45 protein-coding genes (2 of these 45 running past the window's edge) are annotated in these 57,671 nt (G+C 68.3%); 31 read left to right on the forward strand and 14 right to left on the reverse strand.

Annotation, left to right across the window (positions count from 1 at the left end):
* Positions 1-1,013, reverse strand: the 5' portion of a protein-coding gene (locus tag DM480_RS15370; RefSeq protein WP_115380414.1) for an MFS transporter. Its footprint begins 241 nt before the window's first position; the window shows 1,013 of its 1,254 coding nt (coding positions 1-1,013); the start codon lies at positions 1,011-1,013; its stop codon lies off the left edge, out of view.
* Between the two features lie 302 nt (positions 1,014-1,315).
* Positions 1,316-1,633, reverse strand: a complete 318-nt coding sequence (locus DM480_RS15375) for a UrcA family protein (RefSeq protein ID WP_115380416.1) — start codon at positions 1,631-1,633, stop codon at positions 1,316-1,318.
* Positions 1,634-1,865: 232 nt separating this feature from the next.
* Here DM480_RS15375 and DM480_RS15380 point away from each other — a divergent pair, with 232 nt between their 5' ends.
* Entirely contained in the window at positions 1,866-4,145 is a 2,280-nt protein-coding gene (locus DM480_RS15380) for an ATP-dependent helicase (RefSeq protein WP_115380418.1), read from the forward strand.
* 98 nt (positions 4,146-4,243) lie between these two features.
* The gene (locus tag DM480_RS15385; RefSeq protein WP_115380420.1) at positions 4,244-4,813 is read left to right on the forward strand and encodes a glycine zipper 2TM domain-containing protein; all 570 of its coding nucleotides are present in this window, start codon (positions 4,244-4,246) and stop codon (positions 4,811-4,813) included.
* A 40-nt stretch (positions 4,814-4,853) separates the two neighbouring features.
* Here the strand turns inward: DM480_RS15385 and DM480_RS15390 are convergent, their stop codons facing one another.
* Entirely contained in the window at positions 4,854-5,189 is a 336-nt protein-coding gene (locus DM480_RS15390; protein WP_115380422.1) for a hypothetical protein, read from the reverse strand.
* 92 nt (positions 5,190-5,281) lie between these two features.
* On the opposite strand from DM480_RS15390, the gene DM480_RS15395 reads away from it, so the two are divergent.
* Positions 5,282-5,779: a DUF5872 domain-containing protein gene (locus tag DM480_RS15395; protein ID WP_115380424.1), complete on the forward strand. Its 498-nt coding sequence runs from the start codon at positions 5,282-5,284 to the stop codon at positions 5,777-5,779.
* A gap of 51 nt (positions 5,780-5,830) precedes the next feature.
* Here the strand turns inward: DM480_RS15395 and DM480_RS15400 are convergent, their stop codons facing one another.
* Positions 5,831-7,975 carry a prolyl oligopeptidase family serine peptidase gene (locus tag DM480_RS15400; RefSeq protein WP_232834040.1) on the reverse strand — a complete coding sequence of 715 codons (2,145 nt, stop codon included), beginning with the start codon at positions 7,973-7,975 and terminating at the stop codon, positions 5,831-5,833.
* A 68-nt stretch (positions 7,976-8,043) separates the two neighbouring features.
* On the opposite strand from DM480_RS15400, the gene DM480_RS15405 reads away from it, so the two are divergent.
* On the forward strand, positions 8,044-9,441 hold the full coding sequence (locus tag DM480_RS15405) for an MFS transporter (RefSeq protein WP_115380428.1): 1,398 nt from the start codon (positions 8,044-8,046) through the stop codon (positions 9,439-9,441).
* A 19-nt stretch (positions 9,442-9,460) separates the two neighbouring features.
* Here DM480_RS15405 and DM480_RS15410 read toward each other — a convergent pair whose 3' ends face one another.
* Positions 9,461-11,218, reverse strand: a complete 1,758-nt coding sequence (locus DM480_RS15410; protein ID WP_115381461.1) for a DUF885 domain-containing protein — start codon at positions 11,216-11,218, stop codon at positions 9,461-9,463.
* A gap of 127 nt (positions 11,219-11,345) precedes the next feature.
* Between DM480_RS15410 and DM480_RS15415 the strand changes: the two genes are divergently transcribed.
* The 6 genes from DM480_RS15415 (at position 11,346) to DM480_RS15440 (ending at position 18,596) form a co-directional block, all read left to right on the forward strand.
* Positions 11,346-12,173 (forward strand): alpha/beta fold hydrolase, encoded by an 828-nt coding sequence (locus DM480_RS15415; RefSeq protein ID WP_115380430.1) that lies wholly within the window; start codon positions 11,346-11,348, stop codon positions 12,171-12,173.
* A gap of 98 nt (positions 12,174-12,271) precedes the next feature.
* Positions 12,272-14,209, forward strand: a complete 1,938-nt coding sequence (acs, locus tag DM480_RS15420; protein WP_115381463.1) for an acetate--CoA ligase — start codon at positions 12,272-12,274, stop codon at positions 14,207-14,209.
* Positions 14,210-14,576: 367 nt separating this feature from the next.
* The gene (locus DM480_RS15425) at positions 14,577-16,631 is read left to right on the forward strand and encodes a carbon starvation CstA family protein (RefSeq protein WP_115380432.1); all 2,055 of its coding nucleotides are present in this window, start codon (positions 14,577-14,579) and stop codon (positions 16,629-16,631) included.
* A 61-nt stretch (positions 16,632-16,692) separates the two neighbouring features.
* Positions 16,693-16,836, forward strand: a complete 144-nt coding sequence (locus tag DM480_RS15430; RefSeq protein WP_232834212.1) for a YbdD/YjiX family protein — start codon at positions 16,693-16,695, stop codon at positions 16,834-16,836.
* 262 nt (positions 16,837-17,098) lie between these two features.
* Positions 17,099-18,190: a GAF domain-containing protein gene (locus DM480_RS15435; protein ID WP_115380436.1), complete on the forward strand. Its 1,092-nt coding sequence runs from the start codon at positions 17,099-17,101 to the stop codon at positions 18,188-18,190.
* Entirely contained in the window at positions 18,183-18,596 is a 414-nt protein-coding gene (locus DM480_RS15440; protein ID WP_115380438.1) for a response regulator, read from the forward strand. The genes DM480_RS15435 and DM480_RS15440 overlap by 8 nt, the downstream gene beginning before the upstream one ends.
* Positions 18,597-18,601: 5 nt before the next feature.
* Here DM480_RS15440 and DM480_RS15445 read toward each other — a convergent pair whose 3' ends face one another.
* Together DM480_RS15445 and DM480_RS15450 are read right to left on the reverse strand one after the other, a co-directional pair.
* Positions 18,602-19,030, reverse strand: a complete 429-nt coding sequence (locus tag DM480_RS15445) for a MerR family transcriptional regulator (protein WP_115380439.1) — start codon at positions 19,028-19,030, stop codon at positions 18,602-18,604.
* Between the two features lie 25 nt (positions 19,031-19,055).
* Positions 19,056-20,747, reverse strand: coding sequence for a long-chain-fatty-acid--CoA ligase (locus tag DM480_RS15450; RefSeq protein WP_115381465.1), 1,692 nt, complete (start codon positions 20,745-20,747; stop codon positions 19,056-19,058).
* 153 nt (positions 20,748-20,900) lie between these two features.
* Here DM480_RS15450 and DM480_RS15455 point away from each other — a divergent pair, with 153 nt between their 5' ends.
* From DM480_RS15455 to DM480_RS15480, 6 genes are all read left to right on the forward strand, one after another.
* Positions 20,901-22,037 carry a thiolase family protein gene (locus DM480_RS15455; protein WP_115380441.1) on the forward strand — a complete coding sequence of 379 codons (1,137 nt, stop codon included), beginning with the start codon at positions 20,901-20,903 and terminating at the stop codon, positions 22,035-22,037.
* A gap of 1 nt (position 22,038) precedes the next feature.
* Entirely contained in the window at positions 22,039-24,357 is a 2,319-nt protein-coding gene (locus DM480_RS15460) for a 3-hydroxyacyl-CoA dehydrogenase/enoyl-CoA hydratase family protein (RefSeq protein ID WP_115380443.1), read from the forward strand.
* Between the two features lie 129 nt (positions 24,358-24,486).
* Positions 24,487-26,283 (forward strand): acyl-CoA dehydrogenase C-terminal domain-containing protein, encoded by a 1,797-nt coding sequence (locus DM480_RS15465; protein ID WP_115380445.1) that lies wholly within the window; start codon positions 24,487-24,489, stop codon positions 26,281-26,283.
* A 207-nt stretch (positions 26,284-26,490) separates the two neighbouring features.
* A complete protein-coding gene (locus DM480_RS15470) occupies positions 26,491-26,913 on the forward strand; it encodes a DUF2147 domain-containing protein (RefSeq protein ID WP_115380447.1) in 423 nt (140 codons plus the stop codon).
* A 41-nt stretch (positions 26,914-26,954) separates the two neighbouring features.
* A complete protein-coding gene (locus tag DM480_RS15475; RefSeq protein ID WP_115380449.1) occupies positions 26,955-28,259 on the forward strand; it encodes an OmpP1/FadL family transporter in 1,305 nt (434 codons plus the stop codon).
* A gap of 219 nt (positions 28,260-28,478) precedes the next feature.
* A complete protein-coding gene (locus tag DM480_RS15480; RefSeq protein WP_198665971.1) occupies positions 28,479-29,981 on the forward strand; it encodes an MDR family MFS transporter in 1,503 nt (500 codons plus the stop codon).
* Positions 29,982-30,018: 37 nt separating this feature from the next.
* Here the strand turns inward: DM480_RS15480 and DM480_RS15485 are convergent, their stop codons facing one another.
* Together DM480_RS15485 and DM480_RS15490 are read right to left on the reverse strand one after the other, a co-directional pair.
* Entirely contained in the window at positions 30,019-30,234 is a 216-nt protein-coding gene (locus DM480_RS15485) for a hypothetical protein (RefSeq protein ID WP_115380451.1), read from the reverse strand.
* Positions 30,235-30,310: 76 nt separating this feature from the next.
* Entirely contained in the window at positions 30,311-31,222 is a 912-nt protein-coding gene (locus DM480_RS15490) for a LysR family transcriptional regulator (RefSeq protein WP_115380453.1), read from the reverse strand.
* A gap of 100 nt (positions 31,223-31,322) precedes the next feature.
* On the opposite strand from DM480_RS15490, the gene DM480_RS15495 reads away from it, so the two are divergent.
* From DM480_RS15495 to DM480_RS15510, 4 genes are all read left to right on the forward strand, one after another.
* Entirely contained in the window at positions 31,323-33,422 is a 2,100-nt protein-coding gene (locus DM480_RS15495; RefSeq protein WP_115380455.1) for a malate synthase G, read from the forward strand.
* 72 nt (positions 33,423-33,494) lie between these two features.
* Positions 33,495-35,876 (forward strand): DUF3772 domain-containing protein, encoded by a 2,382-nt coding sequence (locus tag DM480_RS15500; RefSeq protein WP_115380457.1) that lies wholly within the window; start codon positions 33,495-33,497, stop codon positions 35,874-35,876.
* 138 nt (positions 35,877-36,014) lie between these two features.
* Positions 36,015-38,624: a TonB-dependent receptor gene (locus tag DM480_RS15505; RefSeq protein WP_115380459.1), complete on the forward strand. Its 2,610-nt coding sequence runs from the start codon at positions 36,015-36,017 to the stop codon at positions 38,622-38,624.
* 11 nt (positions 38,625-38,635) lie between these two features.
* Positions 38,636-39,847: a histidine-type phosphatase gene (locus DM480_RS15510; RefSeq protein WP_115380461.1), complete on the forward strand. Its 1,212-nt coding sequence runs from the start codon at positions 38,636-38,638 to the stop codon at positions 39,845-39,847.
* A gap of 34 nt (positions 39,848-39,881) precedes the next feature.
* On the opposite strand, the gene DM480_RS15515 is transcribed toward DM480_RS15510, so the two are convergent.
* Entirely contained in the window at positions 39,882-40,406 is a 525-nt protein-coding gene (locus DM480_RS15515; protein ID WP_115380463.1) for a DUF2141 domain-containing protein, read from the reverse strand.
* Positions 40,407-40,487: 81 nt separating this feature from the next.
* Positions 40,488-41,996, reverse strand: coding sequence for a hypothetical protein (locus tag DM480_RS15520; RefSeq protein WP_332871309.1), 1,509 nt, complete (start codon positions 41,994-41,996; stop codon positions 40,488-40,490).
* Between the two features lie 170 nt (positions 41,997-42,166).
* Between DM480_RS15520 and DM480_RS15525 the strand changes: the two genes are divergently transcribed.
* The 8 genes from DM480_RS15525 to DM480_RS15560 all read left to right on the forward strand — a co-directional run bounded on the left by DM480_RS15525 (position 42,167) and on the right by DM480_RS15560 (position 51,932).
* The gene (locus tag DM480_RS15525) at positions 42,167-43,051 is read left to right on the forward strand and encodes a glycosyltransferase family 2 protein (RefSeq protein WP_115380465.1); all 885 of its coding nucleotides are present in this window, start codon (positions 42,167-42,169) and stop codon (positions 43,049-43,051) included.
* Positions 43,026-43,829, forward strand: a complete 804-nt coding sequence (locus tag DM480_RS15530) for a ChbG/HpnK family deacetylase (RefSeq protein ID WP_115381471.1) — start codon at positions 43,026-43,028, stop codon at positions 43,827-43,829. The genes DM480_RS15525 and DM480_RS15530 overlap by 26 nt, the downstream gene beginning before the upstream one ends.
* A 19-nt stretch (positions 43,830-43,848) precedes the next feature.
* Positions 43,849-44,406, forward strand: coding sequence for an RNA polymerase sigma factor (locus DM480_RS15535; RefSeq protein WP_232834041.1), 558 nt, complete (start codon positions 43,849-43,851; stop codon positions 44,404-44,406).
* A 7-nt stretch (positions 44,407-44,413) separates the two neighbouring features.
* The gene (locus tag DM480_RS15540; protein ID WP_115381473.1) at positions 44,414-45,334 is read left to right on the forward strand and encodes a FecR family protein; all 921 of its coding nucleotides are present in this window, start codon (positions 44,414-44,416) and stop codon (positions 45,332-45,334) included.
* 94 nt (positions 45,335-45,428) lie between these two features.
* Positions 45,429-47,687 (forward strand): TonB-dependent receptor domain-containing protein, encoded by a 2,259-nt coding sequence (locus DM480_RS15545; RefSeq protein ID WP_232834042.1) that lies wholly within the window; start codon positions 45,429-45,431, stop codon positions 47,685-47,687.
* A gap of 56 nt (positions 47,688-47,743) precedes the next feature.
* Positions 47,744-49,069 carry a 30S ribosomal protein S12 methylthiotransferase RimO gene (gene rimO / locus DM480_RS15550; RefSeq protein WP_115380469.1) on the forward strand — a complete coding sequence of 442 codons (1,326 nt, stop codon included), beginning with the start codon at positions 47,744-47,746 and terminating at the stop codon, positions 49,067-49,069.
* 38 nt (positions 49,070-49,107) lie between these two features.
* Complete coding sequence (locus DM480_RS15555) at positions 49,108-50,547, forward strand: serine hydrolase domain-containing protein (protein WP_310596150.1); 1,440 nt, start codon at positions 49,108-49,110, stop codon at positions 50,545-50,547.
* A complete protein-coding gene (locus DM480_RS15560; protein ID WP_115380473.1) occupies positions 50,544-51,932 on the forward strand; it encodes a leucyl aminopeptidase family protein in 1,389 nt (462 codons plus the stop codon). Before DM480_RS15555 ends, DM480_RS15560 begins: the two co-directional genes overlap by 4 nt.
* Here the strand turns inward: DM480_RS15560 and DM480_RS18770 are convergent.
* Both DM480_RS18770 and tpiA read right to left on the reverse strand, forming a co-directional pair.
* Positions 51,907-52,668 (reverse strand): energy transducer TonB, encoded by a 762-nt coding sequence (locus DM480_RS18770; protein ID WP_115380475.1) that lies wholly within the window; start codon positions 52,666-52,668, stop codon positions 51,907-51,909. The two genes, DM480_RS15560 and DM480_RS18770, sit on opposite strands and share 26 nt — an antisense overlap.
* Before the next feature lie 74 nt (positions 52,669-52,742).
* Entirely contained in the window at positions 52,743-53,489 is a 747-nt protein-coding gene (gene tpiA, locus DM480_RS15570; protein WP_115380477.1) for a triose-phosphate isomerase, read from the reverse strand.
* Between the two features lie 119 nt (positions 53,490-53,608).
* Here tpiA and DM480_RS15575 point away from each other — a divergent pair, with 119 nt between their 5' ends.
* Positions 53,609-55,564 (forward strand): peptidylprolyl isomerase, encoded by a 1,956-nt coding sequence (locus DM480_RS15575; RefSeq protein WP_115380479.1) that lies wholly within the window; start codon positions 53,609-53,611, stop codon positions 55,562-55,564.
* A gap of 1 nt (position 55,565) precedes the next feature.
* Entirely contained in the window at positions 55,566-57,056 is a 1,491-nt protein-coding gene (gene trpE / locus DM480_RS15580) for an anthranilate synthase component I (protein ID WP_232834043.1), read from the forward strand.
* Positions 57,057-57,060: 4 nt separating this feature from the next.
* Here the strand turns inward: trpE and DM480_RS15585 are convergent, their stop codons facing one another.
* Positions 57,061-57,492 (reverse strand): hypothetical protein, encoded by a 432-nt coding sequence (locus tag DM480_RS15585; protein WP_115380483.1) that lies wholly within the window; start codon positions 57,490-57,492, stop codon positions 57,061-57,063.
* 146 nt (positions 57,493-57,638) lie between these two features.
* Here DM480_RS15585 and DM480_RS15590 point away from each other — a divergent pair, with 146 nt between their 5' ends.
* Positions 57,639-57,671, forward strand: the start of a protein-coding gene (locus DM480_RS15590) for an anthranilate synthase component II (RefSeq protein ID WP_115381477.1). Its footprint extends 555 nt past the window's final position; only the first 33 of its 588 coding nucleotides appear in the window; the start codon lies at positions 57,639-57,641; its stop codon lies off the right edge, out of view.

Below are 57,671 nucleotides of genomic sequence, written 5' to 3' on the forward strand. Positions count from 1 at the left end.
AACAGCGCGAAGGCGAGCCACGCGAACACCATCGCCAGCGATCCCGCGCCGAGCATCGGCCCCATCGACAGGCCCGCCGCGATGCACCCGGCAAAGCCGATCGCCAGCATGCGCCGCGCGCCGGCGCGATCCGCGAGCACGCTGGCGACGATCACGCCGGCCGCCAAGAACAGGATCGCGACCAGCTCGGCGCCGAGCAGCGCTTCGCGCCCGTAACCCAGCGTCGTGGTACCGTAGCTGAGCGTGAACGCGGTCGCGAGGTAGAAGAGCGCGAAGCAGGCGACCACGCCGCCCGTGCCCGCGATCAGCGCGCGGCCGTGGCCCGCGATCAGCGTGGCGATCGGCACCTTCGGCAGATCGTCCGCCTTCGCCGCCGCGACGAAGGCCGGCGTCTCGGTCAGTTTCAACCGCACCCACAGGCCCAGCATCACCAGCACCGCGCTGACCAGAAACGGCAAGCGCCAGCCCCAGGCGCGGAACTGTGCGTCGTCGAGGACCAGGCCGAGCAACAGGAACAGGCCGTTCGCCATGATGAAGCCGACCGGTGCGCCGAGCGGCGGGAACATGCCCCAGGTGTTGCGCCGCTGCGGCGGCGCGTTCTCGACCGCGAGGAGCGCCGCGCCGCCCCATTCGCCGCCAAGGCCGAGCCCCTGGCCCACCCGCATCACGCATAGGAGCAGCGGCGCGACCCAGCCGATCTGCGCATAGGTCGGCAGGAAGGCGATGGCGACGGTCGATCCTCCCATCAGCATCAGGCTGGCGACCAAAGTCGACTTGCGCCCGACGCGGTCACCGAAATGGCCGAACACCACCGCACCCACCGGCCGCGCGAAAAACGCGACGGCGAAACTCGCGAAGCTCAGCATCTGGCGCGCGGACGCGCTTTCGCCCGGGAAGAACAACGCCGGAAACACCAGGGCGGCGGCGGTCGCATAGATATAGAAATCGTAGAATTCGACCGCGGTGCCGACGAGGCTGGCGGTCAGGATGCGGCGGGCCGAGGGCGGTTGCATCGCCAGACCCTACCCGCGCCGGGCCGGCGGCGGAAGCCGTGGGAAAATCGTGCGCCGCCCCAGCGCATGACATTTCAACGCAACAAAGCGGGGCTAGAGCCAATGTCGTCGCGGCCCTTCTCCCCCTGTGGGCGCGACGTCCGGCCGCCTCCCCTGTCGGCCGGTCCTCCCTGAACTACGGGGCAGTCCATTGCGGGCTGCCCCGACTTTTCTCCGAACATATCGCCGACGCACCGGGCGGTTGCGAGAAACGGGACCGGCGGTCTGCCGATCCCGTTCCCCTCGGCTACCGGTGAATGTGGTCAGCGCGCGCTGGCGAGCGTCACCGGCCGGCGTTCCGCGCGGGCGGCCAGCGCGGTCACCGCGCTCTGGCGCATTTCGGCGATGCAGCGGTCGGCATCGGCGCGATCGGCCAGATCGCCGCTGCGCAGCGCGCACGCCGCCCGCGCGGCGCGCAGCACGCGCGCATCGAGGATCGCACGATCCTTTGGAGTGCCGAGGTCGAGCCCCCGGCTCGACACGTGGGCGGAAACCGTCTCGCGATCGCTTGCGGCGATGGCGGTGCCGCTGGCGGCACACAGAATGAGCGCCGCGGTCGCGGCTGTAATGAAGCGCTGCATGATGGACTCCTGCGTAAATCCTGCCACACCGGCCGCGCTGCATCGCCGTCCACCTCTCGCTTCGGGTGGATCGAACGGGCACACGGCCGTCGACGGGCCGCTGTTAGGGGCGAGGCGTGTCGGCACGGCGTCGGCCCGGCGTCGGAGTCGCGACGCACCGGCGTCTTTTATGTTGCAGCGCAGCAGATGCCCGGACTTGCCCCCCGGCCCCTCGTTCCCTACCTGTTCGCCGGTGACCGACACCGCCGACGCCTTGCAGGACCCGCCCTATCTCAAGGGCCTCAATCCGCCCCAGCGTGAGGCGGTGCTGACCACGGAAGGCCCGGTGCTGATGCTCGCCGGCGCCGGCACGGGCAAGACCGCCGCGCTGACGGCGCGGCTTGCGCATTTGTTGTGGACGCGCAAGGCATGGCCGTCCGAAATCCTTGCGGTCACCTTCACCAACAAGGCGGCGCGCGAGATGCGCGAACGCGTCGGCCGGCTGGTCGGCGAGGCGGTGGAGGGCATGCCGTGGCTCGGCACCTTCCACGCGATCGGCGCGAAGATGCTGCGCCGCCACGCCGAACTCGTCGGGCTGCAGAGCAATTTCACCATCCTCGACACCGACGACCAATTGCGGCTGCTGAAGCAGTTGATCGTCGCCGCCGACCTCGACGAGAAGCGTTTTCCCGCGCGCAGTCTCGCCGGGCTGATCGACGACTGGAAGAACAAGGGCCTCGTGCCCGCCGACATCGACGCGGGCGAGAGCGAACGCTACGCCAACGGTCGCGGCGGCGAGCTGTATGCACAATATCAGGAGCGGCTGAAGGCGCTCAACGCCTGCGATTTCGGCGACCTGTTGCTTCATATGCTCACCATCCTGAAGACGCATGCCGACGTGCTGCGCCTGTACCAGGAGCGGTTCCGCTACATCATGGTCGACGAATATCAGGACACCAATGTCGTCCAGTATCTCTGGCTGCGGCTGCTCGCGCAGGCGCGCAAGAACATCGCCTGCGTCGGCGACGACGACCAGTCGATCTATTCCTGGCGCGGCGCACAGGTGGAGAACATCCTGCGCTTCGAGCGCGACTTTCCGGGCGCGGCGGTGATCAAGCTGGAGCAGAATTACCGCTCCACCCCGCATATCCTCGGTGCCGCATCCGGCGTCATCGCACACAATGGCGGACGGCTGGGCAAGACGCTGTGGACCGAACTCGACGTCGGCGAGAAGGTCCGTGTCGTCGGCGTCTGGGATGGCCCCGAGGAAGCGCGACGCGTCGGCGACGAGATCGAGGCGGCGCGGCGCAGTGGCACCAGCCTCGACCGGATCGCGATCCTCGTCCGCGCGCAGCACCAGACGCGCGAGTTCGAGGACCGGTTCATCGCGATCGGCCTGCCCTATCGCATCGTCGGCGGTTATCGCTTCTACGAGCGCGCCGAAATCCGCGACGCGCTCGCCTACCTCCGCATCGTCAATCAGCCGGCGGACGATTTGGCGTTCGAACGCATCGTCAACGTGCCCAAGCGTGGGCTGGGCGATAAGGCGCTGGCGAAGATCCACCAGCTCGCCCGGATCGAGGGCCTGCCGCTGACGATCGCGTCGGCGCGCATCCTCGACACCGACGAACTGACCCCGCAGGCGCGCCGCGCGCTCGGCAACCTCGTCGGCGACATCGCGCGCTGGCGCGATATGGCGCGCGAGCTGCCGCATGCCGAACTCGCGCGCCAATTGCTCGACGAGAGCGGCTATACGGCGATGTGGCAGGCGGAAAAGTCGGTCGAGGCGGCGGGGCGGCTGGAGAATCTGTCCGAACTCGTCCGCGCGATGGAGGATTACGAGACGCTCGGCGCGTTCCTCGAACACGTCAGCCTCGTCATGGACAATGAAGGCGGTGCGCAGGACCCGCAGGTGACGATCATGACGATCCACGCCGCCAAGGGTCTGGAATTCGACACGGTCTTCCTGCCCGGCTGGGAGGAAGGGCTGTTTCCCTCGCAACGCTCGCTCGACGAGGGCGGCACCAAGAGCCTGGAGGAGGAGCGCCGGCTCGCCTATGTCGCGATCACCCGCGCACGGCGGCTGGCGGTGATCCTGCATGCCGCGAACCGGCGCATCTATGGCCAGTGGACGTCGAGCATCCCCAGCCGCTTCGTCGGCGAACTGCCGCCGGAGCATGTCGACAGCGAGACGACGATGGCGGGCGGCGAGAGCCTGTGGCGCGCCAATTGGTCCGAACGTGCCGACCCGTTCGCCGACGTCGCGCGCGGCACCGGCCGCGGCCCGGGCTGGCAGCGTGCCGCCGGTGCAGGATCGAGCTTCACGACGCAACCGACGCGCATCGTCGAAAGCCGCGCCAGCGCGGTCAGCCTGGGCAGCAAGGGGCGCAGCGACCTGTCGCCCGGCCTGCGCGTCTTCCATCAGAAGTTCGGATATGGCGCGATCGCCGAAATCGAGGGCAACAAGCTCGAGATCGATTTCGAGAGCGCAGGCCGCAAGCGCGTCCTCGACAGTTTCGTCACCGTCGCCTGACCGCGCTCCTGATAGGACCGTTCAGGAACCGATCAGGCGCGCACTGCGTACTTCCGCAGAGGCCCGGCATCGCTCGGGATGATGAGGAGGATGTACAGATGATCGCTCGCCTGATCGCCGCTGCCGCTGCGGCAGCCACCCTTGCCGCCGCGGCGCCCGTCGCGGCGCAGAGCGCGGCGGACGACGCCCGCTGGAGCGCGGCACAGGCGCGCTTCGATACGGAGCTTGCCCGATATCGCGCGGAATTCGACCGCTATCGCGCGTCGCGCGGCGGCAGCTACGGCGGCGGCTATGGCGCAGCGCCGACCGGTCCCGGCGGGTATCGCCAGGCGCCGGTTCCGGGTGCGTATGACCAGGGCTATGCCGCGGACGACGACCGGTACGAAAACGGCTACGACCCGGCCCGCTATTACCGCGCCGGCAGCAATTATCGCGAGCGCGTGCTGAGCCCGGACGAACGCGTCTACGCGGGCAATGACGGGCGGTATTATTGCCGCCGCAGCGACGGGACGACGGGCCTGATCGTCGGCGGCGCGGCCGGCGGTATCCTCGGCAATCTGATCGATGGCGGCCACAGCCGCATTGTCGGCACTTTGCTCGGCGGCGCTGCGGGCGCGCTGGCGGGCAAGTCGATTGACCAAAACCAGTCGGAAATCCGCTGCCGCTGATCCGCCAGGATAGGCGTCGCGCGTCAGGCGTCGGGCGGGTTCAGGCCCGCTCGACCGCCAGCAAGGTGACGCCCGCATATTTTTCCTGCGCGGGGTCGTAGAGCGGGTTCGGAAAAAACGGGCGATCCTGCACGATCGTCGGGTCACCCAGCCCGTCCAGCTTGAATGCCCCCATCTTTTCCTCGCGCGGCGGCTTGCCGTCGCGGTCCAGGGTGATCGCATCGACATAGACCTCGCCATGCCGGGTGTAGAGGATATGCGGCGCCATAGTGACGACGCCCTTGTTGTAGGTGGCGGTGACGACGCGCAGACGCACGATCGCCTCGAACAGGGTTGGCAAGGGGCCGGAAGGTGCGCCGTCGCTGGGCTGAGTCATTGTCGTGGTTATAATCGATCGCGCTGCGGTGCAGCAAGAACGCTTTTCGCAACCCTGCGTTCGCGCCGTGCAATCAGACTTCGGAGAGGACCATGGCCGACACTGCGACGAAGAGCGACCCTGCGCTGTGGGAACGGGTCAAGGACGAGATCACTGCGGGCGCAAGGGGCGGTCGCAAAGGCCAATGGTCGGCGCGCAAGGCGCAGCTCGCCGTCGCCGAATACAAGAAACGCGGTGGCGGTTACGAGGGCCGGACGGACCCGCACAACGCGCTGCACGCATGGACCGAGGAAGACTGGGGCACTAGGTCTGGCAAGGCGAGCGGCAAGACATACGAGCGCTATCTGCCCAACAAGGCGCGCGCCGCGCTAAGCGACGACGATTATGCCCGCACGACGGCGAAGAAGCGCGCCGACACGAAGAAGGGGCGGCAATTCTCGGCGCAACCCGACGACGTCGCAGCCAAGACCGCGCCCTATCGCGACCATCGCAGCAAGGCCGACCTCTATGCCGAGGCGAAGAAACGCGACATCCAGGGCCGCTCGACGATGACCAAGGCCGAATTGGCGAATGCGCTGGCCGGCGATTGAGCGCCGGCCTAGCGCGACGACGCCCAGGCCGAAGAACGGGCGTGGTCTCGCCTATTTCGCTGCGGTGCGCGCCCCGTTCGCCGGGCCGAGCAATTTCTGCGCGAAATAGGTCATCTGCAACGCCTGCAGCCGCGCGCCCTGTTCGATGTCCGCGTCACCCGAATGGCCGCCCGCCGTATCCTCGTAGAACAGATACGGCAGGCCATATTCCTTCAACCGCGCCGCGAACTTGCGCGCATGTTGCGGGCCGACGCGGTCGTCCTTGGTCGTGGTCCAGATATAGGGTTCGGGATAGGCGACGCCCTTGCGGATATTCTGATAAGGCGAAATCGTGCGCAGGAACGCCTTCTGCTCGGGCACGTCGACCGAGCCATATTCGTCGACCCACGACTTGCCCGCCTCGATCTTCTCGTACCGCATCATGTCGAGCAGCGGCACCTGGATGGTCACCGCCTTCCAAAGGTCGGGATGCTGGTTGAACTCGACACCCATCAGCAGGCCGCCGTTCGATCCGCCATAGATGCCCAGCTTCTGCGGGCTGGTCAGTTTCCGCGCGAACAGGTCCTTCGCGACGCTGGCGAAATCGTCGTAGATGATCTGGCGCTTCGTCATCCGGCCGGCGTCATGCCACGCCGGGCCGAACTCGCCACCGCCGCGGATATTGGCAAGGACGTAGGAACCGCCCTTTTCCAGCCACAGCTTGCCGGTGATCGCCGAATAGCCGGGCAGCATCGGCAGTTCGAACCCGCCATAAGCGGTCATGATCGTCGGCGTCGTCCCGTCGAGCGGCACGCCCTTCCGGTGCACGATGAAATAGGGGACCTTGGTGCCGTCGGTCGACGTCGCCTCATGCTGCTCGACGACAACGTTCGCGGCATCGAACTTGGCGGGGAGCGTCTTGACGGGCGCGCCGACGGAGGCGGTCGCCGCATCGAGCGGCAGCAGGGTCGTCGGCGTCAGGAAGCCGGTGACAGTCACGTAACCGCGATCGTCCTTGGTGTCCGCGCTGGCGACGCCGAGCGAGACGTTGTCGGGCAGCGCGACCGGCGTCGCGGTCCAGCCGCCCGTACCCGGCGTGTAGACCGCCATCCGCCCGCGGACGTTGTCGTTGTAGACTAGCACCAGCCGGTCCTTCGTCGCGACGACCTGGTCCACCGACTGGCGGGGGTTCGGCGCGAAGATCACGGTCGGGCTGAGCGTGCCGCCCTTCTGCACCTCGGCGAGCGGAACGGAGGCGATCGCGCCGGCCGGCACCTTGCCCCAGGGATCGCTAGTCTGGAAGACGACTTGCCCATCGACCATGTCCGACGGCGAGGTGCGCGCCGGAATGTCGAGCTTGCGGACGCCCGCGGGCGTCCACACGAACGTCTCGCCGCCGAAGAAGGTCGTACGCCGCTCGATCGTGACGAGGCGATTGCCCTGCCCGTCCTGCATCATGCCGGCATAGGTCCCGAGCTGGTCGGTCGGCTGGCCGCGGAACACCTCCGTCGCGGCGTCGAGCGGCTTGCCGCGCTTCACCATCTTGACGACGAACGGATAGCTGGACGCCGTCATCGTGCCCGCGCCCCAGTCGCGGCTGACGAGCAACGTGTCCTTGTCGATCCAGGTCGCGCCCTGCTTCGACTTTGGCAAGACGAATCCGCCCGGCACGAACGCGCCCGCCGCCAGGTCGAACTCGCGATAGCTGATCGCGTCCTCGCCGCCTTCGGACAGCGCGACGAGGCACAGGCGCTCTTCGGGCTGGAGGCAGTTCGCGCCCTTCCACACCCATTTCTTGCCCTCCGCCTTCGACAGCGCATCGAGGTCGAGCACCGTCGTCCACTTCGGCGCGGGGGCGGCGTAATCGGCAGGCGTCGTCCACCGCCAGATGCCCTGCGGATGATCGGCGTCGCGCCAGAAATTGTAGATGCGCCCGTACGTCTGGCTCGGCATCGGAATGCGATCCTTCGCCGACGCGATGGCGAGCGCGTCCCTGTAGAAACCCTGATAGCGCGAGTCGTTCTGCAGCCGCGGCAACGTGCGGGCATTCTCGGCCTCGACCCAGGCGAGCGGTTTCGCGCCATCCTTGTCCTCGAGCCAAAGATAGGGGTCGTTGGCGTCCGTCATCGGCGCGGTCTGCGCGAATGCCGGCGCGGCGGCAAGCAGGCTCGTCGTCGCGAGCAGGATATGGGCGGCGGACGACATTCCGAATCGCATGTGACGTTATCTCCCCGATGATGGATAGTCTTGCCGGGTCGCGCTCGCGAGCGCAATGCGCCACGCCTATGACCGACGGCCTGTCCCTGCCCCGCCGCTATTTCGCCATCGCCGCCATTTCCGCCGGCACCGCGCTCACCATCATCGACGGCGGCATCGCCACCGTCGCGCTGCCGACGATCGCGCGCGACCTGGGCGTCGCGAACAGCGCGGTGGTCGCGGTGGTGACGGTGTACCAGCTGATCCTGGCGATGATGATCCTGCCGTTTTCCGGCCTCGGCGACCGGTTCGGGCTGAAGCGCACCTATCAGTTCGGGCAGATCGTGTTCACCGTCGCGACGATGCTGTGCTTTTTCGCCAAGAGCCTGCCGTTCCTGCTCGTCGTGCGCGCGGCGCAGGCGCTGGGCGCCGCCGCCGCGCTCAGCGTCTCGGCCGCGCTGATCCGCTCCATCTACCCGGCCAGGCAGCTCGGGCGGGGGCTCGGCATCAACTCCGTCGTGGTGTCGAGTTCGGCCGCGCTCGCGCCGACGCTCGGCGGTCTCGTCCTGTCGGTAGCGCCATGGCCGTGGGTGTTCGCCAGCGCGGTACCCTTCGCGCTCGCCAGCCTCGCGCTCGGCCGCGCCCTGCCCGCGCCGCAGCCGCGCGACGAACCCTTCGACGTGCTGGGCGGGGTGATGTGCGCAAGCATGATCGGCCTGGTGATCGGCGGCGCGGAAAGCGGCGTCCACGGCGACAGCCCCGTCGTATCCGCGGCGATCGTCATGGTAGGCATCGGCATCGGCGCGATCTTCATCCGCCGCGAACGGGGTGAGGCGAAGCCGATCCTGCCGATCGACCTGCTGGCAAAGCCGGTGATCGCGCTGTCCGCAATCGGCGGCTATGCGGCCTTTACCGCGTCGATGACGCTGTTGCTTTCCACGCCTTTCCGTCTCCAGCACGGTTTCGGGATGAGCGCGGCGGAGGTCGGCGCGGCGATCGCGCCCTGGCCGCTCACCAACATGATCGTCGCCCCCCTGGCCGGCTGGTTGTCGGACCGGGTGCCGGCGGGCATCCTCGGCGGGATCGGCATGGCGGTGTCGATCGTCGCGCTGGTGCTGATCGCCTTTCTGCCCGCCGATCCGGGCTATTTCGATATCGCCTGGCGGATGGCGCTGTGCGGGTCGGGCTTCGGCATGTTCCTGCCGCCCAATTCGCGGCTCGTCATCGGCTCTGCCCCGCGCGACCGCTCCGCGGCGGCCGGCGGCCTGATCGGCACGGTGCGCCTCGTCGGCCAGACGACGGGCGCGACCCTGGTCGCCGCGCTGCTCGCGCTCGGCATCGGTGCCGGCCGCACCCCGCCCCTCGTTGCAGCGGGCCTCGCGCTCGTCGCCGGGCTGTGCAGCCTAACCCGCCTGCGCCCCTCGATCCGCAATCCCCAGTCGGCAGAGGCGGAGGACGGTCAGCCCGCAACCCACGTCGCGCGCTGACCGTCCCTCACGCCGCTGCTCAGAACACCGCCTTGGCGGTCGGTTCGCCCATCATCGCCTGGCGGACGAGCGGGATCGGCGGGCCGCCATAGCTCAGGAACTGGTCGTGGAACGCCTTCCACGCCTTGCGGCCACCGCGCGTCGCGGTCCAGTCGGCGCGCAGCTTGCGGATCATCAATTTGCCCATCGTGTAGTTGAGATAGGCGGGATCATACGTGCCGCGCGCCGCCTGCTGGCGCGAATTGCCCTCGTCCTGATAGCATTGCTCGCGGAACATCTTCAGGCTCTGCTCCTGCGTCATCCCGCGCGCATGCAGACCGATCGCCGACAGGAAGCGGCAATCGCGCAGCAGCGCGTTGCTGATCTGGCCGACGTGCGTCTCCGGATCGCCGTTGTTGAGCCCGGCCTCCCACATCATCTCCTCGGCATAATGCGCCCAGCCTTCCGCAAAGGCATAGCCGACGAACAGCCGCCCGAAGAGTGAGGGCGAGCGGTTGGCATGGAGGAACTGGACGAAATGCCCCGGCATCACCTCGTGCACCGAGGTGAAGAGCAGATCGTCCCTGCCCGGCACGAAGGCATCCTGCGTCTTCTTGTCCCACGAGGGATCGGGCGGCGAAATGTAATAGACCGATGGAATGCCCTTATCGAACGGCCCCGGTGGATCGATATAAGCGCTGTTCTGGCGATTATAGGGCGGGCTCTCCTCGACCTTCGCTTCCTCGGTTCCGGGAATAGTGACGAGGTCGTTCTTGATGACGAAGGCGCGCAGCGTCGGGATCTGGCGCCGCGCCTCGGCGACCGGGCCGTCGGCCGCCTTGTTCTCACCCATCTTGTCGATGCATTGCGGGATCGTCTGGCCCGGCGCGAATTGCGCACAGGCGGCGGCGAGCGCCTGCTGGTTGCGCTTTAGGTCCGCACGGCCCGCAGCCTCCAGCGTCGCGAGCGGCGTGTCGACGCCCTCGGTCGCCGCGATCATCCGCTGGAACCGGTCTGCGCCGAGCGCGAAATTGCCGGTCGCGCTGCCCTTCTGGCTCGACACCCAGCCGCCCAGGTCGCGCATCGCCTTGCTGGCATTGGCCGCGGCGATGTCGAGTTGTTGTTGCAGCGCGGCATCCTTGACGTCGGCAAAGGCTTTCTTCGCATCGCCCACGTAATAATCGGCAAATCCGTTGAAGCCCGCCGCGCCATAATTGACGAAGGATGCCGGCATCGGCGTCTTGAGGTTGGCGCGGATGTTCGCCGTCGCATCGGGCACGCGCTGCAGGAACGCGATCAGCGCCTTCATCCGTGTCGGCGCGTCCGCATAGGGGCGCGCGATATAGACGTTGGGATCAAGCCCGCCGCCGACGTAATAGGCCGGGTTGATGTGCGGCTGGTCGGCATCCTCCAGCCAGAACAATTTGCCCTTCGCGACCTGGACCAGATAGTCGCGTTCGAACCGATCCTGCGGCGTCAGGTCGGCGTCGGCGAAGCCCTTCGCCCGGTCGATCGCCTGGTGCAGGAACGCCGCCTGCCGCTTCAGCCCCGCATTGCTCCAGTCGGGCAGCTGGCCGTCGAAATCGTGCCGCCCCTGATAGACGGCGTTGGCGGGATCGAGCCGGAACCACCCTTCGATGAAGCCATCGCGGAATTTCGCCCAGTCGCCCTTGCTCGCAGGCGCGGCAGCAGCCGGCGTCGCGGCCGCCGTGTTGTTCGCCGCGTCCGACACCTTCACCTGGCATCCCGCGGTCGCCATCGCGATCACCGCCAGCGATGCCGCCATCATCACACGCATACGCTCTCCCGATTCGTCTTCGATGCGGATGCTGGCACCGATGGTACGGTTGCGCCAGCCCGGGCGATGGGAACGGCGCGCAGCCGGCATCCGTTCGGACGGCGGGCCAAGTCATGGAGAACGAACGATGCCTTACGTCAAGACGCGCGACGGCACGGACATTTATGTCAAGGATTGGGGCCAGGGTCGCCCCGTCGTGCTGCTGCATGGCTGGCCGCTGTCCGCCGACAGCTGGGACCCGCAGATGATGGCGCTGGCGGACGCGGGCTTTCGCGCCATCGCCTACGACCGGCGCGGGTTCGGGCGTTCGGGCCAGCCGTGGAGCGGTTATGATTATGACACGCTGACCGACGATCTTGCCGACGTGCTGGAGGCGACCGGCGCGGGCGAGGATGCGACGCTCGTCGGCTTTTCGATGGGTGGCGGCGAGGTCGCGCGCTACATGAGCCGGCACGACGGCAAGGGCGTGATCGCCGCCGGGCTGATCGCCTCGATCGTCCCGTACATGCTGAAGACGGAGGACAATCCCCACGGCGTGCCGCAGGACGCGCTCGACCAGATCGGCGCGGGCATCCGCAAGGATCGCGCCGCGTTCTTCCGCGACACCTTCTTCAAGCAATTCTTCGGCGTGGGCTACATCACCTCGCCGGTCAGCGACGCCTTGCTCGACTGGGCGACCGCGACCGCGATGATGGCGGGGTTGAAATCGACGCTCGCCTGCGCTGAATCGTTCGGCCACACCGACTTCCGTGGCGATCTCGCCGCCTTCCGCGTGCCGACGCTGATCGTCCACGGCACGTCGGACCAGACGGTGCCGATCGACCCGTCGGGACGCGCCGCGGCGGTCGGCATCGCGGCCAGCCAACTTGTGGAATATGACGGCGCGCCGCACGGCCTGTTCGCGACGGAAGGCGAGCGGCTGACCCGCGACCTTCTGACGTTCCTCGGCCGTTGAACGCGACCCGCGCGGAGCGGCTGGCGCCGCGCGGGTCCCATGATTAAGCAAGGCCGCGGGCGCCGCCCGGTGCCCGCGGTTCTTTGGCGGGGATGCGTGTGACCGATCCAGAAATCTATCCGATCAGCGGCGATTGGACCAACGCCAGCCTCGACTCCAAGACCTACGCGGACCTCTACGAGGCGGCGGCGAGCGATCCCGGCGGCTTTTGGCTCGACCAGGCGACCAAGCGGATCGCGTGGACGAAGGCGCCGACGATCGCAGGCGACTGGTCGTTCGCCCAGGCCGATTTCCACATCAAATGGTTCGCCGACGGGCGGCTGAACGTCGCGGCGAACTGCATCGACCGTCACCTTTCCGATCATGGCGATACGGTCGCGATCATCTGGGAACCCGATGTGCCGACCGAAGAGGCGCGGCACATCACCTATCGCGAGCTTCATGCAGAGGTGTGCCGCTTCGCCAACGTGCTGAAGGGCCAGGGCGTCGGCAAGGGCGACCGCGTCACGCTGTACATGCCGATGATCCCGGAGGCCGCCTATGCCGCGCTCGCCTGCGCGCGGATCGGCGCGATCCATTCGGTGGTGTTCGGCGGCTTTTCCGCGGATGCGCTCGCGGGCAGGATCGAGGATTGCGGATCGCGCATCGTCGTCACCGCCGACGAGGGGCGGCGCGGCGGCAAGCGGATCAAGCTGAAGGCCTGCGTCGACGAGGCGGCACCCCGCGCGCCCAGCCTGGAAAAGGTCATCGTCGTCAAGGCGACCGGCGCCGACGTCGCGATGGGACCGCGCGACGTCTGGTATCACGAAGCCGCGGCAGATGTCGGCACCGACTGCCCCGCCGAGGAGATGGCGGCCGAAGACCCTCTGTTCATCCTCTACACCAGCGGATCGACCGGCAAGCCCAAGGGCGTGATGCACACGTCGGGCGGCTATCTGCTGTGGGCGAGCCTGACGCATCAATGGGCGTTCGATTACAAGCCCGGCCAGATCTTCTGGTGCGCCGCCGATATCGGCTGGGTAACGGGGCACACGTATATCCTCTACGGCCCGCTCGCGAACCGCGCGACGACGGTGATGTTCGAAGGCCTGCCGACCTGGCCCGACGCCAGCCGCATCTGGCAGGTGGTCGACCGGCACAAGGTCCATACGCTGTTCACCGCCCCCACGGCGCTGCGCGCGTTGATGAAGGAGGGCGACGACTTCGTCCGGCGGACCGATCGCAGCTCGCTGAAGGTGCTGGGATCGGTCGGCGAGCCGATCAATCCGGAGGCGTGGCGCTGGTATCACGACGTCGTCGGCGAGGGCCGCGCGCCGATCGTCGATGCCTGGTGGCAGACAGAGACGGGCGGGATCATGATCGCGCCGATCCCCGGTGCGGTGCCGATGAAGCCGGGTTCCGCGGCCAAGCCGCTTCCCGGCGTGACGCTTCAACTCGTCGACGACGAGGGCAGCCCGCTGGTCGGCGCGGCGCAGGGCAACCTCTGCATCACCGAAAGCTGGCCCGGACAGATGCGCGGCGTCTGGGGTGACGCGGAACGCTTCTTCCAGACCTATTTCACCACCTACAAGGGCAAGTATTTCACCGGCGACGGCTGCCGCCGCGACGCGGACGGTTATTACTGGATCACCGGCCGCGTCGATGACGTCATCAACGTGTCCGGCCATCGCATGGGCACCGCCGAAGTCGAAAGCGCGCTGGTTCTGCACGAAGCGGTGGCGGAGGCTGCGGTCGTCGGCATGCCGCATGACGTCAAGGGCCAGGGCATCTACGCCTATGTCACGCTGAACAGCGGGCAGGCGCCCTCCGACGAGCTCCGCAGCGCGCTGGTGCAGTGGGTGCGCCGCGAAATCGGGCCGATCGCGACGCCCGACAAGCTGCAGTTCGCGCCGGCGCTGCCCAAGACGCGGTCGGGCAAGATCATGCGCCGCATCCTGCGCAAGATCGCGGAGGGCGACACGTCGAGCCTCGGCGACACGTCGACGCTCGCCGATCCGGCTGTGGTCGACGATCTGGTGGCCAACCGGGTCGGTTGATCCACGGGCCGCACGGGGCCGTGACTGCCGCATGGTGGTCGCGGCCTCTCAAGGTCCGTGTCGGCCATATCATTAGCCCTTTTCAACTCGTCAGAACCCTGCTATGAACCTATCTGGTACAGCGCCACGCTACGGCTCTTTCGTATCGGACGCAGCTTGGCCGACCCGGCGGGACGGCCATCGCAAAGGGTGAAAGACCGCGACTTTCGCGACCTTTCATCGGGCCGGGAGGCATGCGCCTTGCGAACGTCAAGCTGGGGCGGACCTCGACGCTACCGCCGGGGCGACGAAGCAGCAGTTCGCCCACATGAACGCTTGACCAAGGCCTGCGCATCGCCTCTGTGAACCAGAAAGCGTGGAGAGGGTGATGACGATCGCGAAACGACTTGCCTGGATCGTCGTGGCGCTTGTCGGAGCCGTGGCGCTCGGCATCGTCGCGCTGTCCCGCGGCGAGCATGTCAACGCATTGTGGATCGTCGTCGCCGCGCTGTGCGTCTATCTGATCGCCTATCGCTTCTACGCCAAATATCTCGCGAAGGTCGTGGTCGGGATCGATCCGGCGCGGCCGACGCCAGCAATGCGCCGACCCGACGGTCTCGATTTCGTCCCGACCGACCGGCGCGTGCTGTTCGGCCACCATTTCGCCGCGATCGCGGGCGCGGGGCCGCTCGTCGGGCCGGTGCTCGCCGCGCAGATGGGGTATCTTCCCGGCATGCTGTGGATCCTTGCCGGTGTCGTGCTGGCGGGCGCGGTGCAGGATTTCATGGTCCTGTTCATATCGATGCGCCGCGACGGCCGATCGCTGGGCGAGCTGATCCGCATGGAGATGGGCGCGATCCCCGGCACCGTCGCGCTGGTCGGCGCCTTCGCGATCATGGTCATCATCCTTGCGGTGCTCGCGCTGATCGTCGTGCGCGCGCTCGCCAACAGCCCATGGGGCCTGTTCACCGTCGCCGCGACCATTCCGCTTGCCGTCCTCATGGGCGTCTACACGCGCTGGGTGCGGCCGGGCAGGATCGGCGAAGTCTCGCTGCTCGGGCTTGTCGGGCTGATCCTCGCGATCGTTTACGGCCGCGACGTCGCGGCGTCGGCCACCCTCGCGCCGCTGTTCACCTACACCCCCGTACAGCTTTGCTGGATCCTCGTCGGCTATGGCGCGGTCGCATCGGTGCTGCCCGTCTGGCTGCTGCTCGCGCCGCGCGATTATCTGTCAACCTTCCTCAAGATCGGCGCGATCGCCGCGCTGGCGATCGGCATCGTCGTGGTGATGCCGGACATGCGCATGCCCGCGATCACGCGCTTCGTCGACGGCAGCGGCCCCGTCTGGTCGGGGTCGCTCTTCCCCTTCTTGTTCATCACCATCGCGTGCGGCGCGGTATCGGGATTCCACGCGCTGATCGCCAGCGGCACCACGCCCAAGCTGATCGCGAGCGAGGGCGACGCGCGCTTCATCGGCTATGGCGCGATGCTGATGGAAAGCTTCGTCGCGATCATGGCGCTGATCGGTGCGTCGATCATCGATCCGGGCGTCTATTTCGCGATGAACAGTCCGGCCGCGGTCGTCGGCACGGACGCCGCGAGCGCCGCTGCCGCGGTCAGCGCGATGGGCTTCCCGATCGAGCCTGCGACGATCGCCGGAACCGCGCGCGACGTGGGTGAGACGACGATCATCAGCCGCGCCGGCGGCGCGCCGACGCTCGCAGTCGGCATGGCCCACATCTTCAGCCGCGTGATCGGCGGGCAGGCGATGATGGCCTTCTGGTACCATTTCGCCATCCTGTTCGAGGCGCTGTTCATCCTGACCGCGGTCGACGCCGGCACGCGTGCGGGCCGCTTCATGCTGCAGGACCTGATCGGCCTTGCAGTGCCATCGTTCCGCAATGCGACCTCGTTCGTGCCCGGGCTGATCGGGACGGCATTGTGCGTCGCGGCCTGGGGGTTCTTCCTCTACCAGGGGGTCACCGATCCGCTGGGCGGCGTGAACACCTTGTGGCCGCTGTTCGGCATCTCCAACCAGATGCTCGCCGCGGTCGCGCTGACCCTCGCGACGGTGGTGCTGTTCCGCATGAAGCGCGATCGCTTCGCCTGGGTGACGATCCTGCCTGCGGCATGGCTTGTGCTGTGCACCTCCACCGCCAGCCTGATGAAACTGTTCTCCGCCGATCCGCGTGTCGGCTTCCTCGCGCATGCGGGCAAGTTCGGCGACGCCGCGGTGCGCGGCGAGGTGCTGGCCCCTGCGAAGTCGCTCGCGGAGATGCGACGGATCGTTTTCAACGACCGTATCGATGCCGCGCTGTGCGCGCTGTTCCTGGCGGTCGTCGTGACGATCGTCGTCTATGGCTTGCGGACCTGCCTCGCCGCACGCCGGATACCGCGACCGACCGTTACCGAAGTGCCCGCCGCGATGCGCGCGGTCGCCTGACATGCGCGCGTCACCGGAAGTGCGGCGGCTGGTCACGCTGATCGTCGACGCAGCCCGTGCGATGGTCGGCGTGCCCTCTTATCAGGCTTATGTCGCGCACATGCACGCCGCTCACCCGGGTGTGCCGGTGATGGACGAGACCGCATTCTTCCGCGACCGCCAGCAGGCGCGCTACGGCGGTCGCGGTGGCGGCAAATGCTGCTAGACGCTCAGCCGAAGGTCAGCAGCGCCGCGCAGCATAAGGCCAGCGCGGTCCCGCTCATCCAGCACAGCGACCGGAAACTGCACGCGCACACCTGTGGATCAATCCACTCCATGGCACCCTCTCCTCCCGTTCGTTGACGGCAAGGCGGCCAGGATATCACGTCCGGCAGGCGAAAAAAGACAGCGCTCCCGCCCCATCTCTCACGGGACGGAATCCCCCGGCCGCGGCTTGAAGCCCTCCGGTCGCGCGGCTACAGCAATCCATGATGGCCAGCGTCAAACCCCTGAGCGGCGCAGCACCGGGCGACGTCGAAGCCTCGGTCCCGCAACGTTACCTCGGGCTGCTCGCCGATTCCGCAGAACGGTTGCTTGCCGCCGCCGATCCGGCGGAGATGGTCGACGAAATCTTCGCGCTGATCCGGCGTGAACTGCGGCTCGACGTCTTCACCAACTATCGCTTCGATGGCGAGCGCCTCCGGCTTGAGGCGCATGGCGGTCTCGGCGACGAAGAGGCCGCCGCCATCGCCTCGCTCGAACTGGGAGAGGCGATCTGCGGCACCGTGGCGCAACAGCGGTGCATGCATCACGCGGTATCGATCCGCACCTCCGCCGACCCGGTGTACGCCTTCACCAAGCGACTCGGCCTTGATACCTATGCCTGTACGCCGCTGCTCCACGGCGACCGCCTGCTCGGGACGCTGAGCTTCGGGCGACGCTGGACCAACCGCTTTACCACCGACGAACTGCGTTTCCTGCGCACGCTGTGCCATTATGTCGCGCTCGCCAAATACCGGCTGCACGCCGAGGCGGCGCTGCGTGACGGCATGGAGATGCGCGAACGATTGGTGGCCGAGCTCAAGCACCGCGTCCGCAACGCGCTGCAGGTCGCGGTCGGCCTGGTTGGCGCCGAGGTCGGCGAGATGCCCGTTGCCGCGCAAGCCCCCCTATACCGTGCGATCGAACGGCTTCAGATACTCGCGCTCGCGCATCGGCCGCTCTACGGCAGCGAACTGCCGGGCGCGATCGACGTCGGCCGGTTGATCGCCGCGCTGATCCGCGATGGCGCGATCCCCGTCACCGCAGGCAAGATCGCCGCCGCCCCGCCGGTGCGGATCGAGACTGCCGCGGCGCTGGCCTTGCTGCTCCATGCGCTGACCCTTCCGCTGTCGCCCGGCGAGCCGGTGACGCTGCACCTCGCGATGGACGCGCGTCGGATGACGATCGCGCTCAACGGCCTGTGCCATCCGGACGAGCCGTCGCGGATGGTGCGCGGATTGCTGCATCAGCTGCGCGGTACGCTCGCGCCCGGAACGGGGGGCACGGTACTGACGTTGCCCGTCCCGCACGATGACTGACGCGTCACCCGGCCTCAACCTGCTGCTCGTCGAGGACGAAGCGCTCGTCGCGATGCTGGTCGAGGACGCGCTGACGCTGCACGGCCATACCGTCGTCGGCATCGCGGACACGCTCGACATGGCGCTGGACATCGCCGCGCGGGAGCGGCCCGACCTGGCGTTGTGCGACGTCCAGCTGGCGCTGGGCGACGACGGTGTCGCCGTGGCCCGCGCCCTTGCCGAGCGCGGCATCCCCAGCCTGTTTCTCAGTGGTACCTGCCCCGATGCGGGTGCGCATGCGCTGATCGTCGGCTGCATTGCCAAGCCGTTCTACAACGCAGGGCTCGGCGATGCCGTTAACGCCGCCTATGCGATCAGCCGCGGCGAGGCGCCGGCGCACCTGCCGCCGATGCTGACGCTTTACTGATCCGTTCAGGCCTGGCCGTTCATCGCCGGGCGGCTGGTGTCTTCGCCCTCGCCATGCGCGTGGACCCGGGCCAGCGCCTCCGCCTCGATCTTCGTCAGTTCGGACAAGGTCGTGTCGAGCGCCTGGCGCTGCTGTTCCAGTTCGTCGATCCGCTCGCGACATCGCCCCGCCAGCGCGCGCATCTGCTCCAGGTGCTGCGGATCGGCATCGTACAGGTCGAGGAATTCCTCGATGTCCTTCAGCGTGAACCCCAGCCGCTTGCCGCGCAGGATCAATTGCATCCGCGCGATCTCGCGCCGGCGATATACGCGCGTCGTGCCGATCCGGCACGGTTCGATCAGGCCGCGATCCTCGTAAAAGCGCAAGGTGCGCGGCGTGATGCCCAAGCGTTCCGCGACCTGCTGAATCCCCTGCAGCTCCCCGCCATCCTCCATCGTCCTCTCCACCCTCGCGTCCCTGTCACACTGCCTTGCGCCGTTCTTCTTCGACCAGCTCTTTCTTGGAAAGCTTGCCGATCAGCGTCTTGGGCAGAGTGTCGCGTATCTCGACCGCGCGGGGAAGCTCGATCTTGCTCACCTTGTCGCGTAGGAAGTCGCGCAGTTCGTCGCCGGTCACCGCGCCGGGCTCGGACAGTGTGACGAAGGCCTTCGGACTTTGCCCGCGATACTGGTCGGGCACACCGATCACCACGGCTTCCGCGACCGCGGGATGCTCGTACAACGCTTCCTCGATAACCCGTGGATAGACGTTGTAGCCCCCGCACAGGATCATGTCCTTGATCCGGTCGACGATGAACAGATAGCCGTCGTCGTCAAGGTAGCCGACGTCACCGGTGCGCAGCGCGCCGTCGGCGAAGGCCCCTTCCGTCTCGTGCGGCTTGTGCCAGTAACCGCTCATCACCTGCGGGCCGCGCGCGCAGATCTCCCCCTTTTCGCCCTTGGGCATGATGCGCGACGGGTCTTCGCGGTCGCGAATTTCGATCGTCGTGCCGGGGAACGGCAGACCTGCCGAACCTTCCTTGTTGACGCCCTCGAACGGATTGCAGGTGATGATCGGCGAGGCTTCGGACAGACCGTATCCCTCGACCAGTTTCGCGCCGGTGCGCTGTTCGAACAGATGACGCACCTCGATCGGCAATGGCGCCCCGCCCGAAATGCAAACCTTGATCGACGACAGGTCGGGGACATCGGCATCGGGCAGATTGGCGAGCGCGTTGTAGATCGTCGGCACGGCGGGGAAATAGGTCGGCCGCGTCCGCTTCACCGCACCGAGCAGCTGCTTCATCTCGAACCGCGGCAACAGGATCATTTCCGCGCCCACCAATGTCGAGAAGGTCAGCACGTTGGTCAACGCAAAGACGTGGAACAGCGGCAGCACGCCCATCACCCGGTCCTGGTCCGGGGTTTCCCCGCCGACGTGGACGAGCATCGCGTCGGTATTGGCGACGATGTTGGCGTGGCTGAGCATCGCTGCCTTGGGCAGGCCGGTGGTGCCGCCGGTATATTGCAGTACGGCGACCTCGTGCGGGTCGACCGCAACCGGCGCTGGCGCCGCGCCCTTCGCCATCAGATCGGCGTAATAAAGGTGCATCGCGTCACGCGGCGCGCGGCCGATCTCCTTGCGCTTGACGATCTTGTACGCGAACTTTTTGATCGTCGGCAGCGCATCGGCGATCGGGCAGCTGACGACGTGGCGGATCCCGGTCTCGCGCGACACCTTCAGCACCCGCGCCTGGATTTCGGCGAGGTCGCAGGTGACGATGATCTCTGCGCCCGAATCATGGATCAGATGCGCGAGCTCGCGCTCGACGTACAGCGGGTTGACGTTGACGACGATGCCCCCGGCCTTGAGCGTCGCGTAGAACAACACCGGATAATAGGGCGTGTTGGGCAGGCACAGAGCGACGCGCGTACCCTTGACGACGCCCAGCGCCTGCAGCCCGGCCGCGGCGCGGTCCACCGCCTTGGCCAACGCGCCCCAGCTCGTCGTGCCGCCCAGGAAATCGACCGCGACGCGATCCGGAAAACGCCGTGCCGACGCGTCAAGCATCGCACCCAGCAGACGCGGTCGTTCGGCCAGCGGCACGCCCCGCTTGATCGCCAGCGGCTGGTCCGCAGTCCGCTCTCCGGCGTCGCTCGGCATCCCGGTCATGTCCATCCTCTCAAACCTTCGGCCGCTCCGACCCTGCTTGTCGCCGCAGCTCACTTGACGTATTGGGAAGGTATCGCACCTATACGGTATTTCGCAAGTAACGTTATTTTTCACGGTCGACGCAGCGCAAACGCTGCCTTCTGAGAGGATATCATGACCAACGTCGTCATCGCCGGCTATGCCCGTTCGCCGTTCCACCTCGCCGGCAAGGGCGCACTTGCCCGTGTCCGCCCTGACGATCTCGCGGCACAGACGATTCGCGGGCTGATCGAGAAAACCGGCATCGACGCATCGGCGATCGAGGATATCATCCTCGGCTGTGCCTTTCCCGAGGGCGAACAGGGCCTCAACGTCGCGCGCATGATCGGCCTGCTCGTCGACCTGCCGCTGTCGGTCGGCGGTATGACGGTGAATCGCTTCTGCGGCTCGTCGATGAGCGCGATCCACATCGCGGTCGGCCAGATCCAGATCGGTGCGGGCGAGGCGTTCATCTGCGCCGGCCTCGAATCGATGAGCCGCGTGCCGATGGGCGGTTACAACCCGCTGCCCAACCCGACGCTCGCGAAGAAGAACGCCGGCGCCTATATGGGGATGGGCGACACGGCGGAGAACGTCGCACAGAAGTATCAGATCACCCGCGCCGAACAGGATGCGTTCGCGGTGAAGAGCCAGCAGAAGGCCGCCGCCGCGCGCGCGGATGGTCGGCTGACCGACGAGATCGTGCCGATCCAGACCAAGGCGGGCGCGGTCGCCGAAGACGGCACGATCCGCCCCGACACGACTCAAGAGGCGCTTGCCGGGCTGAAGCCCGCGTTCAGCCAGGACGGCTCGGTCACGGCCGGCACCTCTTCGCCGCTCACCGACGGCGCATCGGCGGTGCTCGTCACGTCGGAGGAATTCGCGCAAAAGCATGGCCTGAAGATCCTGGCCCGCATCAAATCGGTCGGCATCTCGGGCTGCGAGCCCGAAACGATGGGCCTCGGCCCGATCGGCGCGTCGAAGAAGGCGCTGGAGCGCGCGGGACTTTCCGTCGCGGACCTCGACGTGGTCGAAATCAACGAAGCCTTCGCCAGCCAGGCGATCGCCTGCATCCGCGACCTCGGCCTGAAGGACGAGACGATCAACAAGGACGGCGGCGCGATCGCGATCGGCCATCCGCTCGGCGCGACCGGCGCGCGTATCGTCGGCAAGGCGGCGGCGTTGCTGGAGCGCGAGGGCGGCAAATACGCGCTCGCGACGCAGTGCATCGGCGGCGGCCAGGGCATCGCCACGGTGCTGGAGCGCGCATAACATGGCGGACCAGATCAAAAAGGTGTGCGTGATCGGTGCGGGCGTGATGGGCGCCGGCATCGCCGCGCAGGTCGCCAACGCCGGTATCCCCGTGCTGCTCCTCGACATCGTGCTCAAGGAAGGCACGGATCGCGACGCCGTCGCCAAGGGCGCGGTCGCCAAGATGCTCAAGACGGAGCCTGCGCCCTTCATGTCGAAGGCGGCGGCGAAGCTGGTCGAGACGGGCAATATCGACGACCATCTGTCCCGCGTCGCCGAATGCGACTGGATCATCGAGGCGATCGTCGAGCGGCTCGACATCAAGCAGGCGCTCTACGCGAAGCTGGAGGCGCTGAAGCGCCCCGGCACGCCGATCAGCTCGAACACGTCGACCATTCCGCTTGGGGCTCTGGTCGACGGGCGATCGGACCAGTTCAAGGCCGACTTCCTCATCACCCACTTCTTCAATCCGCCGCGCTACATGCGGCTGATCGAGATCGTGCGCGGTGCGCATACGGACGCCGCGGTGGCCGAAAAGGTCGAGGACTTCGTCGACCGCTTCATGGGCAAGCGCATCGTCCGCGCGAAGGACACGCCGGGCTTCATCGCCAACCGCATCGGCACCTATTGGCTGGCCGTCGCGATCAACGCGGCGATGGACCAGGGGCTGACGATCGAGGAGGCCGATCAGATCGGCGGCCGTCCGATGGGCGTGCCGAAGACCGGCATCTTCGGCCTCGTCGACCTCGTCGGGGTCGACCTAATGCCGCTTCTGTCGAAGAGCCTGTCGTCGACCCTGCCTGCCGGCGACCCCTATTTCGACACGGTGCGGCCGATGCCGCTGGTCGACAGGATGATCGCGGAAGGATTCACCGGCCGCAAGGGCAAGGGCGGCTTCTATCGCTTCGACAAAACGACCAAGACCAAGTTCGCGCTCGATCTGTCGACCGGCGAATACCGGCAGCAGACGAAGCCCGAAAAGCTGCCCTCCGTGGCGGAAAAGGACCTCGGCGCGCTGCTCGCTTTGCCGGGCAAGACGGGCACCTACGCCTGGACGATCCTGGGCAGCGTGCTGTCCTATGCCGCGATGCTGGTCGGCGAGGCTGCCGACGATATCGTCGCGATCGATGATGCGATGAAGCTCGGCTACAATTGGAAGTTCGGGCCGTTCGAGCTGATCGACCGGATCGGTGCCGCAACGCTCGCCGCACGGCTCCGCGCGGAGGGGCGCCACGTCCCCGCCATCCTCGACACCGCCGGCGACAAGCCCTTCTACCGGATCGAGAACGGCACGCGCCAGTATCTGGGCAGCGACCGCGCCTATCACGACGTCGTGCGTGGCGAGGGCGTCCTGTTGCTCGAGGATGTCAAGCTGCGCTCCGAGCCGCTGCTCAAGAACGGGTCGGCCGCGTTGTGGGACGTCGGCGACGGCGTCGCCGCGCTCGAGTTCACCACCAAGATGAACGCGCTCGACGAACAGATCATGCAGCTGATCCAGAAGGCGATCCCGCTGGTGAAGGCGCAGTTCAAGGCGCTGGTGATCTATAACGAAGGGTCGAACTTCTCGGCCGGCGCGAACCTCGGCCTCGCCATGTTCGCGGTCAACATCGCCGCCTGGGGCGAGGTCGAGAAACTGATAGCAGCCGGACAGGCGGCGCTTAAGGCGCTGAAATACGCCCCCTTCCCCGTCGTCGCCGCGCCCGCCGGAATGGCGCTGGGCGGCGGCTGCGAGGTCGTGCTGCACGCCGATGCGGTGCAGGCGCATGCCGAAAGCTACATTGGCCTCGTCGAATGCGGCGTCGGCCTGCTGCCCGGCTGGGGCGGCAACGGCGAGTTGCTCGACCGGATGGCAAAGGCGCCGATGATGCCCAAGGGGCCGATGCCCGCCGTCGCCAAGGCGTTCGAGACGATCTCGACCGCGCAGGTGTCCAAATCCGCCGCGCTGGCGAAGGAGATGATGTTCCTGCGCCCGACCGATGGCATCACGATGAACCGCGACCGATTGCTGGCGGATGCCAAGGCGAAGGCGCTCGCGCTGGTCGACGGCTATGTCGCCCCCGAAAAGCCGACCTTCCGCCTTCCCGGCGAAAGCGGCCGCACCGGCGTCGCCGGGGTCGTCGACGGCTTCCGCAAGAAGGGCATGGCGACGCCGTACGACGCGGTCGTCTCGGATCGCCTCGCCACCGTCCTCACTGGCGGCGAGGCCGATCTGGTCGACACGGTGACCGAGGACCAGTTGCTCAAGCTGGAGCGGCAGGCGTTCATGGCCAGCGTCAGGGACCCGCGCACGCAGGCCCGCGTCGAGCATATGCTCGAAACCGGCAAGCCGCTGCGGAATTGATCGAACCATGACCGTCATGCCGGACTTGTTCCGGCATCCACGTCTTCGTGGACGCCACGCACATGTGGTGCGCGGACGAGTGGACCCCGGAACACGTCCGGGGTGACGGGAGGAAGAGGACTAAGACCCATGCAAGTCTACACCGCCCCCATACGCGACATGCGCTTCGTGCTGCACGAGCTGTTCGCCGACGACCAGTTTGCCAATCTGCCCGCCCACGCGGACTTCACCCCCGACCTGCTCGACGCGGTGCTGGAGGAAGGCGCGCGGATGGCGCAGGAGGTGCTGTTGCCGCTCAATGCCAGCGGCGACCTGGAAGGCTGCCGGCTTGAAAACGGCGTCGTGCGCACGCCGACCGGGTTCAAGGCCGCCTATGACCAGTTTCGCGCGGGCGGCTGGGCAGCGCTCGCCTCCGCGCCCGAATGGGGCGGACAGGGCCTGCCGGAGAGCCTCAACAAGCTGGTCGAGGAGATGATCTGCTCGGCGAACCTGTCGTTCAGCCTCTATCCCGGGCTGACGCACGGCGCGACCACCGCAATCGAGGGCCACGCCTCCGAAGACCTGAAGCAGGCCTATCTGCCCAAGATGGTCAGCGGCGAATGGTCGGGGACGATGTGCCTCACCGAATCGCATTGCGGCACCGATCTTGGCCTGCTGCGTACCAAGGCGGTGCCGCAGGGCGACGGCAGCTACAAGGTTTCCGGCGCGAAGATCTTCATCTCGTCGGGCGACCACGACCTGACCGAGAACGTCATCCACCTCGTGCTCGCGCGGCTGCCCGATGCGCCCGCGGGGGTGCGCGGGATCAGCCTGTTCCTTGTGCCCAAGTACTTGCCGGATACGGCAGGCGCGCCCGCGACGCCCAACGGCGTGACCGTCGCCGGGCTCGAGCACAAGATGGGCCTCAAAGCCTCGGCGACCTGCCAGATGGTGTTCGAGGATTCGACCGGCTGGATCGTCGGCGAGCCCGGCAAGGGCCTGCCTGCGATGTTCACGATGATGAACACCGAACGCGTCTCCGTCGGCATCCAGGGGCTGGGTATCAACGAGATCGCCTATCAGTCCGCCGTCGCTTACGCCAGGGACCGGTTGCAGGGCCGCGCGCTCGGCGGCCCGGCGCGCCCCGACCTCGCCGCCGACCCGATCATCGTCCACCCCGACGTGCGCCGCAGCCTGATGACGATGCGCGCCTATGCGGAAGGGTGCCGGATGCTCGGCCAGTGGGCCGCCCGGGCGCTCGACGCGGAAAAGCACGCCGCCGATCCAGAGGTGAAGCAGCGCGCCGCCGATTTCGTCGCGCTGGTGACGCCGGTGGTGAAGGCGCTGTTCACCGATCTCGCCTTCGATGCCGCCAATCACGGCGTGCAGGTGCATGGCGGCCACGGCTACATCCGCGAAACGGGTGTCGAGCAGTTCGTCCGCGATGCGCGCATCTGCCAGATCTACGAGGGGACGAACGGCGTGCAGGCGCTCGACCTCGTCGGTCGCAAGATGCCCGCCCATATGGGCCGTCAGATGCGGCCTTTCTTCCACGCAGTCAGCAATCTGTGCGAAGCCATGGCCGCCGCGCCCGACAAGGCACTGGCAGGCATGACCGCAGGCTTGCAGCAGGCGTTCGGCGCGCTGCAGCTGTCGACCGCGACGATCGCGCAAAAGGGGATGAAGGACCCCGAGGAAGCCGGCGCCGCGGCAACCGATTATCTGCGCCTCATGGGCCTCGTCGGCATGGGCTATTGCTTCCTGAAGGCAGCGAAGATCGCCACCGATCGTCTCGCAGAGGGCAGCGGCGACGCCGGCTTCTACCGCGCGAAGCTCGCCACGGCAGGGTTCTTCTTCGATCGCATCCTGCCGCAGGCGACCGCCGCATTTCTTGCGATCAAGACGGGCAAACGCTCGACGATGGCGCTGGAACTCGACGCGTTCTGAACGTTTGAAGCTTGACAGCAAGGCTGACAGGATTAGGCGGGCCGATGACTGCCGTATACGGCAGCCGGCTCGCCGATAGGATCGCGGCGTGACGCGCGCGATAGTAGCGAGACCCGCGACCGCAAAGATGCGGCGCGATGACCATGGCACCTGCCCCGCCGCCTGCGACTGTTAGCGGGCGGCACGTTCGGAGAGGAGAATCCCCGCATGTCCCTGCTTCTCGTCGGCGCGTTGCTCGCCGCCGCCCCTGCGCCAGCACCGGCCCCCGCCGCCGATTCCGCGATCGGCATGTGGAAGACCGAAACCCGCGGCGGCATCGTCGAGATCCAGCGCTGTGGCGCTTCGATCTGCGGCCGCATCGTCACGTCCGAACTGCTCCGCACGCAGCCCGGGCTGAAGGACGAGAAAAACCCAGACGCCAACCTGCGCAACCGCCCGCTGAAAGGCTTGCTGATCCTCAGCGGCTTCAAGGCGGATGGCGATGCGTGGAGCGGCGGCACGATCTACAAGGCCGACGACGGCAAGACCTACAAGGCGACCGTCACGCCGATCGACGCCAATACGCTGAAGGTGCGCGGCTGCATCTTCGTGCCGCTCTGCAAGACGCAGACCTGGACGCGCGTTCGCTAACCAAAAATTCCCCGCTTATCAGTCAGTAAAAGGGTTCCACCATGACCATGCGTACCAAGATCGCCCTGACGGCCACCGCGTTGCTCGCCTCCGCGGGCTGGAGCGTTGCTGCCCACGCGCAGGCCTTCTATCTACAGGAACAGTCCGCGCGCGGCGCCGGCCGTGCCTTCTCGGGCGAGGGTGCCGACACCGGCGCGCAGTCGCTGTGGTGGAACCCCGCGGCCATCGGCGGCCTCGACCATGTCGATGCCGCGATCGCCGCGGCCGTGATCCTGCCCAAGGGCAAGGTCAACAACAACGGCACGCTGATCTGCCGCCCCGGCCAGGCCTGCGCGCCCGTCGGTGGCGACCAGGTTTCGCGCGACCCGATCAACAACGGCGTGCTGCCGTCGGGCGCGATCGCGGTGCCGTTCGGCGACAAGGTCGCGGTCGGCCTAGCCGTCACGTCGCCGTACAGCTTCACGACCGATTACGCGCCGACGAGCTGGAGCCGCTATAGCGCGCTGCGTACCAAGCTGCAGACGATCGATATCCAGCCCAGCCTCGCGATCGCGCCGACCGACTGGCTGCGCGTCGGCGGTGCGGTGAACGTCGAGCACGTCTACGCCAGCCTCGGCAACGCGCTGCCCAACGTCTCGCCGCTTCAGGCCGATGGACGCCAGAAGCTGGAAGGCGATGGCTGGGACCTCGGCTGGAGCGCAGGCGTCCAGATGCACAACAGCTGGGCGACGGTCGGTATCAGCTACAAGTCGCGTATCAAGCACACGCTGACCGGCGATCTGACCGTCACCGGTCTGCAGGCACCGATCCCATCGGCGCAGAACGTCAGCCTGTCGGGCATCAAGGCGCAATTCTACACCCCGGCGCAGACGATCGTGTCGGGGCGCTTCAAGCTCGCCTCGCCGCTGACGTTCAACGCGCAGATCGTCCGGTATAACTGGAGCAAGTTCGACGCGATCCGCCTCGGCGCACCGCTCAACACCGCGCTGCCCGAGAATTATCGCGACAGCTGGAGCCAGGCCGGCGGCTTCGACTACGCCGTCTCGCCCGCGCTGACGCTGCGCGCCGGCGTGCAGCACGCGAACACGCCGACGCAGAACGGCCTGCGCGACGCGCGCGTGCCGGATGCGGACCGCTGGAACTATGGCGCCGGCGGCACTTTCCAGCTGACGCCCAAGATTGGTATCGACTTCGCCGGCAATTACGTCGACTTCAAGGACGCGACGATCGACCGGCGCACCGCGGCCTATGCCGGCACCGCGCTCCAGACGCCGGTGCTGACCAACGGCACGCTGACCAACGCGCGTGCGCTGGTCTTCTCGCTCGGTGCGCACGTCGGCCTGTAACCTTCGATAGTCGTTCGATAGTCACTCGCCCCTCCCGCACGCGGGAGGGGTTTTTTGTTACCCTCTCGATAAGTCATCGCCCCTACCCTATATCGACGATACCGCCGCGCTAGACGACGCCTTCGTTGGAGAGCCGCCCGTTCGGGTCCCCCTCGTTCCCAGGGAAACCACGTTCCGTTGCAGTTCCACCTCCCCGCGTCGCTCGATCCCCGTCAGTTTCTGCGCCCCCGCCGCCGCGGCATCGCCTCGGTCAATGCGGAGGTGCGCGACGGGATCGTGCCCGCGGGCAGCGACATCGCGCAGACGCACGACCACGACGGCGCGGAACCGCCGGCGCGCAATTACCGCACCGTCGCGCTCATCATCGCCACGGCGATGTTCATGGAAAACCTCGATGCCACCGTGCTCGCCACCGCACTGCCGACGATGGCGCGCGATTTCGGCGTGCGCGCGCCGGAGATGAGCATCGCGCTCACCTCGTACCTACTCGCCCTCGCCGTGTTCATCCCCGCCTCCGGCACCATGGCGGATCGTTTCGGCGCGCGTGCGGTATTTCGCGCCGCGATCGGCCTGTTCGTCGCGGGATCGCTCGCCTGCGGCCTCGCGCCGACGCTGCCGCTGATGGCGCTCGCACGGTTTGCGCAAGGGGTCGGCGGCGCGATGATGATGCCTGTCGGGCGGCTCGTGTTGCTGCGCTCGGTGGCCAAACGCGACATGGTGTCGGCGATGTCGTGGCTGATCATGCCCGCGCTGATCGGCCCGATCGTCGGGCCCCCGCTCGGCGGGTTCATCGTCACCTACCTCGACTGGCGCTGGATCTTCTGGCTCAACCTGCCGATCGGGATCGTCGGCATTTGGCTGGTTGGCCGGTTCATCGCCGACATCCGCGAGGATGATCCCCACCCCTTCGACCCGATGGGCTTCGTGCTCTCGGGCGGCGCGCTCGGCTGTCTGCTGATGGGGTTCGAAATGGCGAGCCGCAGCGGCGAGGGGCGGCTCGCCGCGATCCTGATCGCGGTCGGCCTGGTGGTCGGCGCGCTGTATCTGCGCCATGCGAAGCACGTCGCGCATCCCATCCTCGACGTGTCGCTGATGCGCGTGCCGACGTTCCGCCTGTCGGTGATCGGCGGATCGCTGACCCGCATCACGCAGGGCGCGCAGCCGTTCCTGCTGCCGTTGATGATGCAGCTCGCCTTCGGGCTGTCCGCGGCGCATAGCGGCGCGATGACCGTCGCGGGCGCGATCGGGTCCTTCGGGATGAAGGGGGTCGCACGTCGCATCCTGCGCCGCTTCGGCTTCCGCGCCAGCCTGGTCGTCATGGGGCTGCTCGGAACCGGCGCCTATGCGCTATGCGGCCTGTTCCGCCTCGACTGGCCGTTGCCCGCGGTGTTCGCGGTGCTTGTCGTCTCAGGCTTCCTGATGTCGTTTCAGTTCACCGCCTACAACACGATCGCCTATGACGAGATCGACAAGACGCGGATGAGCGCGGCTACGAGCTTTTATTCCACATTCCAGCAACTGATGTTGTCGCTGGGCATCTGCGCGGGCGCAACGGCGCTCCATCTGTCGATGCTGTGGGCGGGGCGGATGCGTCCGGATTTTACGGACTTCTCCGCCGCTTTTTGGACGGTGACCGCAATCTCGCTGTGCGCGGTGTTCGTCAATCTGCGGTTCGATCGCGATGCCGGGGCCGAACTCACCGGGCGGGCGAAGCGGGATTAGGCCCCGGCAGATACGCGCCGGGGCCGGTACGCATGGGTTAGCGCTGCTGCGCGGCTTTCGCGGCGCGCGCCTTCTTCGCATAATGGTGGTGCATGGCGATGCAGCCCGCTGCGGCGCCGGCCACAGCATGGCCCTTGCCCACCATATGCCCCGCCACGCCGCCCGCAAGCGCGCCGCGGATACAGCCCTTGGCAAGCGCCGGCTGGGCCGCGACCAGCGTCGTGCTGGCGACGATGAGCATCACGAATTTCATGATCGTCCCTCCTCGTGTCGATCGAATAGAACGGATTGAAGCCGCGACGGCCCCAAGCTGTTCCATGAATTCGGCGTCATCCGCCGGTCGCCGGCAGGAGGGCCCAGCGATCCGCGTCGATCACCGCGCGCAGAAATGCGACGAAGGCCGCGATCGTCGGCGGTACGCGCGGGCTGCGCAGATGCACCGCATATATGCCCGCATCGGCCGATCCTTCCCAGGGTTCGAGGACGCGCACCAGCCTGCCGGTCGCCAGATCGCCGGCGACATCCCATAACGATCGCAGCGCGAGACCGACGCCGCCAAGCGCCAGTTCGCGCACCATCTCGCTGGAGTTGGTGCGCACATGGCTCTCCGCCGCGACCGTGAGCTCGCGTCCCGCCGCGACGAGCCGCCACGGCATCTGTCCTTCCGCGGCGAGCAGACGATGCCGTGCCAGCGCGTCGACCGACTCCGGCGTGCCGTGCTGCGCAAGATAGGCGGGTGCCGCACACAGGACGCGCCGGCTCGTCGCCAGCCGGTGCACGGTCAAGCCGTCCGGCAGGGTCACGGCGATGCGGATCGCGACATCGACCCGGCCCGCCATCAGGTCGACGAAGCCGTCGTCGAGATCGAAGCCGAGCGCGATAGCGGGATAGCGCGCCAGGAACGTGCCGAGATGCGGCGCGACGTGAAGGCGCCCGAACGACGTCGGCGCGCTCACCGTCAGTCGTCCGGCGGGCGTGTCGCTGCGGCCCGTCGCGCGATCTTCCGCCGCACGCAGCGCGGCAAGGATGGGGATCAGGTCGTCGCGGAACCGCTCCCCCGCCGCGGTCAGCGCCAGCCGGCGTGTCGTGCGGTGGACCAGATGGACGCCCATTCGCGCCTCCAACGCCGCGAGCCGTTTCGAGACTGCAGCCGGTGACAGCCGCAGCATCCGCGCCGCACCGCTGAGGCTCCCCGCCTCCGCCACGCGCGCGAACAACGCATAATCGGGATCCACCGGCATTCGTTCCCTTAAGGAAAAAGACTCGTCACATCTTCATTACTACCGCACCAATCCGCGCACCGCTATGATCCCACCTCAATATATGAGGAGTCGAACTGCGATGACCGCCACGATCGAACGCGCCGGATTGCAGGTATCGCCCGACCTTGCCGGCTTCCTCGAGGCGGAGGTGCTGCCGGGCAGCGGGGTCGACCCGTCCGCTTTCTGGACGGGGACCGCACGCCTTTTCGAGACGCTGACGCCGGAAAACCGTGCCTTGCTCGCCGCGCGGGACCGGATGCAGGCCGCGATCGACGCGCGCTATCGCGCGGGCGCTCCTGCGGATGCGGCCTTCCTGCGCGACATCGGCTACCTCGTTGATCCGCCAGCCCCCTTCACGATCGATCCCGACCATGTCGATCCGGAGGTCGCCGCGATCGCCGGGCCGCAGCTCGTCGTGCCGATCCTCAACGCGCGCTTCCTGCTCAACGCCGCAAATGCACGCTGGGGCAGCCTTTACGACGCGCTCTACGGCACGGATGCAATCCCCGGTGCGCGCATGCCGGGGTACGATCCCGCACGCGGGGCTGCGGTCGTCGCCTGGGCGAAGGCGTTCCTCGACGATGTCCTGCCGCTCGCCGACGGAGGATCCTGGGCGACGCTGACGGGCAAGCCGGTGCTGGCCGACCCGACGTTGTTCGTCGGGCGCAGCGAGACGGGCCTGCTCTATCGCCACCACGGCCTGCACATCGAACTGGTCATCGACCCTGCCCATCCGATCGGCCGCATTGATCCCGCCGGGATCGCCGACATCATCCTGGAAAGCGCGATCACCACGATCTGCGACCTCGAGGATTCGGTCGCGGCGGTCGATGCGGCGGACAAGGTCGCGGCCTATGCCAATTGGCTGGGGCTGATGCGCGGCGACCTGACCGACACGTTCGAGAAGAACGGGCGGATGCAGACGCGGCGGCTCCATCCCGATCGCCGCTATGTCGCGCCCGACGGCACGCCCTTCACCCTGCCGGGTCGCAGCCTGCTGTTCGTGCGCAACGTCGGCCATCTGATGACAACGCCCGCGGTGCGCCTGCCCGACGGCAGCGAGGCGCCGGAGGGCATTCTGGACGCGATCGTCACCAGCCTGATCGCGCTGCACGACCGCGCGTCGCGATCCAACAGCCGCGCAGGCTCGATCTACATCGTCAAGCCCAAGATGCACGGCCCGGCGGAAGCCGCCTTCACCGACCGATTATTCGACGCGATCGAGGACCTTCTGTCGTTGCCGCGCCACACCATCAAGGTCGGGGTGATGGACGAGGAGCGCCGGACCAGCGCCAATCTCGCCGCCTGCATCGCGGCGGTGCGGCATCGCATCGTGTTCATCAACACCGGCTTTCTCGATCGCACCGGCGACGAGATCCATACCGCGATGCAGGCCGGCCCGATGATCCGCAAGGGCGAGGTGAAGGGCAGCGGCTGGATCGCCGCCTACGAGGATCGCAACGTTCAGATCGGCCTTGCCTGCGGCCTCGCGGGCAGGGCGCAGATCGGCAAGGGCATGTGGGCCGCGCCCGACCGTATGGCAGACATGCTGGCGCAGAAGGGCACGCATCCGATGAGCGGCGCGACCACCGCTTGGGTCCCCTCGCCCACCGCCGCGACGCTGCACGCGACGCATTACCATCGTGTCGACGTCGCCGCCCGCCAGCGTGCGCGGGCGACGGAGGCGATCGCCCCGCTCGACGCGCTGCTCTCACCTCCGCTCGCAGGGGGGCGCAACTGGACGCCGCAGGAGGTGCGCGAGGAGCTCGACAACAATGCGCAAGGCATCCTCGGCTATGTCGTGCGCTGGATCGACCAGGGCGTCGGCTGTTCGAAAGTCCCCGATATCCACGACGTCGGGCTGATGGAGGATCGCGCGACCTTGCGGATCTCGTCGCAGCATATGGCCAACTGGCTGCTGCACGGCGTCGCCACGCCGGCGGAGGTCGACGCCGCGCTGCACCGCATGGCGGCGAAAGTGGATGCGCAGAATGCGGGCGATCCCGCCTATCGCCCGATGGCGGGACGCGAGGCGGACAGCATCGCCTTCCAGGCCGCACGCGCTTTGGTGACGGAGGGGGTGCGCCAGCCCAACGGCTATACCGAACCGCTGCTCCACCGCTTCCGCGCCGAGGCGAAGCGGCGTGGTGGGGATCGCGTGCCAGCAGCCGCGGCCTGATCCGCCGCGTGAGGCAGGCGGCGCAATCGCCGCTTGCCTCACGCGCGTCGGGCAGGGCAAGGGACGGGTCCGATGTCGCCGTTCGCCCGCCTGTTCCTGTCTATCGCGCTGATCTTCGCCGCGGTCTTGCCCACGACGGGTGCCACCGCCCAGACGCCCTCGCCGAGCGATCTCGCCCATCAGATCAGCAAGGCGGAGATCGACCTGCGCGGCGCCGATCGCGCGCTCGATGGCCGGATCAGCCCCGCCGACCTCAAGGCGCTGCGCGAAAAGATCACGGATGCGCAGCAGAACGCGCAGACCGCCGCCGATCAGCTCAACGAGCAGCTCGTGCTGGTCAACGCCCGCATCGCGCAGCTCGGCCCCACCCCCCAGGACGGGGCAGAGGCCCCCGACATCCATGCGCAGCGCACGCGGCTGGTTCAGCAGCACGCGTCACTCGACGCGGCGGTCAAGCGCGGCAATCTGCTGGGCGTCACCGCAACGCAATTGCTCGCCGAAATCGATCGCAGCCAGGCGGAACAGATCAGCGAGCGTTTTACCGCCAAGGCGCCCTCGCCACTGTCGCCCGATTTCTGGCGCGACCTTGCCGACAACCTGCCCCGCGACGCACGCCGCGTGCGGCTGTTCCTCGATCAGGGTGCGGCGCAGATCGGCACGCAATGGCACGGCGGCCTGCCGTGGCATGCAATCGTCGGCGCGATCCTGGCGCTGATCCTGCTGTTTCCCGTGCGCCTCGTCGCGCGTCGCGCCGGGCAGCGTTTCCTTGTCGAGGATGCGCCGGGGCGCCGCGTGCGGCGCTCCGCCAACGCGCTATGGCGGGTGATGGTCGGTACATCGATGCCGACGCTCGCCGCCCTCGCGTTCGTCCAGGGGCTGCGCTGGTCGGGCCTGTTGCCGCAACGCTGGAGCGCCCTGCTCGACGCGCTGGTGATGGCGGCGGGGTTCAGCGGTTTCACCGTCGCGATTTTCGGCGCACTGCTGATGCGCAACCAGCCCTCGTGGCGCATCACCCCGATCGACGACGAAACCGCGTCGCGGCTGCGGCCGCTGACCCAGGCACTCGCCCTTCTTGCGTTCGTCAGCATTCTGACGCAAGCATTCCTGAGCAGCATCGGCGCGAGCAGCGCCACGCAGGTCGCGACGCAGGCGGGCGAGGCGCTGCTCCACCTGCTGCTGATCGTCGCGACGCTCCTCGTCATCGCGCAACTGCGGGCGAAGCGCGCCGCGGAACTGGGCGAGGCCGCCAACACCTCCGCAACCGCCGGGCTGGCGGCGGCGACGCTGCTCGCCTGGGCGATCGTCGTCGTCGCAGTCGGGGCACTGCTGCTCGGCTACGTCAGCCTCAGCCTGATGCTGTCGCAGATGGTCGCCTGGACGACGGTGGTCGGCTCCAGCGTCTATCTGTTGATGGCCGCGGTCGACGATATCGCGACGACGCTGTTCCACCGCTCCAGCCGCCTCGGCGTCGTCCTGGTGCAGGGTCTCGGCATTCGGGGCAGCGCGGTCGACCAGTTCGGCGTCCTCCTGTCGGGCGTCGTCCGCCTGGCGCTCGCGATCGCGGCGCTGGCGCTGCTCATCAATCCCTTCGGCGCGGGCGCCGGCATCGCGGCGATCTTCGGCCGGCTCGGCAGCTTCGCGCAGGGCGTGCAGATCGGCGGCATCGCGATTTCGCCAGGCGCGATTTTGCAGGGCCTATTGGTGCTGCTCATCGGTCTCGCGCTGGTGCGCGGGTTCATGAGCTGGCTGGAGGGGCGCTACCTGCCCACCACCGATCTGGATGGATCGGGGCGCAATTCGGTCAGCCTCGTCGCGCGCTATGTCGGCATCGCGCTGGCGGTGATCTGGGCGCTCGCCTCGCTCGGCATCGGGGTCGAGCGGATCGCGCTGCTGCTCTCCGCGCTGTCGGTCGGCATCGGGTTCGGCCTGCAGGCGATCACCCAGAATTTCGTGTCCGGCCTGATCCTGCTGGCCGAACGGCCGATCAAGATCGGCGATCTGGTGCGCGTCGGCACCGACGAAGGCGACGTCAAGCGGATCAGCGTGCGCTCGACCGAGATCGAGCTCGCCGACCATTCGACGCTGATCGTCCCCAATTCGGAACTCATCACCAAATCGGTGCTCAACAAGACGTTGAGCAACGCGCTCGGCCGCATCCAGCTGCAATTCTCCGTGCCGCTCGGCACCGACGCCGATCTCGTGCGCAGTCTCGTCCTGCAAAGCTTCGCGCGGGAACCGGCGGTGCTTGAAGCCCCTGCCCCGGCGGCCTTCATCGACGGCATCGCCAGCGATCGTATCCTGTTCAACTGTTTCGGCCACGTCGCAAGCGCGCGCGCCGCCTATCCGACGCGCAGCGCCATCCTGCTCGTCTTGCTGCGCGAGTTCCGCGACCGCGGGATCGAAGTCGGCACGCTACCGCAAAAGCTCGAGATCGTTCCGCCGCAATCGGGCTGACCCCGTTACTTCACCCCCACTTCATGACGTGTACGTCATCTCTGCGTCATGCAACTTACGCGTCACTGACACCCGCGGCCGCTACCGGCGCACCCGACAGACGGCGCTGGGGGCGCCGCGGTTCGGGGATCTGACGTCATGACATTCTTTCCGCTGTTTGCCGGCGCGTCCGCCATCAGCCTGATCGCCGCTGGCACCGCCGGCGCGCAGACCACGCCCGCGGCGAGCAACACCGCATCGGCGACCGAGGCGGCCCAGACCGGCGTTCAGCCAGACACCGACATCGTCGTCCTGGGCACCGCGCAGGGCGAGAAGAAAGCGATCGAGGCGAAGCGGCAGGCGGACAACGTCGTCGAGGCGCTCTACGCCAACGACGTCGGCAAACTCCCTGACCAGAATGTCGCCGAAGCGGTCCGCCGCCTGCCGGGCGTGTCCGTCGCTAACGACCAGGGCGAGGGCCGTTATGTCATCATCCGCGGCGTCAATCCCAACCTCGTCAACGTCGTGCTGAACGGCCTGACCATGCCGGCTCCCGAACCCGACGGGCGGCAGGTGAAGTTGGACGACATCCCCTCCGCGCTGATCAATTCGGTGATCGTCACCAAGTCGCTGACGCCGGATCAGGACGCCAATGCGATTGGTGGCGAGGTCAACATCCGCACGCTGACCGCCTTCGATCGCAAGGCGCCGCTCTTCGCCGACGCGCGCATCCAATACGGTGCCTATCACCTCAACGGCGGTCATCCTTACGAGGGCGACGTTCAGGTCGGCGGCCGCTTCGGCGCGAACGAGCAGTTCGGCGCGGTCCTGTCGGTCAATTATTCGAAGCGGCCGATCGAATCGGAGAATTTCCAGGGTTCGACCAACTGGCGCACGGTCGCGACCGCGGCCGGCTCCGCGGTGCCGAGCGTGCTGCTGCCCGACCAGGGCGCACTGCGCGACTACAACCTCGTCCGCACGCGGCAGGGGGTCGTCCTCAACCTCGACTGGCGCCCCACCGATGCCGCATCGCTGTTCCTGCGCGGCACCTTGTCGCGGTTCGACGACAACGAGACGCGCGACCAGTTCATCATCGACAACCAGTCGAACGTCGTCGCGACCAGCGCCACCCGCGGCAGCTTCCGCGGCCGCGGCAGCGTGCGCGTCCGCCGGCGACAGGAAACGGACAACACCAAGTCGGTGCAGGCGGGCGGCAATTTCCGCTTCGGCGACGCGGCGCTCGATATCGCCGGTGCGTGGACCCGCGCGCAGAAGCGCGATCCGCTGCGGTCCGAATACAACTTCCGCACCGGCGGCAGCGCGCTGACCGTAAATTACGACGTGTCGACCACGCCCTACGACTTCATCCCCACCGTCCAGCCGAACGCCAACCCGACCGCCTACACGCTGAACAGCGTCAATTATGATTACCGGAACGCGGTCGAGACCTTGTGGCAGGGGCGTGCCGACCTGACGATCCCCGTTGCCTTCGGCAGCGACAGCGCGGTGAAGCTGGGCGTCAAATACCTCGACCGGCACAAGACGAACGCGCGCGATTTCCTGACCTATGGCCTGACCTCGGGCCGTACGTTCACGCTCGCCAGCGTTTCCTACCTCGGCGACACCAGTTTCTACGATCGCTACACCTTCCCCGTCCGCGTCGGCTATGACGCGGCGCAGGCCTATCTGGCGGCCAATCCCGGCACGATCACCGCGAACATCGCGTCCAGCCGCACCAACAGCCTCGCCAACGACTATGACGTCGCCGAAAAGATCTGGGCCGGCTATGCAATGGTCACCGCGCATGTCGGGCCGGTGACGATCGTCCCGGGCGTCCGCGTCGAGCATACGCGCGACCAGACCAAGGCCAAGCTCATCACCGCCACCTCCGCGCTCGACAGCGGCTACAATGCCTTCGGCGCGAAGAGCTACACCAACTGGTTTCCCGGCGTGAACGCGAAATGGGAAGTGACCGACGGCCTGATCGTCCGCGCCGCCGCGACGACCGCGCTGGGCCGTCCGAACTATCCCGACCTCGCGCCCTATGTACTCGTCGATCAGACGACCTCGCCTGTCAGCGTCTCACTCGGCAATCCGAACCTCAAGCCGTACAAGGCGGTCAACCTCGACGGCGCGGTCGAATATTACCTGCCCGGCCAGGGGCTGATCTCGCTCGGCTATTTCCGCAAGGTCATCGACAATCCGATCTATACCGGCGCGACGCTGGGCGTGAACGGCACCTATGCCGGCCAGGCGCTGAACAACGTCACGGTGACGCAGGCGACCAACGTCGACAACGCGGTGCTGCAGGGGCTGGAAGCGAACCTGCAGGTACGCTTCACCTTCCTGCCCGGCGCGCTCGACGGGTTCGGCATCGGCGCCAATTACGCGCACATCACCGGGCACGGCGAGGGCGCGATCCCGGGCGGGCGCAACGGTCGCTTTCCGCTGTTCCTGCAATCGCGCGACGTCGGCACCGCGCAGGTCTTCTACGAGAAGTACGGCTTGGCGATCCGCGCCGCCTATTCCTTCCGCTCCAAATATCTCGACACGCTGGGAACGACGGCGGCGACCGACCAATATACCGATGCGAACGGCCAGCTCGACGCGAACGTCAGCTACGAGGTCACGCCGCAATTGACGTTCTTCGGCCAGGCGTTGAACCTCACAGACGCGCCGTGGCGCCGGTTCATCGGCACCAAGCCGCAGCTGGTCGAACGCGAACGCTATGGCTACAGCTTCCGCTGGGGCGCGCAGCTGCACTTCTAGGAATCGGATCGATGAAGCGGATCATGCTGATGGCGGCGCTGGTCGCCGCCCCCGTCGCGGCGCAGGACGCGCCCGTGCCCGCGGGGCTGACGGTCGACCGGGTCGTGCTGCTGATGCGGCACGGCGTGCGACCGCCGACCAAGGCGCCGCCGATGCCGGCGGGCACCGCGGACCGGCCCTGGCCGGCCTGGCCGGTCGCTCCCGGATACCTGACCCCGCATGGCCGCACCGCGATCGCGCGGGTGGCCGCCTACGATCGCGCGCGCTGGAGCGCCGCCGGACTGGTCGCCAAAACGGGCTGTACGCCAGTACGCCTCGTCGCGGACAGCGACGAACGCACCATTGAGACCGCGCGCGCCTATGCCGGCGCGTTTCAGCCCGGCTGCACGCCGGTGATCGAGCACCGCCCGCAGGACGAACCCGATCCGCTCTTCTCGCCGATCGATGAACAGGCGGTCGCCTTCGACCCCGCCGCCGCGCAGGCCGCGGTGCTCGCCGCCGCGGGGCCGGGCGGCATCGCGGGCGAGGAAGCGCGCGTGCGCCCGCTGCTGACGCGGCTCGATACGATCCTGTGCGGCAAGCCGCAGGCAGGGTGCGGCATCGGCGGCGAACCGAGCGGCCTTGCGCCGGCGCGCCCCGGCAAGAGACCCAAGCTGTCGGGCGCGCTCGACCGCGCGTCGACCGCGGCGCAGATCCTGCTGCTGGAATATGCGGAGGGGAAGCCGATGACGGACGTCGGCTGGGGCCGCGCGACCCCGGCGGATATCGCGGCGCTGGCCGAGCTGCATGCGCTCGAATTTCGGCTGCTCGCGCGGCCGGCCTATGTCGCGCGCGCCAACCTGTCGTTGCTCGCGCCGCTGATCGCCGATTCGCTGACGAAGCCCAACGGCGCGCGTGTCACGATGATTTCCGGCCACGACACCAACGTCGCCGCGATGGGCGGTTTGCTCGACCTGCACTGGCAGGTGCCGGGCCTGTCGCGCGACGATCCGTCGCCGGGTGGCGCGATCGTGTTCGAGCGGCTGCGCGATGCGGCCGGCAAGGGCTATGTCCGCGCGTTGTTCCGGTCGCAAAGCATCGCGCAGATCCGCAATCTCACCCCGCTCACCGCCGGGGCGACGCCCTATGTCGCAGTGCTGGCGATTCCGGGGTGCAGCGCGCGGGGGATCGCAGGGCTGTGCACCGCAGAGGCGTTTGCGGCCAGATTGTCGCAGAAGCCCTGATCGGTTCGGCCGCGGGTTCGCCCGCGGCCCCGGGTCACAGCGGCTGGAAACCGCCCAGCCCGCGCAAATATTGCAGGCGGATGGTGGAGACGGTCACGCCGCCGCCCGCGTCGACGATGGTCTCCGCGAACCGCGGCTTTGCCCGGCCGATCCGGCCGCTGCCGGGAAAGCCGATGCCGTCGTTCCAGATCGAGAATTTGTCCTTGCCCGTCCGGTTGTGGCGCAGCAACAGCGCATAGCGACCGGGGCGCGGCAACTGCACGCACATCGCGAAATCGCCGCTCGCGGGCGGATTTGCACGCGCGCGCCGAAAGGTCTTGCCCTCCGCGACCAGATCGGTGTCGTCACGCAGAAAATCGCTCTCGACCGCCGGATAGACCTCCAGCCACATCTCGCCGCGCCGATCCTTCAGGCCCGCGACGTTGACCTGGATCGCCGGACCCCGGCCGGTGCGGCAGGTGGCGGCATCGGCACCCAGCGTCGCGACCGGCGCAGGCGCGGCCGCGGTGGCGAGAAGCAGGCCGAGCGGGAGGATCAGCGAAAGCGGGCGGAGGGTCACAAACACGGCGTCATGGCTCCATGATGGTGGCGATCTGCCGACTAGACGACGCCGCGCGGCCCGATCCCCACCAACGACCGGCTATCGGTGGGCTGCCTCCAAGCGATCGCGCCGAACATACGCCAGAAGATGCCCGTCCTCGCGCGGGACGGACGCAACCAGGCGGTATTCGCGACGCAGCGCCGCTGCGACCGCCGCCTCGCTGTCGGTATTCCAGGGCGCGAACGGCACATCCATCGTTACGATCACCGGCGGGCGGCCCGCCAGCACGCGCCGGACCTCCGCCGCCTCGTCGATCCCCGTCGCGCCGCGCTCCGGGTCGTAGGCGAGCGTCGAGGGAAAGGCATAAGGCGTCGGCACGCAGGCATCGGCAAGGACATACAGCACCGAATCGCCCGCGAAGACGAACGGGCATTCGTCGCGGTCGTAGCGCTTCATCACTTGCGCGACGGCGCGCGCCGAGGCCGCGTCGGTCGGCACCAGCAGCACGCGCGCGACGAACAGGATCGCACCATAACCCAGCAGCGCGACGATCGCGGCGCGTTGACGGCCGAGCACCGGGCCGGCGATCATCGCCAGCGGCACCATCAGCGGCAGCGCATAATGATCGAAGAAGGCACCGATCATCGCGAAGGCGATCAGCGCGGCGATCAGCCATCCGAAGGCAATCATCGTCTCGTCACTGCGCGGGCGATGGCGCCAGGCCGCGACGGCACACGCGATGAAGGGCAGCAATTGCGCCGCGGTGCCCGCCAGTCGCGCCGCGATCTTCGCCGCCGGATAGCCATGACGTAGCGCGATCGACGCGAAATTGGAAAACCAGAATGCGGCGAAGACCGCGGGCCCCTGCAGCCAGTAGAGCCCGACGATGATCGCCGTCGGCAACACACCGAGCAGCGCCCACAACGATGCCGCGCCCCCGATCCGCACGACCGATCCCCCCGCCTTGCGCAGATACCAGACATGGACGAGCCCGAAGAACGCGCCCTCGACCACCGGCGTATATTTCGTCTGGATTGCCAGCCCCGCGAGCAGGCAGGCTGCGGCGCCATTGCCGATGATCGCCCCCTGACGACGCGCCGCCGCCAGCACGGGCAGACGCAGCGTCAGCACTGCCGCGCCCGCCACGAACAGATTGTAGAAGACCGGCGACTGCCCACCCCGCCCGCTGAGCAGCGATAGCCACAGAAGATAGGCGACCCCCGCCGCGAACGCGCCGGCCGGCCTCGCCCCCAGCCGCCGCGCACCGACGAGCACCAGCATCGCGGTCGCCGCGGCGAACCCGGTCGCGACCAGCTGGTACGCAAGCACGCCGTCCCCCGGCAGCAACCGGATCGCCGCGAAGATCAGGAACAGCCCGACGGGCTTGCGGTCCCATAAATCGACATAGGGCAAGGCGCCCTGCAACATCCGGCTGCCGACGAGCAGATAATATTCCTCGTCAACATGGATGACCGGGTTGCCGAAATCGCGGCAGCGGATCGCCATCGCGATGGCGAGCAACAGCAGCGCCCATCCCCATGCCGGCACCGCGCGCGGATGCGAGGCGGGAGGAGCGTCCGGAGCGGGCGGAGACGAGCGCGTGACCATGGCCGCTCGCCTAGCCCGCCGACGCCCCGTCCGGCCATAATGATTTTTTTACCTTGCCCGGTGTGGCCCCCGCCGATCGGCGTCGTCTGGAAAGTGGGGCAAGGCAGCGCGTGCGCATCGCGATCGGGAAATGCGATCGCCTTGCTGCGCCCGAGCGAGCGAGAGTGGGAATGTTTCTTAGCTTCGATCAGGACGCGGCCTTCGGGGTCGAGCCGTGGAACGCAGCGGTCCGGCGTCGTCCGACGCCGGCGTGGACCGTCCTCATCCCCTTCTTCAACGAACGCGCCTTCCTGGCCGATACGATCGCCAGCATCGCGGCGCAGACCGTGCCGCTGAAGCTCATCCTGGTCGACAACGGCTCGACCGATGGCAGCGCGGACGTCGCGCGCGCCGCGATCCAGGCGCACGGCCTCGATGCGGTGGTGTTGACCGAGACGCAGCCCGGTAAGGTCGCCGCGCTGCGCACCGGTCTCGCCTGGGTCCGCACGGCCTATGTCGCGACCTGCGACGCCGACACGCTCTATCCCCCCCATTATCTGGCCGAGGCCGGGCGTCTGCTGGCACGCGACGGATGCGTCGTCGCCGGCGCTTATTTCGTCGCGCCCGGCGCGGACCGCGATGCGCTCGATACGGAGGCGCGCAAGATCTTGGCGGCCGCGCGCGCCCTGCCGCGGCAATGCCATGCGGGGGGCGCCGGCCAGGCGTTCCACGTCGCCAGCCTGCGCGCGGCCGGCGGCTTCGACCCGGAGCTGTGGCCGTTCATCCTCGAGGATCACGAGGTGATCCATCGCACGATGGGCCAGGGCAGCATGCACTATTCGCGCGAATTCTGGTGCATGCCCTCGCCGCGCGAGCGCGACCGCGAATCGATCCGCTGGACGCTGTTCGAACGGCTCGTCTACGCCGCGACCGCGCCGTGGGCAGGCGACTGGTTCTTCTACGATTTCCTCGGTCCGCGGTTGCAGCGCCGCAAGTTGCTGAGCAACAAGATCCGCGAACGCGCCTATCACGACATGGAAAGGCCGGCTTTTGCCACGACTAATCCTGTGTGCTGACGACTTCGCCTTTTCGCGTCAGACCAGCGAGACGATCGCGGCCCTTCTCCGGGCCGGCAAGCTGAATGCCACCAGCTGCATGGCGGTGATGCCGGGCTGGACCGATGATGCCGCGTTGCTGCGCGACCTGCCGCCGCATGTCGAGGTCGGCCTGCACCTGACGCTGACCGGCGAGGTGCCGCTGACCAGCATGCCCGAAACCGCGCCGGACGGCGTACTGCCCGACATCGATCCCCTGTGCCGGCTGGCGGCGCGCCACCTGATCGCGCTGGACGAGATCGCGCGCGAGGTGCGGGCGCAGTTCGACGCCTTCATCGGCGTGCTCGGCCGCCCGCCCGCCTTTGTTGACGGTCACCAGCACGCGCACGCGCTGCCCGGGATCCGCGAGATCGTCCTTGCCGAAACCGCCCGCCGCGCGCCGGGCGCTTGGGTGCGCGACTGCACCGACGGGATCGTCGCGATGCTGTCGCGCCCGTTCGCGGGCAAGGCGATCGGCAGCGCCTATCACTGCCGCGGGCTGGCGCGCGATGCCGCCCGCCACGGCCTGCGCTGCAACAAGGGGTTTGCCGGCCATTACGACTTTGCCAGCGATTTCGCCGCCATCCTGCCCAAATTCCTGCGCCGGCCGGGGGCGATGCACCTTGTCATGTGCCACCCCGGCGGAGGGCGGCGGGAGGGCGATGCGATCGCCGCAGCGCGCCCGCGCGAAGCCGCGGCCTTGCAAGCCGCTCCGATCATCGACATGGCGGCAGCGGAGGGGCTGGCATTTCCAGCCTGACGCTGAGGGTTTGGGACGGTTGGCGGACGACGGGCTACGCGGCATCTTTCTGGAACAGCGCGCGGCGCTGCTCCGGATGCTGACCGCACGGCTGGGCAATCGCGACGATGCGGAGGACGTGCTGCAGGACATGTGGCTGCGGCTCGACCGGCTGTCCGACGGCCCCGTCGCGCAGCCGGCCGCCTTTCTCTATCGCATCGCCGCCAATCTCGCGACGGATCGCCGCATCGCGGCGAGTCGCCGCGTCGCGCGCGAATCGGCGTGGCTGGAAACGACGCCCTCGGCCGAAGAGATGCCGAACGCCGAGCGTACGCTGTTCGCACGCAGCAAGCTGCGCGTCGTCGAGGGCGCGATCGCCGACATGCCCGAACGCATGGCCACCGCGCTGCGGCTGTTCCGCGTCGAGGGCGAATCGCAACGCGTCATCGCGGCGACCCTGGGCATCAGCGTCAGCGGCGTCGAGAAGCTGTTACAGCGGGCCTATCGACAAATTCACGACAGAGTGCAGCACGCCGATGAGGGTTTGAATGATCCGCATCGTCTAGAGGATGAAAGGGGTCCCACGCGTGCAGGCTGAGCGGACGATGATCGATACGGCAATCGCCTGGCATGTGCGCCAGGCCGATATGTCGGCCGACGATTGGGAGGCCTTCACGCTGTGGCTGGAGGCGGATCCTGCGCATGCCGCGACCTTTGATCGGGTCGCGGTGCAGAATCGCATGATCGCCGGCGACATGTTCGTCGCCCCGCGCGCGGCAAACGACGATGCGCCGTTGCCCGGAAGGCGGCGCGGCTGGTTCGCCGGTGGCGCGGTCGCCGCCGCGCTCGTCGCGGCCGCGGTCACCGGTCTCATCGGCCCGCGTCCTTCCGGCGCCTATTCGGTTTCCACCGCGGATGGCGAGCGCCGCACCGTGACACTGACCGACGGCACGCGGATCGAAATGAGCGGCGGCACGCGTCTGTCGCTCGATCGCAACGATTCGCGTACCGCATCGCTCGATCGCGGCGAAGCGACGTTGCACGTCCGCCACGACGCCGCGGCGCCGTTCACGCTGCGCTCGGGTGATCTGGTGATCCGCGATCTCGGCACGGTGTTCGACGTCGCGCACACCGATGCGCGCACCGACGTCGCGGTCGCGGAAGGGTCCGTGATACTTGCGCCCGACGATGCGCGCGTCGTGATGAAGGCGGGTGATGCGGCGGCGGTCGCGGACGGCCGCATTTTGCGCAGCAAGGTCACCCCCGGCGAAGTGGGAAGCTGGCGCAGCGGGCGCCTGTCGTTCGATGCCATGCCGCTGTCGTATGTCGCGGCGCGGATCGGGCGTCTGTACGATATCCGTCTGACGATGGCCGGCGACTTGTCGAACCGGCCCTTTACGGGCATGATCGTGATGACGGGGATTGCCGATCGGGACGTACCGCATCTGGCCGATCTGATCGGGGCGACGTGGCGACGTGACGGTAAGGCGTGGATTCTGGCGAGCGAGGCACAGCCACCGCGCTGATCGCATCGTTGTCTTCCCTGCGCTGGCGATAGCGATCCTCACCCCCGCTGGCGTCGTCGCCGCGCCCCAGACGACACCCGTCATATCGCTGCCCGTGACGACGCTCGATCGGGCTTTGCTCGCCCTCGGCCGACAGACGGGGGTCGAGATCATCAGCACCGAACGCGGGCTGCACGCGGTCCGCACGCGGGCACTCGCCGGTCCGTTGCCCGTCCGCCGCGCGCTCGCGCAGTTGCTCGCCGGCACCGATTTTCGGGCCGTGCGCATCGCCGGCGGTGGCTATCGCATCGTTTACCACCGCGCGTCGGCGCGCCGTCCGTTGCCCGCGCGCTCCGAGCGGGCTGAGGGCCGCGACGCGGGCGGCACCGACATCATCGTCACCGCCAGCAAGCAGGCGATCCCGCTGCTGCGCTATCCGGGCAGCATCGCCTTTTCGCTCGGCGCGCCCAGTCTGCCGAACGGATCGACCGGCGAGGTCACCGATCTGTCGCGGACGATGCCGGTGATCCAGAGCACGCAGCTGGGCGCGGGGCGCAACAAGCTGTTCATCCGCGGCATCGCCGACAGCAGCTTTTCGGGCACCACCCAATCGACTGCCAGCGTCTACCTCGACGACGTCCAGCTCAACGCATCCGGCGCCGATCCGGGCCTGCGCCTGTACGACCTGCACAGCGTCGAGGTGATGGAGGGGCCGCAGGGCACGCTGTACGGCGCGGGCGCGATCGGCGGCGTCGTGCGGCTGACGTCGAACGCCCCCGATCCGCGGCGCATCGCCGGGTCGATCACCGCCGGGTCGGTGCTCACGGCGCGCGGCGATGCGGGCGGCGACCTTGCCGCCATGCTCAACCTGCCGCTGGGCAGCGCTGCCGCCGCGCGCGGCGTCGTCTATGCCGCCCGCGACGGCGGCTACATCGACGACCCCCGCCGCGACCGGTTCAACACCAACGACACCTACACGACCGGCGGGCGGCTTGCGGTCCGCTGGCAGCCGGGGGACGGGTGGCGCCTCGACGTCAGCGGCGCGGCGCAGCACATCGTCGCGCGCGATGGCCAATATGCCGAACCGGCATTCGGCCCGCTCGACCATGCCGCGATCATCGCCCAGCCGTTCGACAGCAGCTTCCTGTTCGGCCGCGTGGTCGTGGCCCGCGACTGGGCGAACGGCCTGTCGCTGGTGTCGGCGACCGGCATCGCGCGCCTCGAAACCGCCGACACGTTCGATGCGACACCGCCGTCGCGCGTGCCGACGCCCCCGGTCGCCTATCACGCGCGGACGAACAAGTTGCTGCTGTCGCACGAAAGCCGTCTGTCGCGCAGCCTGTCCAGCGGATCGTCGTGGCTGATCGGCGTGTCGTTCATCAGCGACAAATCCATCCTCAGCCGCTCGCTGGAGTATGTCGGGCGGGAGGCCGACATTATCGGCGTCAGCAACGTGACACGGCAAGCCTCGATCTTCGGCGAGACGACGGTCGCGCTGACGCCGCGCGTGTCGTTCACCGCCGGGCTGCGCGGCACCGCCGCCCGCGTCGACGGGCAACCGTCGGCGACGCCGCGCGGGGGCTTCATCCGCGGCAATTCGACGCAGCGGTTCGACCCTACGCTGGCGCTGTCCTATCGCCTCGGCGCGCGGCTCGCCGCCTTTGCGCGCTTCCAGACCGGCTTTCGCACCGGCGGCCTTGCGGTGGCGCAGGGCGTCGGGCGGGTCGCCACCTACACGCCCGATTCGATCGTAATGGGCGAGGTCGGGCTGCGGCGCTTGCGCAGCGGCACGACCGGGCTTGCTCTTTCGGCCAGCGCCTCGACCGCCTTCTGGCGGGACATCCAGGCGGACCTCATCAATCGGCGCGGCGCACCTTATACCAGCAATGTCGGCAGTGCGCATATCCACACGCTGGAGGCGACGGCGGACTGGATCCCGATGCCGGGCCTTGACCTGACCGGCGCGTTGCTCTTCACCGAAAACCGGGTAAGCGGGGCGATCGCGGACCAGTCGCGGCGCGATAACCGCCGCCTGCCCGACACGCCGCCACTCGCGGGCAATGCCGCAATCTCCTATGCCTGGAACCGCGCCGCCGCATGGCAGCCGCGCGTCGGTGCGACGATCGCCTACGTCGGCCGGTCGGTGCTGGGCACGGGCGATCTTCTCGACGTTAGCCAGGGGCGCTATTGGTCGATCGGCGCCAACGCGGGCATGCGCTGGCGCAACCTCGACTGGCGGCTTGGTGTCGACAATCTCACCGACACGACCGCCAGCCGCTTCGCCTATGGCAATCCGTTCCGACTGGCGATGCGCGACCAGACGACGCCGCCACGCCCGCTCAACGTCCGCCTCGGCGTCACTGCCGGCTGGTAACGCGCAACGCACGTCTGGAAACGCGTCGCGTTTTCGCTTATGTGCGATCCCCTCCCATGGCAACGAAACTCCCCTCCCCGCCGCGTGTCGGCATGGTGTCGCTCGGCTGTCCGAAGAACCTCGTCGACAGCGAGCGGATCCTGACGCAGTTGCGGTCCGACGGTTATCAGATGTCGGCCGACTACGCCGGCGCCGACGTCGTGCTTGTCAACACTTGCGGCTTCCTCGATTCCGCGAAGGAGGAAAGCCTGGAAGCGATCGGCGAGGCGATCAAGGAAAACGGCCGTGTCATCGTCACAGGCTGCATGGGCAAGGAAGCCGAGACGATCCGCGCCCGCTTCCCCGACGTACTCGCGGTCACCGGCGCGCACCAATATGAGCAGGTCGTCGAGGCCGTGCACGCCGCGGCGCCCGCCAACCTGTCACCCTACCTCGACCTGATCCCCGACGCGGGGCTCAAGCTGACGCCGCGGCACTATAGCTATCTGAAGATTTCGGAGGGCTGCAACCACCGGTGCAGCTTCTGCATCATCCCGTCCTTGCGCGGCGACCTCGTCAGCCGCCGTCCCGACGCGATCCTGCGCGAGGCGGAGAAGCTGGTCGCGGCCGGCACGCGCGAACTACTGGTGATCAGCCAGGACACGTCCGCCTATGGCATCGACATCCGCAAGGAACCGCGGATGTGGAAGGGGCGCGAGGTCGTGCCGCATATGACCGATCTCGCCCGCGAGCTCGGCCGGATCGCCCCCTGGGTGCGGCTGCATTATGTCTATCCCTATCCGCACGTCGATCAGGTCATCCCGCTGATGGCTGACGGCCTCGTCCTCCCCTACCTCGACATCCCGTTCCAGCATGCCGCGCCGTCGGTGCTGAAGGCGATGAAGCGCCCCGGCAACGATGCGAAGGTGTTGCAGCGTATCCACCAGTGGCGTGACATCTGCCCCGATATCGCGATCCGCTCGACCTTCGTCGTCGGCTTCCCAGGCGAGACGGAGGCGGATTTCCAGTATCTGCTCGACTGGCTGGACGAAGCGCAGCTCGACCGCGTCGGCGCGTTCCGCTTCGAACCCGTCGAGGGCGCGGCGGCCAATGCCCTGCCCGATCCGGTGCCGGAGGAGGTCAAGGAAGAACGCTACGCGCGGATCATGGAGAAGACCGCAGCGATCTCCGCCGCCAAGCTGCAGGCGAAGGTCGGCCGCACGCTGTCCGTCATCATCGACGAGGTTGGCGAGGAAGGCGCGACGGGTCGCAGCCAGGCCGATGCGCCCGAGATCGACGGCCAGGTCTTCCTGCGCGACGCGGCCCATCTGGCGGAGGGCGATATCGTCCCCGTCGTGATCGAGGACGCCGACGACCACGACCTGTACGGCGTGCCGGCGTAAACCCGCCCCACCCCCCTTCCTGCGGTGTAAGGGGGAAGATGGCATTGCACCCGCTGCCGCTTTCTGTTTCGGTGGCGGGCATGCTTCGTCGCCTGATCGTCGCCGCGCTCCTCGCGGCCCCCGCCCCCGTCGTCGCCCAGGCGCTCACCCCGGCTGAAACCGCGAAGATCGACACGATCGTCGCCGACACGCTTCGCGACACGGGCGTGCCGAGCGCGTCGATCGCGGTGGTGCGCGACGGCCGGATCGTCCTTGCCAAGGCTTATGGCAAGCAGTCGGAAACCGCGACCGCCGCCGATCCCAAGGCGCTCTACCAGATCGCATCCATCTCGAAACAGTTCACCGCGGCGGCGGTTCTGTTGCTCGCCGACGAGGGCAAGCTGCGCCTCGACGATCCGGTGAGCCAATATGTCGCAGGGGTCACCGACGGCGACCGCATCACGATCCGCCAGCTGCTCAGCCACACCTCGGGCCTGCGCGATTACTGGCCGCAGGATTACAGCTTCAAGGCGATGGCGACGCCGGTCACCCCGCGCGAGATCGTGCGCCGCTGGGGCTCGGAAAAGCTCGACTTCGCACCGGGCACGCAGTGGCAATATTCGAACACCGGCTATGTCGTGGCCGGCATGATCGTCGAAAAGGTCGCGGGCGAACCCTTGCTCGCCTTCCTGCAGAAACGGATCTTCCAGCCGCTCGGCATCCGCGCGATCGACCAGGACAAGGCGGTCGGCCCCGGGTTCCCGCAGGGCTACAAGCGCTATGCACTCGGCCCCGTCCGCGTCGAGACGCCCGCGGCGTCCGGCTGGCTCTACGCCGCGGGTGAACTGGCGATGAGCGCCCAAGACCTCGCCAAATGGGACGTCGCGCGCATCGATCGCTCATTGCTGCCCGCCGCGGACTGGCAGGCGCAGGAGACGGAGGTGAAGCTCGCCGACGGATCGGGCACGGGCTATGGCCTGGGCGTCGATGTCGGCACCCGCGACGGCCGACCGATCGTCGAGCACGGCGGCGAGGCGGTCGGCTTCCTGTCGGAGAATATCGTCTTCCCCAAGGATCGCGCCGCGGTCGTCGTCCTAACCAACGCCTGGTTCGCCGACGCGCAGAGCCGCATCGCCAATGGCATCACCAAGGTGATCCTGCCGCAACCCGCCAGCGCCATCCCCGGCGATGCCGAGGCCTTGGCCAACGCGCGCACCGTGTTCGACCAGCTGCGCACCGGCACGCTCGACCGCAAGTTGCTGACCGAAGACGCCAATTATTATTTCACCCAGTCGGCCCAGGCCGATTATAGGACCAGTCTGTCGCCGCTCGGTGCGCCGACCGGTTTCGTCCAAGTCGGCCGCGCGAAGCTGCGCGGCGGCTTCGTCTATCGCGGCTTCCGCGTCACCTACCCCGGCCGCACGCTGTCGATCGCGACCTTCGCCCTGCCCGGCATCGGCCAGCCGTTCGAACAATTCCTGGTGAGCCCCGCGCAATGACCGATTTCGCCGCTTTGCTGCAGGCCGATCGTGGTCAGCCCGCGCGGACGATCCACGTCGTCCACCCCGACGATTTCACCGCGTGGCTGGTCGCGCAGCCGCCCCGCACCCGCACCGCCATCGCCGCGCATGCGCTCTCCGGCAAGGCGGGCGACCGCGCGGTGCTGCCCGGCGAGGCGGCGGACGACTGGTCGATGCTGCTGGTGTGCAACGAAGCGAAGAGTTCGCCGTGGCGGATCGCCTCGCTGGCGGCGACATTGCCCGCCGGCACCTATCGCCTCGCCGATGGCGATGTTGGCGCCGCGGGCCTCGGCTGGCTTCTCGCGCAGCATCGCTTCGACCTTTATCGCAAGGGCGATCCGGTCGCGCCGCGCATATTGCTGACGCGCGAACCCGCCGCGATCGACGAGACGGTCCGCCTCGCCGCCGCCACCGCGTTGGTCCGCGACCTCGTCAACACCGGCGCGTCCGATCTTGGCCCCGCCGAGTTGGAGGCCGCTGCGGCACGCCTTGCCGGGGCGCATCACGCGACGCTGACCGTGACGCGCGGCGACGCGCTCGCCAGCGGCTATCCGATGATTCACGCGGTCGGCCAGGCCGCGACGAAGGAGCGCGCCCCGCGGCTGGTCGAACTGACCTGGGGCGATCCCGCGCATCCGCGCATCGCGATCGTCGGCAAGGGCGTCGTGTTCGACACCGGCGGCCTCGACATCAAGCCGTCCGCGGGCATGCGCCTGATGAAGAAGGATATGGGCGGCGCGGCGCATGCGCTGGCGCTCGCCGACCTGGTGATGGCGGCGCGGCTGCCCGTCCGCCTCCACCTGCTGATCCCAGCGGTCGAGAATGCGATCGCGGGCAACGCCTTCCGCCCCGGCGACGTGCTGCGCAGCCGGGCGGGCATCACCGTGGAGAACACCAATACCGACGCCGAAGGACGGCTGATCCTGGGCGACGCGCTGACCCGCGCCGCCGAGGAACAACCCGCGCTGATCCTCGATTTCGCGACACTGACCGGCGCGGCGCGCGTCGCGCTCGGCCCCGATCTGCCGCCGTTGTTCACCGATGACGAGGCGCTGGCGGCCGACCTGCTCGCCGCCGGCGATACGCTGCACGACCCGCTGTGGCGCATGCCGCTGTGGAACGGCTATGACGAAATGCTGAAGTCCGACATCGCCGACATGGTCAACGCCCCCGACGGCGGCTTTGCCGGCGCGATCACCGCCGCGCTGTTCCTGCGCCGCTTCGTGCCGAAGGACACGCCCTGGGCGCATATGGACGTCTTCGCCTGGCGCCCCGCCGCCAAGCCGGGCCGGCCGAAGGGCGGCGACGCCTTCGGCTTACGCGCTTGCTATCAGCTGCTCAGGACCCGTTACGCCGCGCGTTGAGTTCGTCGTCGCCCGGAATGTCCCACTCCTGGTCGCGCAGCACGGTCGCGGCCACCGGCCGGCCGTCGGCATCGCGCCACGGGCGGTAACGGAACCGGGTTTCCACCGCGCGGCAGGTGATGGCGTCCATCTCCGCGCTGCCGCTGCTGCCGACGATGCGGCAATCGCTCGGGCGGCCCTGCGTGTCGATGTGGAAGCGCATGCGCACCGTGCCGTGAAACCCCTGTTCCAGCGCCCAGGCCGGCACGTCGCGGCCGCGCACGTCGCCGCGGATCAGCTGCGGCATCCGCTCCATCCCGCTGCCGTCGCCATCGCCGTCGCCGCCCGCGCCGTCGCCGTTGCCGATCCCGCCCGCGCCGGTGCCCGGCCCCGGCCGGTCCGACGCGCCCGACGTCGCCTGCACACCGATGTTGGGCAAAGGCGCGACGACGATCGGCGGCGGCACGGTGACAATGACCGGCACGGGTGCGGTCACCTCGGTTGCCTTGGAGCGCAGGTTGGGCGGCGAGGCCTTGCCGCTCGGCCGCGTGATCTTCCTGGGCGGCGGTACGACGCGCTCGGGCGGCGGCGGATCGGGCAGCACCGCGAACGTCGCCAGCCCCTGCTGCATCGCGGGCGGCAGAAACCCCGCCGCCAGCCCGTGCAGCAGCACGAAGCCCAGCCCGCCGACCATCAGTGCGGTCAGCCCGGCGGCGCCCGCGCGCTCGCGAAGCCTTTGATGCGGCACGTTCATCATCGTTCAGATGATAACGCGCGCCGCCTTTCGCAACGCTGACCGCCAAGCCTGCGAGCACGGTCCTGGCGCGCGCGTTACAGCGCCGCCGCGGCGCGGATGATCGGCACGAACTTCGCCGCGGTCAGGCTGGCGCCGCCGACCAGCGCACCGTCGACGTCGGGGCACGCCAGGATGCTCGCGGTGTTGTCGCCCGTCACCGATCCGCCGTACAGGATGCGGATCCCGTCGGCGGCGTCACCGACCAGCATGCGCAGCTTGGCGCGCGCGATCGCATGCATCGACTGGATGTCCTCCAGCGTCGGCGTCCGCCCGGTGCCGATCGCCCAGCGCGGTTCGTAGGCGAGCGTGAACCAGCTGCCGTCGGCATGGTCGGGAACCGATTTTTCGATCTGCGCCTGCACGACGCGCTCGGCGCGGTCGGCGTTGCGCTCCGCCTCCGTCTCGCCGCAGCAGACGATCACCTGCAATCCGTGGCGCCGCGCCGCCGCGGCCTTCGCCCAGGCGTCGTGGCTCGTCTCGCCCTGGTCGGCGCGGCGTTCGGAATGGCCGACGATGACGAAGCGCGCGCCCGCCTCCGCGACCATCGGCGCGGAAACGCAGCCGGTATGCGCGCCGCTGTCGGCCTCGTGCACGTCCTCCGCGCCGATCATCAGGCCGGGGACGCGCTGCGCCGCAGGCGCGATCAGCGTGAACGGCACCGCGACCGCGACGTCGACGCCGGGCGCCCCCGCCGCCGCGGCGGCGATACCGTCCAGTTCGCTGAGGCAGGCCAGCGACCCGTTCATCTTCCAATTGCCCGCCACCAGCTTGCGCCGCGTCATCGTCGTCCCCTCGGATCATGTTTTATCGTGCGGCCGGCGATGGCGCGGCGCGCGCTTGATGGCAAGCCGCCATCCCCGTAAAGCCCGTCCACTTCATCTTCGGGACGATCGGCCTCTTCATGCTCAGCTTCTTCCGCCGGATCATCAATTCCAAGGCCGGCGTCATCGTCACCTTCATCGTGCTCGGCGTCATCGCGATCGCCTTTGCGGCGGGCGACGTCACCGGCCTGCGCGGCGGCAACGGCGGCGGGCTGACCGGCAATTACGTCGTCAAGGTCGGCGGCGAGAAGATCGGCGTCGCCGATCTCGAAAGCCGGATGCAGAGCGAATTGCAGGCCGCGCGCCAGCAGCAGCCGACGATGACGATGGCCGACATGATCGCACAGGGCGGATTGCAGGCGGTGCTCGATCGCTCGGTCAACAGCCTGGCGCTCGACGTATTCGGCCACGACCAGGGCATGGTCGTCTCGAAGCGCGCGGTCGATGGCCAGATCGCGAGCATTCCCGGCCTTCGCGGCCCCAACGGCCAGTTCGATCCGGCCATCTATCAGCGGTTGCTGCAGCAGCGCCGCCTGACCGATGCGCAGGTGCGCGGCGACATCGCGCGCGACCTGATGGCGCAGCAGCTGATCCTGCCGACGCAGGGCGCGACGCAGCTGCCGCTGAAGCTCGCGCTCCCTTATGCCAGCCTGCTGCTCGAAAAGCGCGAGGGGCGCATCGGCTTCATCCCCGCGCAGGCGATGGATACCGGTGCCGCTCCGACCGACGCCGACATCCAGGCCGCCTACCGCCGCGGCATCGCGCGCTACACGGTGCCGCAGCGCCGCGCGATCCGCTACGCCATCATCACGCCCGATCTGGTGAAGGCGCGTGCCACGCCGACCGAACAGGAGGTCGCGCAGGCCTATGCCCAGCAGAAGCCGCTCTACGCCCCGGTGCAGAAGCGCGACATCACCCAGGTCGTCGTGCTCGACCAGGCGGGCGCCAACGCGCTCGCGGCAAAGGTGAAGGGCGGCGCCTCCCTCGCCGATGCGGCACGTGCCGCCGGCCTGGAGCCGTCGGTGCAAAAGGCGATGACGAAGGATGCGTATCGCGCCGCCACGTCCGCGGCGGTCGCCGACGCGGTGTTTGGCGCCGCCAAGGGCGCGCTCGTCGGTCCCGTGCGCGGCGCGCTCGGCTGGGTCGTCGCGCGCGTCGACACGATCACCGACGTCCCCGGGAAAACTCTCGACCAGGCGCGGCCGGAGATCGTCGCGACGCTCGCCAAGCAGAAGCAGCAGCAGGCGCTCGGCGCGATCCACGACGCGCTCGACGATGCCCTGGCGCGCAACGCCACCTTCGACGAGGCGGTCGCCGACCAGAAACTGGCGGGGCAGCAGACGCAGCCGCTGCTCGCCAACGGCATCAACCCGGATGCGCCGGCCACGCCCCCCAATCCCGCGATCGCGCCAATCGTCGCTGCCGCCTTCCAGATGCAGGACGGCGATCCCGCCCAGCTCGTGCCGCTGGGTCAGGACGGCGGCTTCGCGCTCGTCGCGCTCAGCCGCGTCGTGCCCGCGACGCCGCGCCCGCTCGCGCAGGTGCGTAACGCCGTCGTCGCCGACATCCGCGCCGACCGCGCCCGCGCCGCGGCGCGCAAGCTTGCCGCCGACGTGCTGGCAAAGGTAAACAAGGGCATGCCGCTCGCACAGGCGCTGTCGGCGACGGGTCGTCCGCTGCCCGCGCCGCAGGCAATCTCCGCGATGCGCGGCCAGATCGCGTCCAATCCGCGCGGCGCGCAGCCGGGCCTCGTGCTGATGTTCAGCATGGTGCCGGGCACCGCCAAACTGCTGGAAGCGCCCAACGGCGCCGGCTGGCTGATCGTCGATCTCGACCGCGTCACGCCGGGCAACGCCAGTGGCGACGCGCGGCTCGTCGGGGCGACGCGGCAGGATCTTGGCCGCATCGTCGGGCGCGAATATGTCGACCAGTTCGCGCGCGCCGTGCGGATGCAGGTGGGCGTCAAGACCGACACCGGCGCGCTCGCCCGGGTCCGTGCGGACCTCAGCGGCGCGACCCCGGCCGCTGGCAACTGACGTGGACGCGTCGATCGACGCGCTCGCCGCGGGCCGTCCCGCCTTCGTCTGGCGCCGTCAGGTCGCGGACACCGACACGCCGGTCGCCGCCGCACTCAAGCTGATCGAGCCGGGGCGCGGTGACTATCTGCTCGAATCGGTCGAGGGCGGCGCGACGCGCGGGCGCTACAGCCTGATCGGCCTTGCGCCCGACCTCGTCTTTCGCGCGCGCGGCGATGCGGCGGAGATCAACCGGAACTGGGCGCACGACCGCGACGCCTTCGCCCCCGCGGGCCAGCCGACGCTCGACGCGCTGCGCGCGCTCGTTGCCGAATGTCGCGGCGACGTGCCTGCCGATCTTCCCCCCGCGCTCGCCTGCCTCGTCGGCTATTTCGGCTATGAGACGATCGGCCTCGTCGAGCGGTTGGACACGCCCGCCGCCGATCCGCTCGGCCTGCCCGATATGCTGTTCGTACGGCCGACGACGATCCTGGTCTTCGACCGGCTGGCCGACGCGCTCTACCTCGTCGCCCCCGTCTGGCCGGGATCGGGCGATCCGCAGGCGCGCGTCGCCGATGCACAGGCGCGGCTCGACGACGTCGCCGCGCGGCTCGCCAATACGCCGCTCCCTGCACCCGTCCGCGCCGATGCCGCGGAGCCGGTCTACACGCCCGCGATCGCGCCCGCCGACTATGAGGCGATGGTACTGCGCGCGCAGGACTATATCCGCGCCGGCGACATCTTCCAGGTCGTGCTGGCGCAGCGTTTCTCCGCGCCCTTCGCGTTGCCGCCGCTCGAACTCTATCGCAGCCTGCGCCGCATCAACCCCTCGCCCTTCCTCTACCACCTCGACCTGCCCGGCTTCGCGCTCATCGGGTCGAGCCCGGAGATCCTCGTGCGCGTGCGCGACGGCGCGGTGACGATCCGCCCGATCGCCGGTACGCGCCCGCGCGGCCGCACCGCGGCGGAGGACGAGGCAAACCGCGCCAGCCTGCTCGCCGATCCGAAAGAGCGCGCCGAGCATCTGATGCTGCTCGACCTCGGCCGCAACGATGTCGGCCGCGCCGCATCACCCGGCTCGGTGCGCGTCACCGCTAGCTACGGCATCGAATTCTACAGCCACGTGATGCACATCGTGTCGAACGTCGTCGGGACGCTGCATCCCGATCGCGACGCGATCGACGCGCTGTTCGCCGGCTTTCCGGCGGGCACTGTCTCGGGCGCGCCAAAAGTGCGCGCCTGCCAGATCATCGCCGAGTTGGAGCCTGAACGTCGCGGCGCCTATGCGGGTGGCGTCGGCTATTTCTCGCCCGACGGATCGATGGATTCGTGCATCGTGCTGCGCACCGCCGTCGTCAAGGACGGCATGATCCACGCACAGGCGGGCGCTGGCGTCGTCGCCGACAGTATCCCCGCCTATGAACAGCGCGAGTGCGAGGCGAAGGCGGGGGCGATCCTGGCGGCCGCGCGCGACGCGGTCACCCGCGCCGCCGCACCACAGTTCGGTCAGTAAAAGCTCAGGGCACCTGTGCCGCGGCGTCGCGCTTGGCGCGCTCCTCGGCGGCCCACTGGCGGTTTGCGGCCAGCGCGCAGCCGCTCTGCCCGCCCGTGCCGACCGGGGAACAGGTATCGGGCAGGCCGCCGGCGACGCGGCCGACCTGGTCCATCGTCTGCGTGCGGTTGACCCAGCTCTGGTTCTGCGCCGGGATCGGCCCGCTGTCGCGGAACTGCTTGGGAATGCGATACGGCTGGTCGAGCGTCGAGCAGACGACGATCTCGGTGCTGCTGCTCTGCGGACATTTCTCGCCGCGGGTCAGCGTGACGCTGCGCACGCGTTGCGGCGGCTGCCCGCTCTGCGCCTGCTCCGCCGATCCCGGCGATCCGGCGATCTGCGCCGATAGCGCGGCGGGAAGGCCGATCAACGCGGCAACGAGAAGGGGACGCAACATCGGGGTATCTCCTTTGGCCGAATCAACGATCGAGGCCTGATCCGGCTCCCCTATCGCATGGACGATTTAGGCATGGCGAGATTGCCGGTGGATGACCGGCGGGTAACAGCCGTTGCGCGGGTCGGGCGTTGCGCTATGGCGCTGCGATGATCCTCGTCGTCGACAATTATGACAGCTTC

This window comes from Sphingomonas sp. FARSPH, from assembly GCF_003355005.1.
GTDB lineage: Bacteria > Pseudomonadota > Alphaproteobacteria > Sphingomonadales > Sphingomonadaceae > Sphingomonas.

Coding starts and splice junctions, on each gene's coding strand:
- DM480_RS15395 (WP_115380424.1), top strand. CDS start 5,282: ATGGCCGACACTGCGACGAAGAGCGACCCTGCGCTGTGGGAACGGGTC.
- DM480_RS18770 (WP_115380475.1), bottom strand. CDS start 52,668: ATGATGAACGTGCCGCATCAAAGGCTTCGCGAGCGCGCGGGCGCCGCC.
- DM480_RS15495 (WP_115380455.1), top strand. CDS start 31,323: ATGACCGCCACGATCGAACGCGCCGGATTGCAGGTATCGCCCGACCTT.
- tpiA (WP_115380477.1), bottom strand. CDS start 53,489: ATGACGCGGCGCAAGCTGGTGGCGGGCAATTGGAAGATGAACGGGTCG.
- DM480_RS15585 (WP_115380483.1), bottom strand. CDS start 57,492: ATGTTGCGTCCCCTTCTCGTTGCCGCGTTGATCGGCCTTCCCGCCGCG.
- DM480_RS15440 (WP_115380438.1), top strand. CDS start 18,183: ATGACTGACGCGTCACCCGGCCTCAACCTGCTGCTCGTCGAGGACGAA.
- DM480_RS15575 (WP_115380479.1), top strand. CDS start 53,609: ATGCTCAGCTTCTTCCGCCGGATCATCAATTCCAAGGCCGGCGTCATC.
- DM480_RS15460 (WP_115380443.1), top strand. CDS start 22,039: ATGGCGGACCAGATCAAAAAGGTGTGCGTGATCGGTGCGGGCGTGATG.
- DM480_RS15430 (WP_232834212.1), top strand. CDS start 16,693: ATGGTCGGCGTGCCCTCTTATCAGGCTTATGTCGCGCACATGCACGCC.
- DM480_RS15450 (WP_115381465.1), bottom strand. CDS start 20,747: ATGACCGGGATGCCGAGCGACGCCGGAGAGCGGACTGCGGACCAGCCG.
- DM480_RS15500 (WP_115380457.1), top strand. CDS start 33,495: ATGTCGCCGTTCGCCCGCCTGTTCCTGTCTATCGCGCTGATCTTCGCC.
- DM480_RS15455 (WP_115380441.1), top strand. CDS start 20,901: ATGACCAACGTCGTCATCGCCGGCTATGCCCGTTCGCCGTTCCACCTC.
- DM480_RS15470 (WP_115380447.1), top strand. CDS start 26,491: ATGTCCCTGCTTCTCGTCGGCGCGTTGCTCGCCGCCGCCCCTGCGCCA.
- DM480_RS15560 (WP_115380473.1), top strand. CDS start 50,544: ATGACCGATTTCGCCGCTTTGCTGCAGGCCGATCGTGGTCAGCCCGCG.
- DM480_RS15435 (WP_115380436.1), top strand. CDS start 17,099: ATGATGGCCAGCGTCAAACCCCTGAGCGGCGCAGCACCGGGCGACGTC.
- DM480_RS15415 (WP_115380430.1), top strand. CDS start 11,346: ATGCCTTACGTCAAGACGCGCGACGGCACGGACATTTATGTCAAGGAT.
- DM480_RS15540 (WP_115381473.1), top strand. CDS start 44,414: ATGATCGATACGGCAATCGCCTGGCATGTGCGCCAGGCCGATATGTCG.
- DM480_RS15485 (WP_115380451.1), bottom strand. CDS start 30,234: ATGAAATTCGTGATGCTCATCGTCGCCAGCACGACGCTGGTCGCGGCC.
- DM480_RS15400 (WP_232834040.1), bottom strand. CDS start 7,975: ATGCGATTCGGAATGTCGTCCGCCGCCCATATCCTGCTCGCGACGACG.
- DM480_RS15490 (WP_115380453.1), bottom strand. CDS start 31,222: ATGCCGGTGGATCCCGATTATGCGTTGTTCGCGCGCGTGGCGGAGGCG.
- DM480_RS15405 (WP_115380428.1), top strand. CDS start 8,044: ATGACCGACGGCCTGTCCCTGCCCCGCCGCTATTTCGCCATCGCCGCC.
- DM480_RS15465 (WP_115380445.1), top strand. CDS start 24,487: ATGCAAGTCTACACCGCCCCCATACGCGACATGCGCTTCGTGCTGCAC.
- DM480_RS15520 (WP_332871309.1), bottom strand. CDS start 41,996: ATGGTCACGCGCTCGTCTCCGCCCGCTCCGGACGCTCCTCCCGCCTCG.
- DM480_RS15410 (WP_115381461.1), bottom strand. CDS start 11,218: ATGCGTGTGATGATGGCGGCATCGCTGGCGGTGATCGCGATGGCGACC.
- DM480_RS15510 (WP_115380461.1), top strand. CDS start 38,636: ATGAAGCGGATCATGCTGATGGCGGCGCTGGTCGCCGCCCCCGTCGCG.
- DM480_RS15475 (WP_115380449.1), top strand. CDS start 26,955: ATGACCATGCGTACCAAGATCGCCCTGACGGCCACCGCGTTGCTCGCC.
- DM480_RS15375 (WP_115380416.1), bottom strand. CDS start 1,633: ATGCAGCGCTTCATTACAGCCGCGACCGCGGCGCTCATTCTGTGTGCC.
- DM480_RS15385 (WP_115380420.1), top strand. CDS start 4,244: ATGATCGCTCGCCTGATCGCCGCTGCCGCTGCGGCAGCCACCCTTGCC.
- DM480_RS15445 (WP_115380439.1), bottom strand. CDS start 19,030: ATGGAGGATGGCGGGGAGCTGCAGGGGATTCAGCAGGTCGCGGAACGC.
- DM480_RS15390 (WP_115380422.1), bottom strand. CDS start 5,189: ATGACTCAGCCCAGCGACGGCGCACCTTCCGGCCCCTTGCCAACCCTG.
- DM480_RS15505 (WP_115380459.1), top strand. CDS start 36,015: ATGACATTCTTTCCGCTGTTTGCCGGCGCGTCCGCCATCAGCCTGATC.
- DM480_RS15425 (WP_115380432.1), top strand. CDS start 14,577: ATGACGATCGCGAAACGACTTGCCTGGATCGTCGTGGCGCTTGTCGGA.
- DM480_RS15525 (WP_115380465.1), top strand. CDS start 42,167: ATGTTTCTTAGCTTCGATCAGGACGCGGCCTTCGGGGTCGAGCCGTGG.
- DM480_RS15555 (WP_310596150.1), top strand. CDS start 49,108: ATGGCATTGCACCCGCTGCCGCTTTCTGTTTCGGTGGCGGGCATGCTT.
- rimO (WP_115380469.1), top strand. CDS start 47,744: ATGGCAACGAAACTCCCCTCCCCGCCGCGTGTCGGCATGGTGTCGCTC.